We start from the raw sequence: 57,671 nt of genomic DNA, 5'->3' as shown, positions 1-57,671 counted from the left end.
TCAATAACTAATTTTTCTGCTTCCTCTAAATACGGAGCAGCTTTATCAAAATCTTTGATATCAACATAAGTCCAAGCCAAATTAATTACAGGGGACATATACTCCTGGGAGTTATCCAGTAATTTACCTAGTTCAGTTGCATTAAAATAAAAAACTAATGATTTTTCGAGATCTTTATATCCATCAGAGTACACATTGCCTAATCCATTATTATTCCATAATATCAATAAAGAATCATTCGCTTTTTCTGCATATTCTAATGATTTTTTATAATACTGTTCTGCATTTTTATGATCTACAAGTGTCTCGTAATTATATGCCATTAAATAATAGGCTTCTGACTTATAATGATCGTTGCCTAACTCATGTGCATAATTAGCTGCTTTAATTGCATATTCGAGAGATTCTTTAATCTTATACTCAAAGGTTAGGTTATTTGAGGTATCAATTAAATATTGTAAACTATCATTAATTGGAAAATTAGATTCTTGCTGCGTGTACACCAAGTAAGGAATAGTAAATATAAAATATATGGATAATAGTACTTTCCTCAAAATGCATATCATTAAAATGATTATCTTCAAAGATGTAACAATATGAGCAAATTTAAATAATAATCAATCTTTAAGGTTAATTTACGAAAAATAAGTAAAAAGTCCCTTGTTTTATCGAGTTACTCTAAGAATTATTAGCTCTTTCTTTTATTTTTTTACTGTTTCTGGTCACACTATAAATTCCTAAAATTACAATAGCAGAGCCAATAACCTGTGAGGCAGATATACTTTCATTTAGAAGAAAAAAAGCTAGGATAATGGTTGATACTGGTCCAAGGCTTCCTATGATAGCTACTTTTGATGCTCCTAGTCTGCCTATGGCATATGAAATAAGATATGATGGAATGATGGTAGAAAAAAAAGCCATTAAAATAGCCAAAACATACACTTCTGATTCATAATTTAAAAGGTTTCCCCTATCAAAAAACAAATATTGTAAAATAATACAAAAAGAAGATACAATCATAACATATGATGTAAATCTGACAACCCCAAACTTGGGGATTAACCAACCACTTCCTACCAGGTAAGTAGCATAGGTTATGGCACTTAAAAATATTAATAAAACTCCTAATGTTGTATCCGTATTGTCTTGTTGAAGCTCATTCCAAAAAGTAATCAGTACCCCAATATATGTTATCGATATAGCTATTAACTGTTTTTTGGTAATCTTATTTTTTAAAAATATTCTGGAAATGATTACCACTAATGTAGGGTATACAAATAAAATAATACGTTCCAGACCTGCTTTTATATATTGCAATCCAAGAAAATCAAAATAACTTGCTAAATAGTACCCAATAAAACCAAAAAATATAATCCAGAAATAATCTATTTTATTAATGTTTTTGGTGTTCGTGGGTTGGTCAATTATGGCAATGGTTAAATAAAAAGGGAGTGCGAACAACATCCTGAATAACAATAAATGTTCTGAGGATATACTGTATTTATAAGCCATTTTTACCATCACTGCTTTAGCAGAAAAAAGAATGACACCAACTATGGCTAATACAATTGCTAAAAGGATTGGTTTCGATTTTTGCATTGTATAAAATTATATACGATCATTCATTAAACTTTCTTGGAAATGAAAAATTTACGACGTCCAACAACAAAAAACCTCTTGAAAGAACATTCGAGAGGTTTTTGTAAGTGATAAACTCTTTTCTATGATTTTATACATTAAACAAGAAATGCATGACGTCACCATCATGTACTACATAGCCTTTTCCTTCTACTCCTAGCTTTCCTGCCTCTTTTACTTTGGCTTCACTTCCATATGACACATAATCATCATACTTTATAACTTCTGCTCTAATAAATCCTTTTTCGAAATCTGTGTGAATCACGCCAGCTGCCTGAGGTGCAGTGGCACCGATAGGAATTGTCCAGGCTCTCACCTCTTTTTCGCCAGCAGTAAAATATGTTTGTTGATTTAATAACCTATATGCCGCTCGAATTAATATAGAAGATCCAGGTTCTTCTAACCCCATATCCTGAAGAAACATTTGTCTTTCTTCATAATCATCTAGTTCTGTAATATCCGCTTCGGTTCCGACAGCCAAAATAATTACTTCTGCATTTTCTGAAGCAACTGTTTCTTGTACTCTTTTTACATGATCATTTCCATTAACTGCTGCGCTTTCGTCTACATTACATACATATAATACTGGTTTATCAGTAATAAATTGTAACGGTTTTACAAATGCCAGATGATCATCTTCAGGAATTTCTATTGCTCTAATTGATCTTCCTGCTTCTAAACCTTCTTTTAATTTTAGCAATACAGCTTCTTCTTTCTGTGCTTCTTTATTACCGGTTTTTGCTGCTCTTTTGATCTTATCCAGTTTTTTTTCGAGGGTTTCTAAATCTTTTAGCTGTAATTCTATATCGATAGTTTCTTTATCTCTAATTGGATCTATAGAACCATCCACGTGCACTATATTATCATTATCGAAACATCGAAGTACATGAATAATAGCATCAGTCTCCCTGATATTACCCAAAAATTGATTTCCTAAACCTTCTCCTTTACTTGCTCCCTTCACCAACCCGGCTATATCAACAATCTCTACAGTAGCTGGGATAACACGCTCTGGATTCACCATTTCTTCAAGCTTTTCTAATCTCTGATCTGGCACATTTACTACGCCTATATTGGGTTCGATTGTACAAAATGGAAAGTTAGCACTTTGTGCTTTCGCATTAGACAAACAATTAAAAAGTGTTGATTTTCCAACATTTGGTAATCCAACTATTCCTGCTTTCATAAGTATTGATCTATAAAGACAAATATACTATTTGCCCTAAATTTTTGAGAGTGCAAAGATAACAGTATTAACTCATAGTATACAAGTACCAAGTAAAGAGATTGTAATTAAAATATCTTGTAACTATATAAAAGAAACACCAACATTTATTGCACCTAAAAGTCATATCAAGAACTTGCAGTATATAATCCTAGTCTTATCAAGAAAAACATTTCTTTAACTTTTTTTGTAATTTTATAACACTAAATAGATAAATCAATGAAAACTTCAAGTACCCTAATAACCATTTTATTTTTCTTCTGCACTTTTGTCAGCTATGCACAATCCGAGGAGAAAAAAGAAGAAAAAGAACAGTCTACAGCCTCGAAAGCTAAAGAGAATTCATCTGAAGAAATAGTAACTAAAATAATTAGAATTAAAGGTGCTAATGGAGAAGAAAAAGTAATTAAACAGCAACAAGTGATCACTAAAAAGAGTGAAGTTAAACTAAGTCCCAATGAGGAGCACGATGAAACCAATAGAACCGCTGTGTATACACCTCAAGAAGTATCTATAAAAAATGCAGGCACAACGTCTACCCAAAAAATATATAGTAGCGTTGCAGACGGTACAGGTTATATCGTGACCCTTATTGATGAAAAAGGTGAAAAAATAGCAAAAGCAAAACCTCTATCAAATGGGTATTACCTTATTAACAGCGGGAAAAATAATAATTACTTAGGACATTTTGATAACGCTAAAAATCTTGTTATAGAAACCTACGACTCGGCAACCGACGCTATCGTATCTGTTACTTATAAATTAAAATAGTCTAAATACTTTTTATAAATATTAAAAAGACCCAATAAAAACATTGGGCCTTTTTGGTGGTTGATCTATCTACAAAAACGAATATCAATACATACGATAGTAATCTGAAATGTAAAACTCTTTAGTTAACACTTAGTTCTTTAATTGATACTTGTCCATATACATTCGAGCCAGAATGACTACTACTAGTAGATTGCAAATAACATCCTGCTTTGAAATAATTCTCATCTGCGTCTCCTATATCAACAGAGGTAAACAGGTTTCTTACTCTATTACCGCTATTATTTAATTCATACAATGTTACTACACTATTTCTCATTGTTAGCTCAAAATAATATTCTGTATCCATGTTCATCTCAAAATCAATAGTTCTTCCGCTACCCTCAATTTCCTCGGTTACATAACCCAAAATTCTAAGATCTACACTACCTGAATTTTGACCATTACTACCTTGTACTTGTACACGGATTACATCATCATAATTATCATTTCTTTCATGAATTTGACCAAAACATAATTTCCCAGAAGGAGGGAGATCTTCAACTCTGAACCTCCACTTCATGGAATGTTCTGTATTGGTAGTTCCATCCCAATAGTTATCTCCCCCATTAACTTTTTCTCTCAGTTCTGATCTTGGATTCGAAGAACCGCCCGAAGTTGGATTTCCGGGATAACATCTAAAAGCTGCGTATCCGTTATTTTCAAAAAAGAAATGACTTTCGCTTGTACTTGCGTTATCAGCATAATTTAATCCATTATCGTTGCTTCCTATATTGAGACTTCCGCTAAAACCGTTTAGTTTCCAAGCGCTTCCTATAATACTTGCCGCAGTTCCTCCTGATGGGGGCGGTGGTGGATTTACTGTCCCTCCTACTTCAGTGAAAAACCATTTTTGACTATCCCACCCATTGTATGCATATTGATCTACATTGCTTCCATTTGATGTTCCTTCTACTCGTAAACTTTTTCCGCTATCTCTATTTTTAAGCCTGAAATATCCGTTACCAACAGAAATTATTTGCCACTGTTGGTGCGTAGTACCGTAATATGCCCATTGTTGAACATTAGCTCCATTAGCATTACTCCCACTAGATACCTCAAGTGATTTACCACTATCCACACCTTTTAACCGAACATACCCATTACCAACAGAAATTATTTCCCACTGTCGATGAGTGGCTCCCGTATTAGCATCCGTACCCCATATCTGAAGATTTGCACCATTACTATTACTTTTCCCAGTAATATCCAACGTACGAGCGCTTTTAAGGTTTTTTATAGTGTAAATTTTTCCTATAGCTGGTGTTGCTTTTACTTCAGAATTCTCATCTTTGATCACGGAATTCTCTGAATCAATAAATTCTTCATTTTCGCAAGAAGCCCCTACTAAAGTTAATGTAATGACCAGAAAAAATTTAGAAAAATAATGCAAATAGAATACATTATTTTTTGTACAAAAAGTTTTCATAATTGTTTGTTTTGAATAGTTAATATAATTTGTGTTAAATATTTGGTTGTCCAAAAAAATTATTGGTTAACCAATTATGATTTCACAATATTAGTCATTTATTCATACAACTCAAACGTTTTCGTAAAAAGATTTAACTTTTTGTATTAAAATGATAATTTTACACACTAAAAATAACGGATTCTGCATTGATTAATACAGATTATTACACTTAAATTAATTACACTTCCTTAATTCCAAACTTGTGGATTATAGACAATAATAAAAAACTTCATTTAGGGTTTATTGTATTATTTATTGAATATATTTATTCATTAAACCAATAAATATATTTACATGAAAAAACTCACACTTATCTTATTTAGCTTATTCTCTAGTATAGGATTTAGTCAACGAATTGTCACAGGAACAGTAACGGACACCACTGGATCTCCTATACCTTTTGTTAATATTTCGGAGAAAAATTCCGGTACAGGTACTACCACTGATGACGCTGGAAACTATACCATTGCAGCAGATGATAATGCAATTCTGGTATTTAGTTTCGTCGGTTTTCAGACTCAGGAAATTTCAGTAGGAACCAGAGATAAAATTGATGTCGTCTTATTAGAAGGTGAAGCTCTTAGCACCATTGTCGTTGTAGGATCCAGAAGTCCTAAGCGTACTGCAACAGATACGCCGGTAGCTGTCGATATTATAGATATGCAGGATATTATTACTAAAAGTGGTAAAATAGAAATCAATGAGTTATTACAATATTCTGCTCCGTCATTTAATGCCAACAAGCAATCAGGTTCTGATGGAGCTGACCATATTGACCCTGCAAGTTTACGAGGTTTAGGCCCCGATCAGACTTTGGTTTTAATTAACGGTAAAAGAAGACATGCCTCATCACTCATCAATATTTTTGGAACCAGAGGTAGAGGAAATTCTGGAACCGACCTTAATACGATTCCTGCCACTTCGATTAAAAGAATTGAAATTTTAAGAGATGGCGCCGCAGCACAATATGGCTCTGACGCCATTGCGGGTGTTATCAATATCGTCCTAAGGGATAATATTGATGAACTAACCGGAAGTGTAAGCTACGGTGTATATAATACAAATGCTCAAGGTAGTTTTCTAGAAGGGACCCCTAATACTGATGGCAATCGTCTTGATACAGAAAATGATGGAAACCGCATTGGAGATGATCAAAATTTTGACGGTGGATCCGTTAAAGTTACCGCTAATTATGGTGTTGGTGTCGGAGAACAAGGGTACATCAATTTTACCACAGAATACCTAAGCAAAAATAAAACGCTAAGACCCGGATTTGATTTTAGGAGGGGTTTTGGTGAAGCTGCTATTGACGGATTTAACTTCTTTGTGAATGCTAATGTTCCCCTATCTGATAACACAGAATTATATGCTTTTGGAGGAAGAAATTATCGTGACACTGATGCTTTTGCATTTACTCGTAATGGAGGGGAACGTGTAGTGACAGAAATTTATCCTAACGGCTTTACACCAAGAATTACTTCTAATATTATAGATAATTCGATTTCGGCAGGTGTACGAACTGAAACTGAGAATGGTTGGAAAATTGATCTTAGTAATACTTGGGGTAAAAATAATTTCCATTACTTTATTGAAGGTACCCTGAATGCTTCTCTAGAAGAGAATTCGCCCACAGAGTTTGACGCAGGAGGACATAGCTTAAGCCAAAACACGCTTAATTTAGACTTCTCTAAATATTATCCTAAAACAGCCAAAGGATTAAACCTTGCATTTGGAGCAGAATATAGAACAGAAAACTTCATCATATTTGCTGGAGAAGAAGGTTCTTATGCAACTTATGATGTAAATGGTTTACCCATTACGGATCCCGCAACTCAAACACAACCTATCGATCCGGTAAGTGGTGAACTAAGACCTGGTGGGTCTCAAGGTTTTCCGGGATATAGTCCTGCTAACGAAGTGGATAGATCCAGATCGAACCTTTCGTTATATACAGATGCAGAATTAGATATTACAGATGTGTTTCTTCTAGCGGGTGCAGCCAGATTCGAAAATTACAGCGATTTTGGAAGTACGATCAACGGAAAACTAGCAATGCGAATTAAAGCTTCGGAAAGTATTAACATCAGAGGTTCTGTAAGTACCGGGTTTAGAGCACCTTCTTTAGCCCAAATCTATTATAATCTTCGATTTACAGATTTTCAAGGAGGTATTGCTACAGAAACGTTATTATCTCCAAACAATAGCCCAGTAACTGCTTCTTTCGGGATTGATCGATTAAAAGAAGAAACTTCGATAAACGCATCTTTGGGTGTTACTGCTAGTTTAGGGGATTTCTCTGCCACTGTAGATGGTTACTATATTGATATTAAAGATCGTATCGTGCTCACCGGTACTTTTGAAGCTACTGATTTTGACAATGTCAATGAGGCTCAATTTTTTGCTAACGGAGTTGATACAGAAACCGTAGGTATGGATGTTGTACTTTCTTGGAAAAGTAATTATAGTTTTGGAACGTTATCCGCTTTAATAGCAGGAAATGTTAATAATATGTACATCACTTCTGTTAATACAGATCTGGATCCTGATATCTTTTTTGGGCAAAGAGAACAGGCTTTCTTATTAGCATCTGCGCCTAGAAGTAAATTTGCTTTAAATCTAAACTATAACACAGATAAATTTAATGCCGGATTGGGATTGACACGATTTAGCGATATTACGCTGGTAGATTTTGCGGATGAAGTAGATGAATATAGTGCGAAAATTACAGCGGATCTTACGGTTGGTTACGATTTAACCGAGAATCTTAAAATTACTATTGGTGGAAATAATATCACGAATGAGTATCCAGATCAACAAAACGACGGAAACACAGAAGCTGGCGGATATTGGGATGCTGTACAAATGGGATTTAGTGGTGCATACTATTATACCAGACTAGATTTTAATTTCTAAATAAATAACAACTGTCACCGCGAGCGAAATCGAGAGGTCCTATTTTAGTAAAGAATATTAAGCTCTCGTAAATTTTGCTCGAGGTGGCAATTTAGTTTTTAATAGAGGGATTCCCTAAAACTCTATCAATTGTATTTCTATACCTTTCGAACTTGACCAAATTATTATGAGAACCTCCTTCGATGGTTATCATTTGCTTATTTGATATTGGTATGTTATCAAACAACCTTTTGCCCGAGCTGTATGGCACCACACCGTCAGCTGTACCGTGATATATAATAATAGGACATTGCACCTTTTGAATAAATTTTTTTGAAGGAAATCTATACCGTAATATTAGTTGAACCGGAAAGATCGGTAACCAATGCGAAGCAACTTCTTCCATAGTATTATAGGGAGTTTCCAGTATGAGGTTACGAGGGTCATGAGTTGAGGCAACTTTTGTTGCAATCCCTGTCCCTAAGGATCTACCATACACCGTTATTTGATCTTCAGAAAATTGTTTTAAAGTATAGTTATAAAATAATTGAGCATCTTGATATAGCTTTTCTTCAGTGATCATTCCAGTACTCTTACCATAACTTCTATAATCCATAACGATTACATCATACTGCTTCTTTGCAAAATACGTAGTTATCTTACCCCATCTGGATAGATTTCCTTTATTTCCATGGAAATACAAGATTACTCCTTTAGGATTTTTGTTTTTAAAATGAATAGCATGCAAACGTTCACCATCATCAGTATCGAGAAAAAACTCTTCAAATGGATGATTGAATTGAAACGTATAATCTTCAGAAAGCTTTTTAGGTTGAAAAATAATTTTATGCTGAAAGAAACTCAAAACCCCTAATCCCATAAGATATATTATCAATGTCCACGTTAGAACTTTTTTAAGCCTGGACATTTACTTTTTTTTCAGCATGCTTAACACTAATACTTGTATTAGATAGATTAATTTTTCTCATTTTAGAATTGATAATTTCGCCAAGCATCTTGTGGTAAGATTCAAAATTATTTAGGTTTTTATGTCCACCACCAATCACCGTGTACAGTCGGGTAAGTTTAGGCTTTATTTTTGATAATTTAATACTCGATTTAAAAGGAATTAATTTATCATGAGTTCCGTGGATAATATGAATCGGACAATTGACATATTTTAACCATTTATAAGTTGGTATGGGATATCTCATGATCAGGGAAACTGGCATAAAAGGTATAAACTTAGCCGCTACTTTACTTAAACTATAATAAGGAGCGTCCAGAATTAGCATTTTAGGATTGTTAATGGAGGCTAATTTTGTAGCAAAACCAGACCCCATTGATCGTCCGTATAAGATGATATATTTTTCTTCCACCTTTTCTTTTAACGTATTGTAAACAAACTGAAGATCTCTTTTGATTGCTTTGAAAGAACGTCTACCCGTACTTTTACCAAAACCACGATAATCCAGCATACATACGTCATATCCATGCCGGGTAAAATCTACTGCAAACTTACCCCAACCTTTAATACTTTTAGAGTTTCCTTTAAGATACAACACAACACCTTTTGGGTTTTCTACCTTAAAATGAAGTCCATTGATAATAGCACCGTCACGTGTCTCAAGATTATATTCTTCTACAACCTGATTGTTATAGTGAAACTCAAAATCTTTATCTAGTTTTTCAGGCTTGAAAATAAAATACTCCTGTAGATAGTATAAAGTAATACTAGCCACAATATAAAATCCGAGAAGAATCGTTGCTATATACCCCCAATTTGACATATTAATATCCCATTAAATGAATTTGTAAGTATCTAATTTACAAAAAATTAAAATGAATTACATAAAAAAATCCTGCCGAAGCAGGATTTTTGCTTTTATGTATAATCTATTTTATCTTCTCGCATCATATATTCTAAAACGAACACCTACTCTAGCATAAATGTCAAAAAACTTACTATCAACATCTACTAAGTTATCCGTAAAATCATTCATGGCACCTACTTCTAACATGATATCAAACATCTCTCCTATCATTTGAGAAAAGCCAAATCCATATACACCCCCAATCACTAATTGTTCGTATTGATCAGATTCTAAATCAACACCTCCAAACTCTACATTCGTATTTAACCTAAAAGAGGGTCCAACATTAATAAAGGGTCTAAAGCGATCTTTACCACGATTAAATAAATATCTGAATTTAGGATTAAATCCTACCTGCAAAGCTTTAAAATCTGCTGTTCCAGCAAATGGAACATTTGGCGTAACTTCACTGTTTCGTTGTAATATTTCAACGGAAAAAACTACACTTGTTTTAGCTCTAACTCCCATGACATACCCATATCCAGCATTAAAATAAAAACCAGTGCCACGATTACTATCAGCATTTTCTATATTCAAGCTTGAGTTTGTTAGACCACCAGTAACTTCCCAACGGTACTGTCCATATGAAGTAATTGAGATCGTTGCCAATACAATAAAAAATAGTAATTTTTTCATAATTTCATGTTTAGATTTGAGGTTAAATTCTTGACGAAAATACTAAAATTTAAAAAATGAGTGTAAAAAAACCTGTCTAAACAGACAGGTTCTTAATAACTATCTTTATTAGCTTCTCTTATTCTCTGTGCATAAATGCTTGTTTCTTTAATAAAAACTCTTCTGTTTCTACAACATCTTCATCAGGAACACAACAGTCTACAGGACACACCGCAGCACATTGAGGTTCTTCGTGAAAACCTTTACATTCTGTACATTTATCAGGTACTATATAATATAACTCGTCGCTAATTGGTTCCTGAGCCTCGTCTGAGTTAATGGCTTTCCCTCCTGGAAGTACAACATCTCCTTCTAAATCAGTTCCATCTGCATAGCGCCAATCATCAGCACCCTCATAAATTGCAGTGTTCGGGCATTCCGGCTCACAAGCACCACAGTTTATACATTCATCTGTTATTATAATTGCCATAGCTCTTTTTTATTCTAAATTTGCATCACAAAAATAACTCGTAAACTAGTGATAAACAAATTAGAAATGGGATTAAATGATAGAATTACGGCTTTTTCTGAATTAGGCAAGTTCTTAAGTCAATTCAAAAATACTGGTTATGAGAAGGTTAACAACATCATACGCAATGAAGATTTTTTTGATGGAATGATTGAAAAAATAACATCTGCAAAAAATCATAATGGCTGGTTTACCCAAGAAAATATACTGTTTTCATTAACGCAATGGAGTAAAACACTAACCAAAGACAATTTAGAACAATGGCTATCTACCTACAGTCTGAACAATGTAAAACCCAAAACAGTTGGAATCATCATGGCTGGTAATATACCTCTGGTAGGTTTTCACGATTTTATTTCAGTATTGATAACAGGTCATCATGTAATTGTAAAACAATCTTCAAACGATAATCAACTACTACCCTATCTGGCATCTTATCTTATTGCTATAGCACCAGAATTTAAAGGCCGAATTTCTTTTACTGAAGAAAGATTTGCCTATTTTGATGCAATAATTTCTACTGGTAGTAATAATACTGCTCGTTATTTTGAACATTATTTTGGTAACAAACCTAACATTATTCGTAAAAACAGGAATTCTGTAGCAGTTTTAACAGGAAATGAATCCAAAGAACAGTTAGAGGCACTTGGAGAAGATATTTTTAGATATTATGGATTAGGTTGTAGGAGTGTTTCTAAGCTTATGGTCCCAGAAGACTATGACTTCGACTTGTTTTTTAAATCTATGTATGCATACAATGACATCATAAAAGGAGCAAAATATGCTAATAATTATGATTATAACAAGACCGTTTATCTAATGAGTGATTTTAGGTTATTAGAAAATGGATTTCTAATGCTAAAGGAAGATAAAAGTTATAGTTCTCCTATTGCAACCCTGTTTTATGAAACCTACATCTCTAAAGATCAATTATTAAAAAAACTCGAAACCGACAAAGAGGAAATTCAATGTATCGTTGGTGATAATATTTCTTCCAACAGTATCAATTTTGGAACAACACAACACCCATCACTGTCAGATTACGCAGATAATATTGATGTTATTGAATTTTTAACAAAAATTGATTAAATAATTTATCATTTTGACAATGTAATTGTATTAGATTATTAGCACCTTTGTGGTGTTTTTTCTTATCGGTTTAAGCAGCCGAAAAGTTACAAGAAAGTAAATAATTTAAAACCAGAAAAACTACTGATGAAAAAGCACAACTTTAGCGCAGGACCTTGTATTTTACCACAAGAAGTATTCAAAGAAGCATCCCAGGCTGTAATCGATTTTAACGACTCCGGGTTATCCATTTTGGAAATTTCACATCGTAGTAAGGATTTTGTGGATGTCATGGAAGAGGCTCGTAGTTTAGCCTTAGAACTATTGGGCTTAGAAGGCAAAGGCTATAAAGTACTTTTTCTTCAAGGAGGAGCGAGTACTCAATTCCTAATGACCGCTTATAACTTATTACAATCAAAAGCAGGATATATCAATACTGGTAGCTGGAGTGATAAGGCAATCAAAGAAGCTAAAATTTTTGGAGAAGTGATCGAGGTTGCGTCTTCTAAAGACGCAAATTATAATTACATACCAAAAGGGTACTCCGTGCCCACTGATTTAGACTATCTACATTGTACTAGTAACAATACTATTTTTGGTACACAAATCAAAGATTTTCCAACGACCAATGCACCCTTGGTGTGTGACATGAGTAGTGATATTTTCTCCAGACAATTAGACTTCTCAAAATTTAGTTTGATCTACGCAGGAGCTCAAAAAAATATGGGACCTGCAGGAACTACATTAGTAGTGGTAAAGGAAGATGTTCTAGGAAAAATAGAAAGACATATACCATCTATGTTAGATTATAAAGTACATATAAGCAAGAGCAGTATGTTCAATACGCCTCCTGTATTTGCTGTGTACACTTCTATGCTAACACTAAGGTGGTTAAAAAAGTTAGGTGGAATTGCCGCCATTGAAGAGCAAAATGAGAAAAAAGCGAAGCTGATCTATTCTGAAATAGAACTCAATCCGCTTTTTAAAGGATTTGCTGCAAAAGAAGATAGATCGATGATGAATGCTACTTTTTCACTTGTAGACGGAGACCTTAAAGAAACCTTTGATGCTATGTGGAAAGAAGCAGGAATCAGTGGTGTTAATGGACATAGAAGTGTAGGAGGATACAGAGCAAGTATGTACAATGCTATGACTATAGAAAGTGTTGCGGCTTTAGTAGACATCATGAGTGATTTAGAACGTAAAGCGTAAGCAACCCACCAACTATTAATCTAAAAAAATTAACAATAAACACTAAAAACTTTTAAAATGAAAGTATTAGCAAACGACGGAGTATCACAAAGTGGTATTAACGCGCTTGAAAAAGCTGGATTCCAAGTCCTAACCACCACGGTTCCTCAGGATCAATTAGTAGATTATATTAATACAAACGAAATAAACGTACTATTAGTTCGTAGTGCTACTAAAGTAAGAACAGATATTATTGATAATTGCAGCTCCCTAAAAGTTATCGGAAGAGGTGGTGTTGGTATGGACAATATCGATGTTGCTTATGCCCGTAAAAAAGGATTGCACGTGATCAATACACCTGCAGCATCGTCTGGATCCGTAGCAGAATTAGTTTTTGCTCATCTATATGGTAGTGTACGTTTTCTTCATGATGCTAACAGAAATATGCCTTTAGAAGGTGATAGCAAGTTTAAGAATCTTAAAAAAACATATGCCGCAGGAATAGAATTAAGAGGAAAAACTCTTGGAGTAATAGGTATTGGACGCATAGGACAGGCTACTGCTAAAATTGCAATCGGAGCAGGTATGAATGTAATCGCGTTTGATCCATTTATAGAAGAGGTAGCTATTCCTTTAGAATTTTTTGATGGACAATCCTTAAATTTTAACATAAAAACTGTAACTAAAGAAGAAGTGCTAAAACAAGCTGACTTCATCACATTACATGTTCCTGCACAAAAAGAATATGCTATTGGTAAAGCTGAAATTGAAAAAATGAAAGATGGTGCCGGGTTAATTAATGCTGCCCGCGGTGGAGTTATTGATGAAGTAGCATTGGTAGATGCTTTAGAAAGTGGTAAATTAAGTTTTGCTGGCCTTGATGTTTTCGAAAATGAACCTACCCCTGCTATTAAAGTCTTGATGAATAATAAAATATCGCTAACACCTCATATAGGTGCAGCTACAGGAGAAGCACAGGATAGAATAGGTCAGGAACTTGCAGATCAAATTATATCCATACTTAAGTAGTAAAAATAAGACATTGATTATCTCGTAAGATTATCTCTGGCTCGTAATGCTAAAAGGTAACTTTTTGATATAGGCTCATCTACGAAGAGAATTAAGCTTTATTTCAACAATAAAAAACTATAAAAACATCTTTGCGAAATTCGTAGGGATGTTTTTTTTATGTTATTAATCGATCAAATTGACTGTTTATCTGTTTACCGAGTAATTTATTGTGATTGCCTTTAACTTTTAATCCTAAAACGTTTAAATTTAACTATAAATTAAAAATATACTAAGATGTCTGGATTATTAGATTTATTAAATAGCGATATTGGAAAACAAATGATTAGCGGCGTTAGTAGCCAGACTGGTCAATCAGAAGGAAAAACTGCTGATGTTCTAAGCATGGCACTACCTGTATTAATGGGTGCTATGAAAAAAAATGCTTCTACACCTGAAGGCGCTTCAGGTTTAATGAATGCTTTATCCGGTAAACACGATGGAGGAATTCTTCAAAACTTAGGAGGATTATTTAATGGAGGTGTGGATGATAATACCATGCAAGATGGGGCTGGGATTCTAGGACATATTCTAGGACAAAAACAACCGCAGGTAGAAAATGCACTAAGTTCGAAATCAGGTGTAGATGCAGGTTCTGTAGCTCAAATATTAAAAGTTGCAGCTCCTATTTTAATGGGTGTTTTAGGTCAACAAACCAGAGCAAATAACGTAAATGATTCTAGCGGGTTAACTTCTTTATTAGGAAGTATGTTAGGTGGACAACCAAAACAAAACCAAAGTCTTATTATGTCACTTATTGATGCCGACGGAGATGGCAGTGTTCTGGATGACGTTGCTGATATAGTAATTGGCTCAAATAAGAAAAAAGGTGGTCTTGGTGGACTTCTAGGCGGTCTTTTTGGAAAATAATTTGACACCACCATTCTTTCATAACATAGGTAAAAGAAGAGTTTTGATAAAATATCAAAACTCTTTTTCATTCGTGGAAATGCTATGTAATAAAAAATGTTAAACAGGAAAAATATTTGATCTACTTTTTGTAATTTGAGATTCATGATGAAAAATAGTATATACATATTTATTCTGGCAATGATTATCTACAGTTGTGGAACTACCAAGGATCGGAAACTGGATACAGCCACTACAAACAATATATCAGATACCTTACGAATCGCCAATGATGATTTGGAATATGAAATTCTTATTATAGAGCCAGGTTTTAGCCCTTGGTTAGCCACCCAGCCGCCAAGAGGGTATTATAATCAACAATTTTTAGAAATAAGAAATCGACAATATGTCACAGAATACAATCAAAGAGTATTACAACCGCAACGATACGACCCTAATTTATATCTTCAACAAATTAACTACGAACAAAGTATTGACTATGGATATGAGGTAAACTACTTACTATATAATTACTTCTTATATTTTGAGCAACAATATCAACAAAAATTTTTTGTAAGTAGAGGGTAAAGGTTTTGACACAAAAAGTTTAAGTCGTATTTTTACCTCATGCAAAAGTTCAAAGACCGTTGGGAAATTAAAGCTAATTGGCAACTTCTATTTCCTTTCTTAGGATTATTAGGTTTATTATTTTCAGCATTCTTACTAAGTAAAAGAATAGTTTCTGGTATACTCAAGTTATCAGAAACCAATGATTCTTTTTTTATCGCAGTGTCGTTGATCACTATTTTTCTTTTTATTCCTTTACTAGGATTAACGTTAAAGATTTTTGATGCCTTAGAAAAAAAATGGAATGTAACCTATCGATGGGAACTTATCGCGATCTTTATCGTATTTGCAATTACGGGCTCTACAGCTGCCGGGCTTTCTGATCCCATATTAACCTTTATAGGTTTAAGCAGAGAAACTACCAATGGATGGATTTATTGGCCATTAAGAATATTATTAATATTTCCAATATATCAAGTAATACTATTACTTGTTGGTTGGATGTTTGGGCAGTTTAAGTTTTTCTGGTGGTTCGAGAAAAAAATGCTACGCCGAATGGGATTTTCCCAATTCATTAAAGATTAAAAAAACTATTTACAGGTAAGAATTTCTAAATATCCTTTTTTGACAAGAAATTTACCTAACCACCTATACCTCAATTACTTTCGATTTTTTATTTGTAACTCCTTCTTTATTAATCACAAAAGTATATAACCACATTAGTGTAAAAGATGGAATAATATCAGTTCCCGGAATAATCTCTTCGATAAAAGTAATCGCTGAAGCAATTTTACCTTTCTTTCCTGGATACATATCCATCATTTTTTTTGCTGCGTAAGGAGCCCATAAAAGGTCTAAAAATGGACCAATAAAAGGAATCGCCAAAGAGGCCATACCAATTACATCATAGATAAGACCTTTCTTTAATAATTTATATTTCTCATTTTTCATAAGTTTCTATTTACTAATAATATAACAAAAAAAATGCCAAAAAATTATTACGCCAAATCTGCAGTAATTAACCTTAAAAATTCTGTTCTTGTTTCAATTTTTTCAAATTGCCCTCTAAATCCAGAAGTTGTGGTTACCGAATTTTGTTTTTGTACACCCCGCATCATCATACACATATGAGCTGCCTCAATAACTACTGCAACGCCTTTAGGTTGTAGCGTATCATTAATACACTCTAATATGTCATGAGTCAACCGTTCTTGCACTTGTAAACGTCTTGCAAATACATCTACGATTCTTGGTAATTTACTCAAACCAACAATTTGACCATTTGGTATATAAGCGATATGAGCCTTACCGAAAAAGGGGAGCATATGGTGCTCACACAAGGAATATAGTTCAATATCTTTCACAATAACCATATCATCGTAGTCCTCCTTAAACATAGCGCTTTTTAAAATCTCCTCAGGATCTTGATGATAACCCTGAGTCAAAAATTGCATAGCTTTTGCAGCGCGTTCGGGAGTTTTTACAATCCCTTCTCTATTTATATCTTCTCCAAGATCGGTAATTATTGATTTAAATTTATTCTTTACTTCATCCGTAACCTTTATATTATATTCCTCAAATTTATTGTATGGCATTATATTTAAATTAGTTCTGTTTTTCTTTTTTTAACTTACTCCTAAAGGTATGCTGCAATTTACTTAGTTTTGGGTTAATCACAAACTGACAATACCCTTGATTACTATGTTGATTGTAATAGTTTTGATGATCATCTTCTGCATCATAAAAAGCCTCTAGTGCTGCTATTTGTGTTACTATAGGGCTATCAAAAACGCCTTCCTTAGTAAGCTTTTCAATCATAGAATGTGCGATTTCCATTTGTTTATCACCTATATAAAACACAGCACTTCTATATTGTGTACCCCGATCAGCTCCTTGTCTATTTAATGTGGTTGGATCGTGTGTAGCAAAAAAGATTTCAAGTAATTCATTGTAACTAATTATATCAGCATCATATTCGATTTTAATTGCTTCTGCATGACCTGTTCTACCAGTGGTTATCTCTCGGTATGCAGGGTTTTTAATAGTACCTCCGGTATATCCTGATTTTACTTTACATACTCCTTCCAATCGCTGAAAAACGGCTTCAGTACACCAGAAACATCCCCCAGCAAAAACGGCGGTCTTAAGATTATTTTTTTTCATACTAATGTTAAAATATAAATATTGTTTAACTAATGTACGTATATACTAAACAGTGTTGCTGCTTTTTAACTTTTCATTAGTACGCCATGTAATCATACAATCCTAGTTTTGCACATACGTCAAAAAAGTAAGGATTTTTTTACAAAATATGAATAAAAAACTACGCCCTATTGTAAGTGTGTTATTAGTAATGTACACATTTATTTTATTTGGTCAAGAAAGAAAAGAGATTACTGCAAAGAGAATTACTACCGCTCCTAAAATTGATGGTGTTCTAGATGATATGGTTTGGAAAGATATCCCCGCTTCTGGTGACTTTAGAATGTGGCAACCAGGAAATGAAGGAACAATTCCAGAAAATATTCAAACCGAAGTTAAAATGGCCTATGATAACAAAGCCGTATATTTTGCTGCGTATTTATATGATGATCAACCAGATAAAATACTAAAACAATTTACACAACGTGACAATGTATTTGCACAAGCAGACTTTTTCAATATCTCGATAAATACCTATAATGACGGGATTAATGAAACTCGATTTTTTATTACAAGCGCAGGAACTATTGGAGATGCACGTGCAGATCAATTCAATGAAGATTTTAGTTATAATGTAGTTTTTAATGCTAAAATCTCCTATGATGAAAAAGGGTGGTATGCCGAATTTAAAATCCCTTACAACGCTTTACGCTTTCCAGAAGTAGCCGTGCAAGACTGGAGCATCAATTTTTTTAGAAGATTACAAAATAGGAATGAAACGCATTCTTGGAATTTTGTGGATAATAAAATAGGTCAACGAACTCAATATAACGGTTTAGTGAGAGGTGTTAAAAACATTAATCCACCACTAAGACTTACTTTTTTTCCTTTTGTACAAGGTTTAGGAACTAGTTTTGATGGAGAAACTGAAACAGATTTTAGCGCGGGACTAGATGTAAAATATGGATTGAGTGATAGTTTCACGCTAGATGCAACCCTAATACCTGATTTTGGACAGGCAGCTTTTGATGAAGTGCGATTAAACTTAGGGCCTTTTGAACAAACCTTTGGAGAAAACAGACAATTTTTTACCGAAGGAACTGAACTCTTTAACAAAGGTAATATTTTCTTTTCCAGACGTGTTGGTAATGGTCCAACTAGGATTATATCTGATAAAGATTTAAACGATAACGAGATTGCCGAAGCGTCTCCTTCTAAAATAAATCTTCTCAATGCTCTCAAGATATCAGGAAGAACTAAGGAGAACTTAGGAATAGGTTTTTTTAATGCTATAACTGAAAAAACCGAAGTTCGGATTACAGATACCATAACAGGAGAACAAAGAAGTGAAGTGGTTGAACCACTGGCTAATTATAATATTTTTGTTTTGGATCAGCAATTTAACAACAACTCTTCTTTGTCCTTAATAAATACCAATGTGACACGTGATGGTAGTGATTTTAGAGACGCTAATGTAACAGGGTTGGTCTGGAACTTAGCAAATAAGGCTAATTCATATCGATTAACAGGAAGATCCATAGTTAGCCAGGTAAATCTTCCTAGTAAAAATAGTGCTGGTTTCCGGTCTGAGTTAGATTTTGATCGCATTAAAGGTAAATGGCGATATGGATTTGGTCATGACCTGGCAAATACTACTTATGATATTAATGATTTAGGAGTAAATTTCACAAACAACTTTAATAGTTTCAGAGTCAGTACTTCTTATCAGATCTTCGAACCAACTAAGATGTTTAACAATTATAGAATCAATCTTTTTGCCAGGCATCGCAGATTATATGAACCTAGTGTACAAACATCTAATTCTGTGGGTGTTGATTGGTTTTTTGTAACCCGGGAGCGTTTTGGTTTTGGAGGATTTACGATTTATGACTCCGATACTGATGATTATTTCGAGCCCAGAGTAGATGGTCGATATGTTACTTTCAGTGAAAACCTAGGAGTTAATTTATGGGTATCTTCTGATTATCGCAAAAAATTTGCATACGATGTACGCTTGTTTCACCGTAATTGGTTTGAAGATAATCAACAAACTTATAGTATGAACCTTTCTCCAAGATATCGATTTTCTGATAAACTTTTGGTGATCTGGACTACTGATTATGCTATTAGAAGGCGAAATTTTGGATATATAGACAATACCGAAACCTCTATTTTTCTGGGGCAGCGAGATATTACCACAGTTGAGAACTCCCTTAGTGCCAGCTATAACTTCGATCCTTATAAAGCAATTAACCTTCGTTTTAGAAATTTTTGGAGTACCGCGGATTACTCCGAAAATGTATTTTATACATTAAACAATGATGGTACTCGTAGACGGGCGGATTATGATACTTCTGAAAATGATCCAAATACTAATTTTAATATTTGGAATTTAGATTTGAGCTTTAGCTGGAGATTTGCACCCGGAAGTGAAGCCACCCTACTCTATCGCAATCAGATTTTTAATCAGGATGAACTTTCTACCATTAACTATACAGATAGTTTAGATAATCTTTTTGGCCAGCCAATACAGCATACATTATCACTAAGAGTTGTTTATTTTCTTGATATCAATAATTTAAAAGGTTCTTTTAAAGGATAATCTTGGCGATATTTAGGATATTAGTTACTTTCACAGTTTTAAGCAATGCATAGATGATAAAAGCAAAGAATATTCATAAAAACTATGGAGATTTACACGTTTTAAAAGGTGTTGATTTACATATCAAAGAAGGAGAAATTGTATCCATCGTAGGAGCTTCAGGAGCAGGAAAAACAACATTACTACAAATTCTAGGCACATTAGATCGAGCATCAAAGGAAAAAGGAAGCGATCTTTCCATTAATAATAATATCATCAACTTCCTTACTGAAAAGCAACTTTCTAAATTTAGAAATGAGCAATTAGGGTTTATTTTTCAGTTTCATCAGCTTTTACCCGAATTTACTGCTTTGGAAAATGTTTGTATTCCGGCATTTATAAAAAAGGTACCAAAAGCTGAAGCAGAAAAAAGAGCAAAAGAGTTATTGGGCTTTTTAGGCTTAGAACATCGATGTGACCATAAGCCAAGTGAATTGTCAGGAGGAGAACAACAACGAGTTGCTGTTGCCAGATCTTTAATCAACAACCCAAAAGTAATCTTTGCCGATGAGCCTTCTGGTAATCTGGATAGTGAATCAGCTGAGAACCTGCATCAATTATTCTTTAAACTTAGAGATGAGTATGGGCAAACCTTTGTTATCGTTACTCATAACGAAGAATTAGCTGATATGGCCGATCGAAAATTGGTTATGGTAGATGGTAAAATTGTAGATAAAACTTAATTTTACTGTATTTCAATATTTCAACACAGAAAACTTCGTGAAGAAACTAAGCAAAACGGAACTTAAAGAATTTCTGGATGAAAAAGCGGCATTTTATGAACAACCACAATTCATAGAAACAGATCCTGTTCAAATTCCACACCTTTTTACCCAAAAAGAGGATATCGAAATTGCAGGTTTCTTAACAGCAATAATTTCTTGGGGAAATCGTAAAAGCATCCTCAATAATGCACATCAGTTAATGGGGCTTATGGGGAGTTCACCATATGATTTTATTATGCATCATAAGGATACTGATCTTGAAAAATTAGAAGGTTTTGTTCATAGAACCTTTAATAGTACTGATCTATCTTATTTTATTAAAGCTTTACAGAATATCTATAAAAAGTATGGGGATATGGAGGTCTTTTTTAAACAATTCAATCAAGAAAAGCATCTACAAAACGCCATTCATTATTTTAAGAAGGAATTTTTTATGCTGCCGCACTTACCCCGAACTCAAAAACATATTAGTGATCCACATAAAAACTCTGCGGCAAAAAGGATTAATATGTTTTTTAGATGGATGATACGAGATGCCAAAGCTGGGGTGGATTTAGGAATTTGGAAAAGCCTTTCTCCCTCGCAATTATCTTGTCCATTAGATGTACATTCGGGCAATGTTGCAAGAAAGCTACACTTGCTCGGCAGAAAACAAAATGATGGTAAAGCTCTATACGAACTCGATAGTAATTTAAGGCTATTAGACCCTTTAGATCCAGTAAAATATGACTATGCCTTATTTGGATTAGGAGTTTTCGAAAAATTCTGATAGGTAAAGTATCATCAAAACCTCTTTATAAAAATAATAAGAAAGTCCTATACGCTATAACTTTTCCACCTAATCATAACATTAAATGCATAAGAATCTTTTCTTTTCGAATTTGTTGAATTAGTGGAACATGAATACAAAGAAATTAAATACACTGCAAATCAATTCGGTTTGATCAATATCCTACTTTTATAGAATCATCTGTCAATGTTTTTACATACGCAACCAAAGCTTTTAATTCTTCCTGATCCAGTTTCAACTCATCAAAGGGCAAGGTTTGATGTACTAAATCAAATCCCATTCCACTACCTCCTCCTAGATTATAAAACTCCATAACCTCTTCTAATGTATTGTATACGCCATTATGCATATATGGAGCTGTAAGTGCTGTATTTCGTACGGTAGGTGTTTTAAACATGCCTCTATGTAACTCTTCTTCAAATTTCCAATAAAAACCTAAATCATCATCTAGTTGTTTGTTTTCTTTTGTTTCCGGAACCCCTATAACCTCTTTTTCCGTTTCTTTAAAAAATGGAGGTACTGTGCCATTAGTTAAAGGCACAAAATGACAGGTTGCACAGAGCGCTTTACCCATAAAAAGATTAAATCCTTTTTTCTCTTCTTTGGTAAACGTATCCTCTTCTCCTCTTATATTTTTATCAAACTTCGAAGAAAATCCATTGAGGGTTGATATGTAAGAGGATATCGCTTTAATTACATCTCTATTTCTATTAGAGACTCCTCCGTATGCTTCTTTGAACAATTTTATATACGTAGTGTCCTGTAGAATAGCATCAGAAAATTCGTGCACTCCAGAATCAAATTCCTTTTTATTAGTAAAAACAGCGGATATCTGATCTAATAAATTTGCCGATCTACCATCCCAAAAAAAACTTTTCTGAAAAACCGAATTAATTAAAGTAGGCGTGTTTCTCTGTAACGGATTCGAAGTATTATCCAAATTACTCACCTTATCATCAGCATAAGCCCTATCAGGTTTATGACAGGTAGCACAAGCCATTTCCTTTTTTTTAGATAAGTTTTTATCAAAAAATAGTTTTTCCCCTAAAGCTATTTGCTTATCAGAAGGGTTTCTATTGCTGGGAGGTGTAAAATAAGTTACATTAAATGAATCTTCCTCAAAAAATGTTGGTGCGTCAAAATTAAATGGAAAACTACGCTCTCCCTCCCACAATTCACTTTCCTTACGGATGGCAACCCAGTTACGGGTAATCGGGTTCATATACTCTCTGATGAATGTATATCGATCAAAACTCTCAAAATCTTTATTTTGATTAATGAAGCGAATAGATCTGGCAATATTATTTTTAAACTCTTTATCAAGTTCAATATTCTTATTTTTTATTAAAAATCCTATCGTTTCTTCGTATACATATTGTAAGCTTTCTAGTGAAACAATGGTTTCTTCAATACCGAGATGACTTACAGGAGTATCGAAACCAGAAATACCCAAACTTATGATTCTAAACAATTGTTGATGTGTAGCAACAAAAAATCGTTTGGGGTTTAAGGTTCTCTTTTGAATGTTTTTTTGAAGGTTTAACAACAAACCTTTTGTAATTCTTATTTCATAGCCAAATTCTTCTTCAGTTACATTTCCTTCATAAAGGCTTTCTTCTATTTTCTGCAAACCCACAGGGTTTAAAATTTTGCTATTGTCTTCCTTAAATATAGGTAATGCCGGTCCATTTGCTCTGTGCCCAACCTCAGGATTCAAATAAGAAGCAAATGGTTCTGCTTTTTTAAATGCAATTCTTGCATTTTTAAAAATAGTTTGTGCGTTTTCTCCTTTACTACCGACGATTTCTAGTGTATCCAAATACGCTATTGAATTCGTGATATTCTTCAGATAAAAATCTTGAGCAATTTTCCAATTAGGTTTTGTAGTATCAATGTATGTTTCTTCTTTGAATTCTTTACAAGAAAAAAATAAAAATGTAAAAAAAGAAACTAATAGTACACTTGTCTTAAATGATGTATTCATTAACTAATGGTGTTTTAATAAATAAAAAGAATCTCCATTATTCAATGGAGATCTTTTTATTTTGATTTTTTACAGGAAAACTATCTAGGAAGTCCTCTTAAAATAATGATCTGAGAAGCTTGATCATCTTCTCTGGATGCATTTGTATGACCATCCAAGTTCATAAAGTCAGGGCTCTCCCAATAATGAGGTTGTAGCGCTAATAAGAACGTACCTGGAACTCCAACTTTGTCAGAAATATCGGTTAATGCGCCAAACTCACCACTAAAACCTGTACTATTATTAGGATCTAAGTCTTGGCGAACTACTAATTCTAATACTTTACTTGGATTGTTACCGTTAATGTCTGTTTGGTATATCTGTGCAGCATGTCCTCTGTCAAAAGAATTAGGATCTTCCTGAACATAAATAAAATTTTCTGTCACACATATATTATCAGGACTTTGTAATTCTGGTAAATTCCCATCCATATTATTAGTATCTGTGTTACCACTTATAATCTGAGTTAGCTTCCCTGTTAACGGAGAGGCTTCATCTAATTCTAATTTATATACTGTTCCCCAATCATTATAAGTTCCTCTTCCTGGTCCTCTTCCCGTTACGGCAAAAAACACATTTCTTCCATTCGCATCACTACCTTTTTGATAATCTACATCCTCTACTCTCATAAACTGAGAAGCAAAAACATCGGTACAAGCAGTTTCCATTTCATCTTTAGTAAAGTCTTTACCATTTGGAATTTCAACAAATTCTACATCGTAAGTATTTCCAAAATCCAATTGACCTTCATTATAAACAGTTTCTGGAGCTACATCCTCAATACCTATATTACCATCAACATCGACAATACCATTAGAAACCTGCTTAAATCTTAGCACATAAATCTTTCCGTTCGTTAAATCATCATCTGCATTTTCTGAATAATATAAAGTTACCTGACCTTCAGAACCACTAGAATCATCGTCTCCACCAATAATAACAGTTTTACCAGAATAGGCATCCTTTGGTAATGGAACCGCATTTTCCCAAGAAAACTCTCCTAAAGCATCTAATCCAAAATCTGCAGTTGGTGTAGGAGTAGCTATAAAAGGATCGATCCCTTTCACATCATAATTAATACTTTCTGAAGCTGATAAAAACAAGTCCTGAGATCCACCGTGTATTGCCGCTTCCCACATCGTTCCAGAGCATTGTCTTGCAAAATCAGATACTCCAGAGTTCAATAGATAGTCTCCGGCAACGGGTATTAAATTCTCATCCAGTCTTATTCTTGCAACGGCATAGCTATCTTCACAATTAACAACATAGATATATTCATCTCCGTCTTTCAAAAACCCCGCTCCATCTGCTGAACCAGCTAGTTGAAATGTACCATTGATTACATCTGGTGTACTTATTAAAGAATATGGCTCTACATAATTAAATTGAGAAGCCATTGCTACTAAAGGCTTTGTTGGTGATTTATCCGAGAACATAGTGGGTAGTGGCACAAAATCTTCTCCATCTTCACCGTCCTGACCATCAACTCCGTCCTGACCATCCTGACCATCTTGACCGTCTATTCCATCAATACCATCTCTTCCATCTTCACAATTTGCTAAAGACACCCCCAGAGAAAATATCAATAAGGATTTAAAAACAAGTTTTCCTAAATTATTCATTTTTTCGTTAATTAAGTTATAAGATTATTTATGTGGTGTAAAATTATTTAGACTATTCTAAAGGTTAGTTAACTAATGATAGCTATTAAGTTAATCTAAGTTTAATTTTACGTTATGAAGTTTTTTTTAAGGTTAAACAGGTTAACGCTTGATTAATTTTTTGGCTTTTGAAACAAAAACTATAATGGAATAGTGTATATAAAAATTTAACGAAAGAAACATCTAAAAACTGCCATTTACTAATGTTTAGAATAATCAAAGAAGGGAATTCTTAATTTTTAATATTTTTTTGTTAATTTTATTAAGAATTGTATCACATAATACAATTCTTGATAAAAATGATTGCACCGATACTCCCCTTAAATGAAGAATTCAGAATTGAAGCATTAAAGTCATTAAATATTCTTGATACAGAATCTGAGAATGAATTTGATGAGATTACTGCATTAGCAGCATATTTATGTGACACTGAAGCTGCTTTGATATCATTGGTGGATAGTGATCGTGAATGGTTTAAATCCTCCTACGGATTTTCTACTAATCAAATCCCTAGAAAAGAATCTTTTTGTGCCCACGCTATTTTAGATCCGAATATTCCATTGATTGTTAACGATACCAGATTGGATGAACGTTTTTGTGACAATCCTCTTACTAGAAAAGGCACTGTTATTTTTTATGCCAGTATTCCACTTATTGATAAGAACGGATTCGCTCTTGGTACCTTATGTGTTATCGATAGTCAACCCAAAAAACTTAGTGATAAGCAATTAGAGGCCTTAAAATCTCTTGCCCATCAAGTTGTTATACTATTTGAACTCAATAAAAAAAACAAAGACTTAGAGCAAATAGAAGACAAACTCCGAAAAAGAAACGAGTCATTAAAAGAATTTGCAAGAGTAATTTCTCACGATCTAAAAATGCCATTGGCCAATGTGATTACTACTTCTGATCTCTTAAAACTAAAATTAGCTAATGATCTGGATCAGGAAACTTCAGAATATTTTGATTATATAAAACAGTCCTCCTTCACAATGAGTGATTATATAAATGATGTGTTAGATCACTATGAAAGTGATAGCCTGACTCAAAATAAACCAGAATCATTTAAACTAAATTATCTTTTAAAAGAAATTGCAGAATTATTAAGTATTAAGCCTGATTGCACGATTCATTTCCCAGAAAATAATCCTACACTAAACTGCAATAAGTCAGCATTGAAGCAAATATTTTTCAATCTCATAGGAAATAGTATTAAATACAATGATAAGGAACAAATAATCATAGATATTGAGCATTCAGAAGATACTAGATTTTATTACTTTAAGGTTACCGACAATGGAATGGGCATTCCTGACGATAAGATTGATTCCATTTTTGAATTATTCACCACGGCTAATGGAACAGATAGGAGCGGTAACAAAGGAAATGGAATAGGGCTTTCAACAGTAAAAAAATTAGTTGAAAATCTAGGTGGATGTATCAAAGTAAAATCTATTCTCGGTGTACAAACTATTTTTGATTTTTCTATCAAAAAGTAATATAGTTATGAAGTAATAGTTGCCACACAAGCTTCAGCACATTTCTCTCCATCTATGGCAGCAGAAACAATCCCACCAGCATATCCAGCACCTTCTCCACAGGGATAGAGTCCTTTTATCTGCGTATGCTCTAGTGTATATCGATTTCTGGGTATTCGTACTGGAGATGAAGTCCTGGATTCTGGAGCGTGTACAACGGCTTCATTGGTTAGATAACCTCTCATACTTTTATCAAAAGCTTTAAATCCTTGCTGCAGTGTATTGTGAATGAATTTCGGAAAGACGCTTTCCATATCTACAGATGTCAAACCTGGTTTATAAGAAGTTTCTGGTAAATCTATAGAAATCTTTCCTTGTGTTAGGTCTACTAATCGTTGTGCGGGCACCTTTTGTGTACCTCCTGCCAAATGCCAAGCCCGTTGTTCTATTTGTTTCTGAAAGTACATTCCGGCTAATGGACCATATTTAGAAAAATCTTTAAAATCTTCTAAACGTAATTCTACAACTATTCCACTATTAGAAGTAGGTTGATCTCTTTTGGATGGTGACCAACCGTTGGTAACTACTTCTCCAGGACTGGTGGCACAAGGAGCAATAACTCCACCCGGACACATACAAAAAGAATACATACCTCTGCCTTTTACCTGCTTTACGATGCTGTAAGGTGATGGTGGCAAATACTGCCCACGAACTTCACACTTATATTGTATTTGATCAATTAATTGTTGAGAATGTTCTACCCGAACGCCTAATGCAAATGGTTTTGCTTCAATTTCAATCTTTTTCCTGTATAACAATTCAAAAACATCTCTGGCAGAGTGTCCTGTTGCTAAAATCACCTTATTTGTTTCAATCGTATCACCAGTATGTAGAACTACAGCATTGATTGATGAATTTTTTATTTTAAAATCAGTTACTCTGGTTTCAAAATGTATTTCTCCACCCTGTTCTCTTATCTTATCTCGTATGGATGCGATAATAGCTGGTAATTTATTAGTTCCAATATGTGGATGTGCTTCAACCAAAATCTGATTTGTAGCTCCAAAACCGACTAATAAGTTAAGAATACGGTTAACATCTCCCCTTTTTTTAGAGCGTGTATATAATTTCCCATCGCTGTAAGTACCTGCGCCTCCTTCTCCAAAACAATAATTAGAGTCTTCATTAACTATATGATCCCTATTGATCGCTTTAAGATCTCTTCTTCTGTTCCTAACATCTTTACCTCGCTCCAGCAAAATGGGCTTATACCCCAACTCAATACATCGTAAAGCTGCGAATAAACCCGCAGGACCCGCTCCAATTATAACGACTTCATTCTTATCAGAAACATCGGGATACTCTGGTAATTCAATAGGTTCTTCAACATAATCCTCTTGCACATATACTCTTAGTTTCAAATTTACTTTAATAGCTTTTTGACGTGCATCAATAGAACGTTTTAATATCCGTATGTGCTTAATTTCATTTATCGGTATCCCATTTTTTCTGGATACCTCAGTTTTTAATTGATCAGAAATTACAGCAATTTCGGGTGCTACTTGTATGCTAAATTCGTATTGCAATGGGTATGTTTTCTAATTTTTGACGAAGATACGATGTTAAAAAACAAGTTTATCTGTTACGAACGTAAATCAGTTTAAATCTCCCGCTGGTATGATCCCGTTGATCTATTTCAAACTCTTTTAGCGAATTAAATAAAGGAGTTAATTTTGCAAAACCAAAATTTCTTGAGTCAAAGTTAGGTTGTTTCTTAAGAATCAAAGAACCTACATCTCCTAAAAATGCCCATCCATCCTCATCTGCTGCATCATCAACAGAGTTTCTTAATAATCGTATTGTTTTAGGTGTGATCTTATCTAAGTTAGATTTCTCTGACTTTCCTTTACCATCTTTTTTCTCAGTATCCTTATTAAGGATTTCGAGATAGATAAACTTATCACATGCAACAATAAATGGATCTGGAGTTTTCTTTTCTCCAATTCCATATACAACAACACCCGCTTCTCGTAATCGCATAGCCAACTTTGTAAAATCACTGTCTGAGGAAACTAAACAAAAGCCATGAACCCTTTCTGAATATAAGATATCCATCGCATCTATAATCATAGCAGAATCTGTTGCATTTTTTCCGGTTGTATAACTATATTGTTGAATTGGATTTATTGCATTTTCAAGTAATATGCCCTTCCATTTTGCCAAATATGGTTTTGTCCAGTCACCATAAATTCTTTTGATAGTAGGAGTACCATATTTAGTAATCTCTTCCATCATCTCTTTTAAATACTTTGCGGGAATATTATCACCGTCAATAAGAACGGCTAATTTTGTATCTTTAATCATGCCGTTAAAGGTACATAAATACAACATCTAATAAAAGTACTCCATAGTAATCTAATGACTATTCGTGAAATATTAAAAAACACGGACATTGACCTTGGGAATTACCGAAAACACCCTAGAAATTTTATCAGGAATGGAACAAAGGATTTTTTTTTGCACTGGAAAGTAGCTTATAACACCTTACAAAAATTTGTTCCTAAAGAATTGGAAATTGATACTTTTGAAGATAGTCCCTGGGGTTCTTTAGTAGCGCTTTCTATAGAAAAGATTCGACCAAAAAATCTACCGCATTACCATCCTTATTCCCCATTTTCATGAAATCTATATTGGAACTTATATTAAGTCAGAAAAAAAGACAAGTGTTTATTTTTTAAATCTAGAAGGAAGTAAAAGAATTTCCTGTATGGTTGCTAAAAATTTCTAAACTCCCTTATCGATATTCTAAGATGAAGAGAACTTCTGACACCTATATTTCAAGAAATTTTAACCACAAAGATGAATTTGATATCCAATTCAAATTGGGGAACACTGTAAAAAGCAAAACAAATCTAGATATTTGGTTAACTGAACGATATGCCCTTTTTCAGGATGCGGATAATGATATTAATGAATATGAGGTTCATCATCCTGAGCTGCCCCTATGAGAAATCAACATTAAAAAATTGACCGTTAACCATCCGTAATTTAAAAACTTACTCAAACAAAAGCCAGGTCATACCAGTTATTCTAATAGTATACAGGTGATCGTCTGGGCAAAGTGTAAAAAGAATAAAGATAATTACTATGACGATAATTAAAATAGATACCAAGATCAACCGTATTAAAAATAGATAGGTTCGTGCTTTAGCAGGTTATTTCAATCCATTATTAATAGTAAGTTTCTATATTTGATAGTAACAAACAATTAATTAGACTTATGAAAAAACTATTTTTTTTAGCCATTGCGCTTATCGGTTTTACCACAATTTCTAATGCACAAAGCTTAAAATTTGGTGTAAAAGGAGGAGTTAACTTTTCTAATATCAATGGAGATGCTGATCTGGACAGCAGAACAGGATATCACATAGGCTTTGTAGGGCAGTTCGGAATTGCAGACAAGTTTGCTATTCAGCCAGAGGTGTTATATTCTGCCCAAGGAGCTGATGATAGAGATATAGACTATTTGAATGTTCCTATTTTAGTGAAATATAAATTCTTAAAATTTTTAAGTTTTGAAGCAGGCCCACAGTTTGGTATTGTAGTAAATGATGATTTTGAAACTGGGGAACCAGAAAGTTTTGATGTTAGTGGCGCCGTTGGAGCAGGTGTAGAATTTGGTGATTTCTTTGCTCAGGCTCGATACAACTTCGGACTTACAGATATTGTGGATAATGTCAATTCTAAAAATGGAACTTTCCAGCTTTCTGTTGGATATTACATTTTTTAGTAGCAACCAAAAAAATTATAGAAAAAGAGGTCGTCTAAAAATTATGTAGACGACCTCTTTTTTTTAGGATCTTCTCGATCTTCTGTTATAGTTCCTATTATTACGATTAGATTTAGGTTTTCCCCTCTGTTTTTTCACGGGTGCTGCGTTATAATCAAAAGTAAAACTTGGTTCAAAACCTTCTATGATTTCTTTGGGCAATGTTATTCCTAATAATTTTTCTATCCCCTTTACATAACTCACCTCTTCCTGTGAAACTAATGAAATTGCTTCTCCACTTGCTCCTGCTCTACCCGTACGCCCAATTCTATGTACGTAATCTTCAGAAATATTGGGTAGTTCATAGTTAATAACGTGTGGTAATAACGGAATATCCAACCCGCGGGCTGCAATATCCGTAGCTACTAATACTCGAATTTTATTTTGCTTAAAACCGCTTAATGCTTTTGTCCTTGCTCCTTGACTTTTATTTCCGTGAATTGCCGCGGATGTGATTCCGTTTTTACTTAGTTTTTCACTAAGGCGATTGGCACCGTGCTTGGTTCGTGTAAAAATCAATACTTGTTTCCAGTTTCCTTCAGAAATCAGCTTAACAACTACATCGGTTTTTTTTGACTTATCAACTTTAAACATCTTCTGATCTACCTTCTCCGCAGTGGTATTCTCTGGAGCGGCTTCAACAGATACTGGGTGTTGTAAAATTCCACCAGCCAGTTTCTTAATCTCCTTAGAAAAAGTTGCAGAAAACAATAGGTTCTGCCTTTTTGTAGGCAATAATGCTAGTATTTTATTGATATCTCTCTGAAATCCCATGTCTAGCATCCGATCTGCTTCATCCAATACCAATATTTCTACTTTCGCAAGTGATAAAGCTCTTTGACTATGTAAATCTAATAAACGACCTGGCGTAGCTACTAATATATCTACTCCATTCCTGAGAGCCCTGATTTGTGGATTTGCATTTACACCTCCAAAAACCACCATTGATCTCAAATCAACAAATTCACTATATGCTTTTACATTATCCAATATTTGTGCTGCGAGCTCTCTTGTAGGTGTTAAGATCAAAGCTCTAATAGGTCTTTTCCTAAAGTGCTGTCCCTGTGATAATATTTGTAATATAGGTAATGTAAATCCTGCAGTTTTACCAGTTCCGGTTTGAGCGGATGCTAACACATCTTTCCTTTCTAAAATTGGAGGTATGGCTTTTTCCTGAATTGGAGAAGGGACCGTATACCCTTTTTTGTCGATAGCTTTTAATAAAGCATCGGATAATCCTAATAAATCAAATGACATATAAATTGTTTAAGAAACAACAATCTATTATATAATGCCATTTCTGAATGTAACCGCAAAGGTACGTCTAATTTTTAGGATGTTAATCCATTTATCAGTTTGATATAGGATATAGATAACTTTAGACCATAAAAAATATTAAAGACTGACATATTCTTCTTAAACTTATTAATTCTCAATAAAAAATATAATAATATCCGTGTTTCACTGAAAACAGGGAATCTTAGACCGTCGCAAACAATTATTTTTACAATGATACTCTTTGTATAAATTGAGCACGTACATTTATTATTTTTTTGGTTTAGAAAAATTACTTTTTAAATTCAAATGGGGGCAAATATTTTGACGACATACAGATGTTATCAAATATGTCCAATAAGTAAACCGAATAACCTTTATCATGAAACCCAACTATTTCATAAATCCATTATTCCTACTTTCTTTAACCATTTTATTGGTCAACGATTTCTTTCTAAAGCAGCTATACCACAATTGGATTACTGGCAAATTGTCTGATTTGTTTGGGCTTATAGTTTTTGTTATGTTTCTTACATCATTTGCAAGTCAATATAAAAAACTGATTTCTATTGGCGTTGCCGTTCTTTTTAGCTTTTGGAAAACACCATTGAGTCAGTTTGCAATTGATTTCTGGAATACTCTTCAAGTTATTCAATTTGAAAGAACAGTAGATTATACCGATATTTTTTGTGTAGCAATCTTAATACCTCTTTTTTTTTATCGTCCTTCAATACATTATGTTTATTCTAAAACTAAGTTATTCAAAACGATAAAATATAGTATCTCCATTATAACATTATTTGCAATAATGAGCACATCACAAATGCGTTACGCCGTACCACCATCCACAAAAATTGATAAATATATAACGGTCAAAACTCCTAAAGATTCATTTTTTCGTCAATTAGACATAGATAAAATAAACTATCGTAAGGATTCTACAATGGTAGTAAAAAAACACATTTTAGATAAATATATTCTTCAAGATATGATATTAGATCAGGATACTATTTATAGAATTACCATTGGTGTTAAGGGCTTAAAGTATAGAACAAAAATATATATTGATAGTCTTATATTTAAGCAAAAAACAGACGCGGTATCGTCATATTATATTACCACAGAAAAAAAATGGCTAAAAAGATATAAAGTAGATATTATAGACTTCTTGAAAAACAACAACCAGTAAACCATTTGATAAACTAGAATATTTTCTCTCCCTAAAAATTCGTTAACACAAAACCATCAAAACCAAATCTTATAGTATATTTGACAAACGTTAATCAGGAATGCAGTTTAAAAACCCAGAATTTCTTTATGCCTTATTTGCACTTGTTATTCCTATTATAGTTCATTTATTTCAGTTACGACGTTTTCAAAAAGTACTTTTTACCAATGTTCAGTTTCTTAAAGCTGTTAACATGCAAACTCGTAAAAGTTCACAGATAAAAAAATGGTTAACACTGATTGCCCGCTTATTAGCCCTTTCGGCTTTAATCATAGCCTTTGCGCAACCATTTTTGGCTTCAGAAGAAACTGTTGGCAAACAAAATGATACCATAATTTACCTTGATAACTCTTTTAGTATGCAAGCTAAGAGTTCTAAAGGTCCTTTATTACAACGAGCTATCCAAGAACTATTGAGCATATTGCCTGAAGATGAAAATATTTCTCTTTTTACCAATACCAAAACCTTTAAAGAAGTTCGTAAAAAAGATATCCAGAATGATTTACTACAACTGGAATATACCCATAATCAGCTATCATACGATGCTGCTTACTTAAAAGGCAAACAACTCTTAAGCAATGCTCCAGAAACTGTTAAAAGAATCATTATGATCTCTGACTTTCAGCAAAAAAAAGAGGCTTTCAACCTTACTTTAGATCCTGAAATTAAAACAAATTTTATTCAGTTAAAACCAGTAACCAAACAGAATATTGCTATTGATAGTCTTTACCTAAAACGTGATGCGAGTAATGAACTGGTACTTACTGTTTCCCTTAGCAATACCGATGCTAATGCCGAAGATGTATCTATCGCATTTTATAATGACGAAAAATTACTTGCAAAAACATCGGTTACTATTCCTAAAAACGGAACAGCCAGTACCCTATTCAAAGTCGATGAAAATACGAAGGTAAATGGCCGAGTTGTTCTCGAAGATCCTGGATTAACATTTGATAACTCGCGATATTTTACAGTTAATGTTCCAGAAAAGATAAAAGTTGTTTCGGTAAACGGAACAAGTGACCGTTTTATAAAAAATATTTATACACCAGATGAGTTTTCTCTAATAAGTACAGCATTAGAATCGCTGAACTATAATGATATCAGCAATGCAAATCTGGTCTTGATTAATGAAATAAAACAAATACCTGTCTCCCTGATAAATGCGCTTAACTCATTCGAAGATCAAGGAGGCACTATATGCTTTATTCCTGCTACAGACGGTAACTTAATCTCATACCAACAACTGATTAACAGTTTTTCTAAAATAGGATTGTTAACGTTAAGAAAACAAGAAAAGAAGATAACAGGTATTAACTTTGCGCATCCTCTGTATCGAGGGGTTTTTGATAAAAAGGTTACCAATTTTCAATATCCTAAAGTCAACTCTTGGTATCAGACAAATGCAGTGAATAGTATTCTATCTTTTGAAGATAGCACTCCTTTCTTTTACAAGACAAATTCGCTTTATGTGTTTACAGCATCCATTGATGATGAAAATTCTAATTTTAAAAACTCACCATTAATCGTTCCTACTTTATATAATATTGGAAAACAAAGTTTACAGTTATCAGACATATCCTATACCATAGGTCAGACAAACACGTACGATATTCCAATAGCATTAGGGCAGGATGGAATACTCTCGTTAGAATCGAGTCAGGAAAGTATCATTCCTTTGCAACAAAGCTTCGCAACCAAAGTACGGGTAACAACGGAAGAAGTTCCTACCAAAGCAGGAATATATGCACTTATGGACAAAGAGCAATTAATTCAGCATGTAAGTTACAATTACAATACTTCAGAAAGTAGTTTACTGTATTATGACCTTTCTAATACCGGAAAATATAAAGTAAATGACTCTATAACATCATTATTTGAGCAAATAAAAGAACAATCCAGTATCCAAGAACTTTGGAAATGGTTTATTATTTTTGCATTGATTTTCTTATTAATTGAAATCCTATTATTAAAATATCTCAAATGAATTTCTTATTAAAGGCCGCAACTGTAATTGATCCCTCATCGCCTTTTCATAATCAAACGGTGGATATTCTAATCGAAAATGGGATTATTAAGGATATTGATGCTTTGATCGAAGCATCAGAAAATAGTGAAGAGATAAAATTAGACACATTACACGTATCACAAGGGTGGTTTGATAGTAGTGTAAGTTTTGGAGAACCCGGATATGAAGAGCGTGAAACGATTGCACATGGATTAATCGTCGCAGCCCAAAGTGGATTTACAGATATTGCCCTTAATCCTAATACATTACCGATAACGGATACTAGTGCCTCCGTAGGTTTTTTAAAAGGAAAAGCATTGCAAAACCCAGTAAACCTTCATCCAATTGGTGCCTTGACAACTAAATCAGATGGTTTGGATATGGCAGAGCTGTATGATATGAAACAAGCTGGAGCCATCGCTTTTGGAGATTATAAGAAACCTATTCGAAATCCAAATTTGCTTAAAATTGCCCTATTATATGCTCAAAATTTTGATGGGCTCGTGCTTTCTTTTCCACAGGATAGTAATATAGCAGGAAAAGGAATGGTTAATGAGGAAGAGCAGAGTACATTACTGGGATTAAAAGGAATTCCTGCACTAGCTGAAGAATTACAAATATCCAGAGATCTATACTTATTAGAATATACCGGAGGAAAATTACATATTCCAACCATATCCACTTCAAAATCAGTACAACTAATCAGAGATGCCAAAAAAAATGGATTACAAGTAAGCTGTAGTGTATCTGTACATCATTTATATCTAACAGATGAAAAATTAACAACCTTCGATACTAATTACAAAGTTTTGCCACCCCTTAGAACTCAGAAAGATGTCAACGCCTTAATTGATGGAGTGAAAGATGGCACCATTGATATGGTAACCAGTGATCACCAACCAATGGATATAGAACATAAAAAAGTAGAGTTTGATAACGCTGAATATGGAACTATAGGTTTAGAAAGTGCTTTTGGAATATTGAACAATATGCTAAATATAGATCGAACTATAGCACTGCTGACTAATGGAAGATCCGTATTTGGTTTAGAAAACACACCCATAGATAAAGGAAATAAAGTCAATTTATCGTTATTTACACCAAAAAGGAATACCACTTTTGATAAAGAACATATCTTATCAACTTCAAAGAATAGTGCTTTTTTAGGTGAAACTATAAAAGGAAATGTATACGGTATTATTTCTAATGGACAAATAATAATAAAGTAGACACCCTTAATTATCTGTCTCTTGATAGAGGAATTTACAGTAAATTCTGACCTTTTACTTTTAAATAAAATAACAAATAAAGAATATTCATCATGCAATCAGATTATGCAAAACAAGGAAAAACGGCTGCTATTGTTGCTTACATAACCCTTATCGGTACAATTATCGCTTTCTTCATGAATCAAGATGACAAAAACAAGTTTGCTAGTTTTCATATTAGACAAGCATTAGGTATAAATATCGGTTTTTATTTATTAGGTGCGTTAGTAAGTATGTTTGATTCCTGGATAATTTCGTCATCCTTTTACATTTTTATACTTGTTCTTTGGGTATATGGCTTAATAACTGCTGCAAGAGAAGAACAAAAAACGGTGCCTTTTGTTGGTCTTTATTTTCAGGAATGGTTTACGTTTATTAAATAAGCTATAAAATTATTTTTTGAATTGCGTTCTTACATCATTTCTAAAGCTGCTTCTTTTTGTACTTTTAACCATTCTTACTCAAATCGGAGGAGTTCTATATATTTTTAGTGAACTCTTAGTTTCTAAAAAAGCTACACACCGTAGGTATAAAAAAATCAGTTTATTTATAGGCTTATATATTTGTAGTACTTTTTTAATTGTACCTTATCTGGCTCCGGTGTTTGGGAGAGAAAAAATTAAAAACAACGATGTTCTGGAAGCCCACTCTACATTCACTATATTTTGTAATCGCAATTATGTAACTCCACAATTGAATGCTGTTTTACTAAACATTGCTAAAACTATTAACGATAAACACAATACAATAAAATTAATATATCTGGATGCTAATTTTCCGTTTATCACTGGATTTCCATTGCTGCCACACCTTAGTCATCGTGATGGTAAAAAGATTGATATTTCTTTAATTTATAAAAATGAAAAAAATAAGATTACTAATAAAAAACCAGCAATTTTTGGGTATGGCGTATATGAGGATCTGGATCCGGGTGAATATAATCAAATCAGGGTTTGTAAGAAAAAAGGATATTGGCAATACGATTTCGCTAAATATCTAACTTTTGGTATTTTAAATAAACAACTGAAGCTTTCAGAAAAAGCCACAAAAGATTTACTTTTGACCATTGTAAAAGAACAAAAGGTTAGAAAGGTATTTATCGAACCTCATCTCAAAAATCGACTAGGGCTGCAAAGTTCTAAAATACGATTCCACGGATGTCAGGCCGTTAGACATGATGATCATATACATGTCCAACTATAAAATACTATTACAAATCAATATAAATATAAAAAGACTCAACAAATGGAGACAAAAACGTTATCACTACATCATATCATAAAAGAACCGACCGCAAAAAAAGATAAAACACCTGTTTTATTTATGTTACACGGGTACGGCAGCGATGAGAATGATTTGTTTTCATTTGCTCCAGAACTACAAGAAGAGTTATGTATCATTTCGGTAAGAGCTCCATATCCCATGCAACCTTATGGAAATGCATGGTATGCCATCTATTTTGATGCAGCACAGGGTAAATTTAGTGATGATACACAGGCAATAGCATCCAGAGATAAGATAGTTGCTTTCATCGAAGAAGCTATAATAGTTTATAATCTAGACGCTGATAACGTAACACTCCTCGGTTTTAGTCAAGGAACCATTCTTAGTTATGCCGTAGCACTCTCCTATCCCGAAAAAGTAAAAAATGTGGTAGCGTTAAGTGGGTATTTAAATGAGGATATTTTGAAAGAAAATTATGAGGATAAGGATTTTTCAAAACTTAATATTTACTGTTCCCACGGTAGTGCGGATCAAGTAATCCCTGTGGATTGGGCTCAAAAAGCACCAATAAAACTTGAAGCTCTGGGCATACAAACGACACTAAATGAATTTCCGGTAGGTCACGGAGTAGCACCTCAGAATTTTTATCAGTGTAAAAAATGGCTGAGTAAACATATTTAAAAAACTTAAGGTAGATCATACTAATTGCTATTTTTATTCGTTGCAATAAAGTCACACTCATCTTAAAACGCAAAAAATGAAAACGCTAACCACCCCAACTGTTTTCGTGTCGATTTTTTTTACCTTCTTTGGTACAGCACAGGTTACATATGAAGCAGCATTCCCAAATATTGATTTTGAATTCCCTGTAGAAATACAATCTCCCATAGATGGAACAGATCGAATGTTCATCGTAGAGCAAAGAGGTCGAATTAAAGTATTTCCAAGAAATAGTAATGTAAGTACCAATGAAGTTGATACGTTTTTGAACATTACAGATCGTGTTCGCTTCAGAGATGGCCAGGAAGTGGGACTTTTAGGACTGGCCTTTCATCCGGAGTATCAGACCAACGGATATTTTTATACGTATTACACTACCAATAGTCCTGTTCCAAATATTTCCGTAAGAATGGTACTATCCAGATTTTCGGTTAGTGCATCGGATCCTAATTTTGTTGATCCTGATAGCGAATTAGTTCTTTTTCAATTTGATAAAAATCAAAATAATAGTAATCACAACGGTGGTAAAATTGCTTTTGGTCCAGATGGATACTTATATATTTCTATTGGAGATGGTGGTGGTGGAAATGATCCTGAAGGAAACGGTCAAAATATAAACACAGTTTTTGGCAGTATTCTACGTATTGACGTCGATTTAGATGGAAATAACCCTCTAGAAACAAACCCAGATCTACCGAATGAAAATTACGAAACCCCCAGTGATAACCCTTTTGTTGGAATTAGCGGGTTGGATGAAATTTATGCGTACGGTATCAGAAATACCTGGAAATTTTCATTTGATAACGCAACAGGAAGAATTTGGGGAGGAGATGTAGGTCAGGGAGCCTTTGAAGAAGTAAATATTATAAAAAATGGTGAAAATTATGGTTGGAGTAGATTTGAAGCAAATTCTGTAGCCAATAGTGATGTTTCCATCAATGAACCCGTTGTTTTTCCTGTACATTTTTACAATCGTAATCAGGGAGATCGTTCTATAACCGGTGGTTATGTTTATCGTGGATCAGAAATTACGAGTTTGAGTCCCGATATTAATGCTAAATATATTTTTGGAGATTACGTAAGCGGAAGAGTCTGGGTATTAGACTACAATTCTTCAACAGAAACAGGAAGTAGCACATTGCTTTTCAATACCTCTGGTGAATTTGTATCCTCATTTGGAGTAGATAAGAATGGTGAGTTATATTTTAGCGACTACGGAAGTAATGCTCAACTATACAAACTAGTAGATGGCACATCTGCACCGTCCGGAACTGTAGTAAATGGTATTGGCCAATGGGAAGAACTAAATCAGGGAATCCCTAATGGTATTGTTCAATCTTTAGTTACAGCTACAAATGGTGATGTATATCACGCCGGTACATTTAATCAAGTAGGGAATATCACCGCCAATAATATTGCTGTATGGAATGAGTCTTCTGGCTGGAGAACTTTAGGAACAGGAGCCAATGGCACGGTCAATACACTTAAAATTGCTCCTAATGGAAATCTATATGCCGGTGGTGCATTTACCGAAATTGGAGGAGTTTCTGCCAAAAATATTGCAGTATGGGATGGAAGCAGTTGGTCTGCCTTAGGATCTGGAATTGACGGAACGGTAGCTGCAATCGAAATCGACAACAGTGATAATGTATATGCAGGTGGTGTTTTTGAAACAGTTAATGGCACCACAGTCAGAAATATTACCATGTGGAACGGTATCACCTGGTCTGCCTTAACAGATGCTACCAGTGGTGTTTCGGGAACAAATAACGAAGTAAGGTCGTTAGTATACGATACTAATGGCACGCTGTATGTAGGAGGTAATTTTGATGAAGCCGGAAATAACACAGCCAATAGAATTGCAACTTGGAATGGAACGAATTGGGCTACTCTAGGTACTGGAACCAGTGGTTTTGTTGAAGCAATCGCAGTAACTCCAAACGAAGTATTTATCGGTGGAAATTTTTCTATCGCCGGAGGTCAAACAGTAAATCGTATAGCACGATGGAATAAAAACACATCGAGCTGGTCTTCTTTAGACAATGGAGTCAATAATATAGTAAATACTTTAATACACGATGGAAATAACCTGTACGCCGGTGGTGCCTTTGATACGGCGAATATAGATAATAACAATAGTATCATTGTTAACAATATTGCTCGATGGAGTGAATCCAATGGATGGCAAGCATTGGGTACTGATACCAATGTAGGGGTGGATATTAAAATTAACACCATGAATTTTGCAACTGATAGTGATGGAATAGATAAAATTTTTGCTGGTGGGAACTTTTCAACTGCCGGAGCAATTAGTGCTAATAATTCAGCAAAATGGGTGTCAGAAAATGTATTAAATGTTCCGGATACTACGGAGCAGCAAAAGATATATCTTTATCCTAACCCAACTAATGGCATCGTAGAATTACCAAATATAACTGATTGGACACTTACTGATAATTCTGGTAAAATTATTAAAGAAGGTAGCAGCGCTACACTTGATATTTCAGAATACGCAGTTGGCTTGTATTTCTTAAAAATAAAAAATGGAAATACGCTAAAAATTATAAAGCGGTAAGACTTCAATCCTTTATCGGTACTTATCATTTAGTCCTATTCCTTTTTCAATCATAGGAGTTATTTTTTCTATCCTAGAAGTTCGGGTAGCTTCTCGTTTTGCTGTTGCAATATATTCTTTGAATTCCTTTTGCTTAAATGGTGTTAACTTTTCAAAGCCGGCTTTTACATCTTGATTAGTATCAAAAAGAGTTTGTAATTCTGCTGGCATTTCGAAGCTTTTAGATTTTTCTATTTTTATTTCTTTACCCTCCTTTTGATTGCGGATAGCTTCCTTTACATACTGGGTTACCAATTCCTTGTCTATCTCATCTATACTATTGAACCTCCATTGTCTTAAACCTTTTGTTTTGCCTTCTTGGGCGTTCATTAACTTATGATGGGTATCCTTTAGGAAAACTCCTTGATGAAACCATATCCCTACATATGATTTAAAAGCTCCTAGACCAATAACATTCTTACCATCAATTGTATAGGTAGGAGTTCCCCATTTTATGGTTTCTTTCATTTCTGTAGAAAGCATTATAGATCTCAGGAATTCTAAAACTTCTTTCCACTCCGGCTTTTTTGATATAAACTCTTCAACGGATTTATTATTTTGCATATTTTGAAAATTTATTGAAGTATCTAATTTAAGAAATCTTAAAGATATTTTTTGAACTCTAATTATAAAGAGCAAACATATCGTTTCTTGTATCATCTCTCTAGATATTCCTTCAGCTTTTGCCCTATAAAATAATTCCATCCTTGTTGACAACTTTCTCTGGTAAATTCTGGAATATCTGATGGAAAGTCTTCCGTTACCGTTAACGAAAGTTTAAGTATTACCCCTTTTTTACTTTTTTCACACAACTCAAAAGTCACATAGGCATCCCCTGGGTATTCTTCATAACTCCAAGTATAACTAATCCTCTTATTGGGTATCACTTCAATAATCTTCCAGCAATGTGTATACTTTCTATCTTCTACTTTTATCAAAAACTTTGTCTCGAATCCAACTTCGGGTTTAAAGGATTTTATAGTATCAAAGAACCACAACTGCATTTCTTTTACATCGGTTATAACTTTCCAAAGTTTTTCGACAGAAACTGCAAAAGATTGTGTTACAGTAATAGGTGCATCTATAGTTTTCATAACCCTAAGATCTCATGTTTTTTCAATTTATGAATATCTTATAAATTGCTAGTATGGTATCAAATTTGATACAGTTTTTCAAAATCAAATTATGAGGGCTTTATCATTGATCACTTTGTTTCTACTATTATTTTCATCTTGTATACCTACTAAAATAGCTCCTAACATTAAGGAAGATAAAGTAATGGTAGCTAAAAAATTTAAAAAAGGATTACCCAAAAGAAACTCTTTTATTTTTGAAGATCCTAAAAATGCCAATGAGTTTTATCAATATATCAATAACAAATTTAAGTTAACTAATAAAGATGTTGGATGGAATGTTCCTTTTTTTGTAAATAAGGTAGAATACTATCTTTCGTTTCACGAAGTAGAACGAACTACAAACACGATCAATCTTGCACCAATGGTTATAGATGCCGCTTTAGAGAATCAAGAAATGTCACCAGTATTAGAAGATTCTTATTTTAGTCGTAATGGAAAGTGGTATATAGTACTTACTGTTAATGACAAAGGTTTTAAAGATTGCCTTAAAGAAAACTATGCTCAAAGAGATGAAATTGTAGTGTTTCTAAGACAACTCAGAAAAGAGTATTTATCAACCAGTAATTATAAATCTTTATTATTTAAAAAATAAAAAACAAGTAAAAATAGCTGAGATACTTTTTAAACCCATTTACCTCAGCTTAGTTCGTTATGAGATCTTATTTTATCGGTATATAAAGATCTACCAAACATTTATTTTCGGGATGTTTTCGGAAATCGTTATAATATATTTCAAAAGGAGTTTCCTCGGATTTTTTATATCCTTTTTCGTTCATCCACACAAAAAGACCACTCCACGCATTTTCAAAATCATCCGGAGTAATTTCAAAACTGCCAATGATACTTCTACCCTTTTTGATAACAATTGGAGTTATCTCACCTTCTACAGTAACAGGTTTCTTGGTTCGCATACAAATACTCATCCTAACCTTATCAGGAGATGTTACTTTAAAACTATCATGAAAAACCCTTGCCATTGTAGTATCTGCCTCATCAAAAACTCCATTAGATCTCCCCCACTTTATGAGCTTTTCAAAAGTATTTTCTATGCCAATTACTCCTATATGAGTAATACTGGCAAAATATAATTCTGGGGTTTCTTTTACTTCAATTTTTGCATTCATTGTTATCCAGTTTAAATGATTAGTAATGTTGCAAATGTATTTTTCAAAGATTTGATACTCTTGTCCGATCTTGCTTTCGACTTTACTTATCTTGCTAAATGTACTCGGCAGTTGTTTTCGAAATTCGGTCGGACTTACTCCATAAAAGTTTTTAAATGCTCTGGTAAACGAAGAATTGCTATTAAAACCGTGTAGCAGTGATAGCTCGGTTATACTCCTTTCTTTTTTATGTATTAGCTCTAACGCTATTTTCTCAATACGTCTTCTTTTAACGTAAGCGTTTAATGTTTCGCCAATAACCGCTTTAAAAATCCTATGAAAGTGAAATGGCGAGTATAACGCAATATTTGAAACCGACTCTAAAGATAAGTCACCATCCAAATGTGTATCAATATATTGTAAAGCTAAATTAATTCTCTGGATATACTCTTTATTTATTTCTTTTTCTGAATGGAATTTCATAGTAGGATTCATATACTTTTTATCTAAGTCCGTTCTATTAAAATCTTTTGTAAAATCAGCAGCGTTATCGAACCCAAGTCTTTGAAACTTTTTAAAATATGGAATATAATCAGAGGCTTCAAATTCGTGCGAATCAACATTCCATAAAAATTGGATGATCCACGAATACCATCTGGCAGGAGAAGGGTATTTTTTCAAATACGCTATACAACCATTAAAACTCAAGGCTTCTTGATCAAGCCACTCATTCAAAATCATGATGTGTGTTTCTCCTCCTCCCATTCGCCATCCAGTGCTGTAGGGATGAGAATTAGAAGCATATATCCACTGGGGAAGAACATCACCATATTTTTTCACAAGCGCTTTACTGGTCTCTATATACCAATCTGAATTTTTATATTTCCCCATGTATCCGATTCGAATGACACTTAGTATTGAATATATTTAACTTTAAAAAACAAATATACCTAAAACACTATTTCTACCTTTTCTATCACAGCAGAATTCCAATCTAATTTAATGGATATTATTTTATTTTCTGCATCCCAATCAGACTCAGCTGTTTTACCTCCAATAGTAACTGATGTAGGAGCTGTTTCTATATTATGAATACGTAAAGAGATTGCTCGGGTACTTTTGTCATATTCATTCCCGGTACGAGCGCTAAAACTTATAGAAATTGATTTTTCTGTGTTTTTACTTTCAAAATTTAGTATTTCGTATTTTCCTTTTTCATAAGCATTTGGTGTCTTACCATCATCGTCATATAGTTTCCCGAAACTATTTTGAACCAAAGCATCATAATAATAATGTATGATCAACTCTTTGGTAGTATATGCCTTTGTATTCTGAATAGTTTCAACCATTGGAATAAAGGCTCCTCCTCTCACAAATACGGGTATATAATCTTCTGCTGTTTCTACAGTAATATACCTTCCTCCTTCGTATTTTTTTTCTGTATAGAAATCGTACCAGTTAGAGCCTTTCGGGAAATACACATCCTTGGACACTACTCCTGATTTTGTGATTGGGGAAACTAAAAAGCTTTCGCCCCATAGATACGTATTAGAAATAGTTTGTAATTCTTTAGTATCAGCATCCTCAAAAAACAACGGTCTCATCAAAGGAATACCTGTTTGATTATTATCAAAAGCCAACGTATAATTATAGGGAAGCATCTGATATCTCAATTCAATACTCTTTTTAGCAGATGCTTTTGTTTTCTTATCATGAAAAACTGGTTCTGGTGCAATATGTTCTTGCGCATGTGGTCTGTAAATTGGCTGAAAAATTCCATATTGTAACCATCGGGTATACAATTCTGGATCAAATTTCTCGCCTCCTGCAAACCCTCCAAGATCTGAATGCATATATCCTAATCCCTGAATTGCCATCGATAATGCTATCTCCGTTTGCGGTTGTAATCCACCCCAGCTTCTACTCACATCTCCTGACCACGGAATCATTCCAAATCGTTGTGATCCAGAATACCCAGCACGCATTAAGATAAATGGTCGTTGCTCTGGAAAATCTTTTTCATAGCCTTCCTGTACCAATCTAGCCCAATCATGCCCATAAATATTATGTACTTCATCTGCAGACCCTGCAGCGTGTACTAATGTAGAAGGATGTACTTCGGGTTCTCCTAGGTCTCCCCACCATCCTGCTACTCCATATTCTTGAGTATAGGTTTTGTAAATATTCCAAAACCAATTCTTTCCTTTTTGATCATAAATATCTATAATTCCGGTATTTCCGAAATAAAAATCATAGGTAAATACGTTTCCTAAGGAATCTTTTCCTAATACTTTTTCAGCTACGGCCTCTTTCCATTTTTTTGATGTCGATAAAACAAATGGTTCTGTTATCAAAATCGTTTTGATTCCCTGATCTTTGAAATCGTTGATCATTTGTTTCGGGTTAGGAAATGAATCTTTTAGAAATTCCAGATTTCCCATATGCCCTTTTATGTCCTTTCCAAACCAATATATATCTAAGATCACTGCATCAACCGGGATAGAATCATTTTTAAATTTAGCAATAGTTTCTTTGGTTTCTTTCTCAGAATGATATCCAAAACGACTGGCAAAATTACCAAATGCCCATCTAGGTGGTAGTGGTTGTTTTCCGGTTAAATCCGTATACTGATCCATCAAATCTTTCCAATCATCGCCCGCTACTACCTGATACGTCTTCCGGCCATCAATCGTTTCATAACTTAGTGTATTATCTTTTTTACTATCGATATCCAGAAAACCTACAGGTGCATTATCAAAATGAACTGCATATGTTTTAGAAGATAGTATTAACGGCATCGTATAGTTCATTAACTCAGAACGGGTTTCATATCCATAATGTGCTTTATTATACAATTCTAATCGATTTCCTCTTCTATTCATTCCTACCACCCTTGCTCCTGCTCCATAAATAACCTCTTCTTTATCTAGATTGAATTGTAAAATTTCTGTAGAATCCGTTTTCCTGTATCCTTCTTTTTCAGAAATCAGTTCTTTTCCTTTAAACAAGTAGGATATATGAAATGGTTCTTTTGTGATATGAACTTGAATTCCATCAGAACCGTATACAATTGTCTTGTCGGTTTCGGTTAACTGAGAAACAATTCCGTTCTCAAGAACCACTGCATGAGATACAGGATTAAATGTTTCACCTGTCGGAACAAAAGAAGTTTCTATTATTTTATCGGAATATAGTTTAATAATGTATTTTCCATTTTCTCTGGGAATCTCTATATATCTATCATCGTCATAACTATCAATATTCGAAATAAAATCGCTTGTAGTTGTTTTGCAAGAAACTGATAAAAACGCTACGATTCCGAAAAAGAAAAAGGAAAAAGATCTTGACTTCATATGTAATAGATATTTTCTGATTAAGATATGATTCAAATATACTAGAATCACTTTACAATAAAGGTACAACCCTACCTGGGCATCTCGAATTATTAAATTTTCAGTTAAACTAAAGAAACACACGAAAAACCACAACAGTTCACTACAACGTTTTCGTTAGTTCATAGATTTCATTGTTTCTATTCGTACTATTATTCATACAGTTCAAACAGTATCATAAAACGCCTAACCTTAATCTAAACATTTGTTGAGATAGATTAAACGTTTTGGTAATACCGAAAGGCTACTTTTACAATATCAATAACCAATTTAATCTAAATTATATTACACATGAAAAATCATTCTTACATTATGTTAAGGCGGTACAGACAGTCATCAGTATTTGCGGTATGTTTAGGTCTTTTTCTTTCTTTCTCAGCAGTTGCACAAATTAAAAAAGACCAACACGAACCTCAATTTGATCTGCCAAAAGACAATTACTATGGGCAGCAAGTTTATGCCAAAGGAAAAGGAAAATCTTTCAGGAGTTTTGGAGATTTACTATTCTCCAGAGCTGTACTAGACGCGTCAAGTTTTTCTGAAGGACCAACTTCTGGTCTTTATATTGGAGATGGTCCTATCAATGAGCAAGAACTTCCATTTAAAAACAAACAACCTATTCAGGGATTTTCTGCAGTACTCAACAATTTTGATGGCACTTTTACTGCTATGTCTGACAATGGTTTTGGAAGTATTGAAAACTCGGCGGATTACAACTTACGTTTATACAAAATCAAACCTAGGTTCGAAACTTTTTTTGGAAGCGGTGAAGGGGATATTCAGGTACTGGAACATATCGAATTAAAAGATCCCAACCGACACATCCCATTTACGATAACGAATCATTTTAGTCAGAATAGAATCTTAACTGGTGCTGATTTTGATATTGAATCTATTCAAAGGACTACTAATGCTGATTATTGGATTGGGGACGAGTTTGGACCTTTTTTGTTACACTTTGATAAAAACGGAGTGCTCCTGGATGCTCCTTATGTGCTTCCTGATTTGGATAATTCTGGTAAAGAATTGCGATCTCCACAAAATCCATTTAGCGAAGAGGCAAGTGCTATAAGAGTTATGAATGCTATGCGGGCACACGCACTAGCAAACGGAAGCAAAGCTCCGGTGATGTCACCTTGGTTTGTTATGCTTGATGACGATAATGAAAACACTCTTGTAGAAAGCAGAACATCTCCTTCTAATGGCTTAGCAGAAGCTTCTAGTGAATTATTTAATGTATCCTCTTTAAACCGTGCGGGTCACCCTGTAGTTGTGTATACGGTAAATGACTCTGAAAATATGAATCGTTTATTAAATTTAGGGTTGCAAGGGATTATTTCTGATCGACCAGATCTATTATTAGAAGCTGTGCAAAACTTTGATAAAGATCAAGACGGACGTGCTGATTACCTGGACGCAGATGGTCTCATTGACGTGAATGTTTTTGATGCTCAAGGACATCGTGGTGCTAGAAATTTACGTCCCGAAAATACACTGCCTGCCATGGAGGCTGCATTAGATTATTTAATGCCTACCCTAGAGACAGACTGCGGTATTACACTGGATGGAATTCCTGTACTGGATCATGACCCACACATTGAAGCTGCTAAAACCCGAAAAGTAGACGGAACTCCTTATGAGTCCGAAGATGAAGTGTTTGTAAAAGATCTTACTTTAGAGCATATTCAAAACACTTTTATTGCAGACAAAATATTATCAGGAAGACCGGCTCAGACTAATGAACGATCATTATCCCCGGTATCGGTTGCTTTCTCGAAGGAAAAAGGTTTTATTGATCCTTACATTATGCCTTCACTACAACAATTATTCGATTTTGTAGATTTTTATATCGCTTATTATAAGAACGGTGCAGGATCTTCTGATCCAGAATCGACCAAACGCTGGAAAAATGCTTCCAAAGTACGTTTTAACATAGAAACAAAAATCAATCCGAGAACTGATTTAGATGATCGCGGAGATGTGTTTGCAGAAAGAACATTTGGTCCGGAAACATTTACCAAAGCGATTGCAGATATTATTGTTACTAATGACTTAACAGATCGTGCCGACATACAAAGCTTTGATTTCAGAACCTTGATACTTACACAAAAAGAATACCCTGAAATTAGAACAGTTTGTTTGTTTGGTGATTTTCCTAAAGTGGGAAATGCTGGTGATGGCACCAACTTACAAGATCAAAATGGAGAGAACACTCCTTGGTTGGCCGGAATGTATTGGCCATATAGAGTTACAAAACTAGATACACCATTTAATGTAAAACAAAGTGGGGGTTTCGAAGGAATGGCGATAACTACAGACAATACAACCCTGTTGCCATTATTAGAAAAACCTTTAGAAGGAAGTGAACATAATAATTTGTTAATTCACGAATTTGATCTGGCCAGCAAATCTTATACCAATAAGAGGTATGAATACCCGCTTAATGAAAGGGCATCAGCCATTGGTGATTTTATAATGTTTAGCAGAGAACGAGGTTTGATCATAGAACGCGATGGTTCTCAAGGAGATCTTGATGGTTTCAAAGCAGTTTACGAAATAGCGCTAGAACAGGACTCGACCATGATTCAAAAAAGATTGAATGTAGATCTTTTAAATATAAGAGATCCCAGAAGAATTTCTGAACCAGGTTTATTGGGAGATGTAGGTATTGGTAGAAACTTTGCATTCCCTTTTGTAACCATAGAAAGTGTAGTAGTCTTTAATCCCTATTTAATAGGTGTTTTAAATGATAATAATTACCCATTTAGCATAGGGCGACATGTGGGTGAGGGATTACCCGATGATAATGAGTTTGTCCTTCTTTGGTTAGATCAGCGTTTAGGTTTGCCTTGGTATACGAAAGATGATACTGTAGTAAAGATACACGACAATGATTTTAAAACATACCCTAACACTTTCTCGAGAAAAGTAACCTTTTCTTCAACCAATAAAAATATAAACAATGTGGCTATTGATATATTCGATATAGCAGGGAACCTGGTAAAAAGAGTGAATACACCAAAAGTAGATGAAAATGGTTTTCAATATACCTGGAATGGTCAAACAGACGATGGCAAGGAAGTATCAACAGGCATATACATTGCCATCATAGAAGCAGACGGAAAATTCATTAAAAAGAAACTTATAAAGAAATAAAATCAAAATCAACCAACTTGCCAGAAACCAAGAAAAGACCTGCTAGAATTAGCAGGTCTTTCCAAATATGTGGTATTTATAATTTTATACTAACTTCTAGGATACAAAAACGATTTTTCGACCTCAAAGTCAACTACTCCATCTTTCCGAACATCATAAATAATAAATAATTGTCCCCAGTACACTCCATCTGTAAAATCAGCAATGATCCACTTATGATTAAGTAATCGCACTTTATTGATTGCCATATTACCTTCCATCCCCACAAAAGGAACAATTGGATTATCAGCACCTGCTTTATTCTGACTGATAATCTGATCACTGATGGTCAGTGCTAATTTTGTGGCATCATATCCTTGCTCTTCAAAGTAACTAATGGCTTCTTCATCACTTTCTAACGAAAAGTAAGTAAGTTCCAGTATTCTATCAATCAAGGAATCTTTTTCTACCTGCCTGATTTTTATTTCTTCTTCTTTTTCTTCTATTTTGGCTGTTAAATTATCAATCTTACCATCATACGATTCTTTCGCCTTTTTAGCGTTCATAAACTGGTATAGTATAAATAATACAGAGAAAATAAATAAATATAAAAATATTCTGCTTCGCATATCAAATTGTTATTTTTAAATTATCGTAGGCAATAAAAACGTTTTCTGGTAATTGTTGTTGCACCGCCTCGTGAAACCCCAGCATATGACTTATATGCGTTAAATATGCCTTTTCTGGTCTGATCTCTTCAATAAATTCTAAAGCTTCTTGAAGATTGAAATGAGAATGGTGCGGTTCTATCCGCAATGCACTCACTACTAACACCTTTACGTCCTTAAGCTTATCTCTTTCTTCTTCTTCAATTGTTTTTACATCCGTGAGGTACGCAAAATCACCAAACCTGAATCCAAAAACCTGCAATCGGTTATGCATGAGATTGATTGGAATCACATCCAGGTTACCCAGTGTAAATGGCTGGTTAGTTAGTTCATTTTCTATAACACTGGGTGCTCCCGGATACTTATTCTCTGAAGAAAAAATATAACTAAATCTTGATCTTAACGACTGCAACACCCTCTGATGTGCATATACTGGTATATCGCCTTGCCTAAAAAAAAAGGGTCTGATGTCATCCATACCCATAGTGTGATCCGCATGTTCATGAGTAAAGACAATACCGTCAATCCAAGTTACATTATTTGCCAACATTTGCTGTCTGAAATCTGGTCCGCAATCAATTACATATTGATATTCATCCCATGACACAAGGACAGAAACACGTAATCTCTTATCTTTTGGGTCTTTACTTAAACACACAGGATGAGTGCTTCCTATGATGGGAATGCCTTGTGATGTTCCGGTACCAAGAAATGTAACTTCCATATATGCAATTAGGCGAAAGCAAATGTAATTATAATTTTTTTGGTCAAAAAAGAATTCATTTCTACGTGCATTATTTATATCAATTATAAAATGCAAAAATTTGCATCTAGTTTTTTTTAATTATACTTAATGTATTAGTAACTTTACGTAAACAAAAAAAGCCCATTTCACTATGCCTATTACTATATTAGGGGATAAAGAATTTGAATCCGTACCTTCGCTTAAAAGCAAAGCTTTACGTATTAATCTAAATGCCAATATCTACGGTACCTTTGCCGAAATTGGCGCAGGACAGGAAACAGCCCGTAATTTCTTTAGAGCAGGTGGTGCATCCGGCACAATTGCAAAAGCGATGAGTGCTTATGATAAAGACTTTAGTGATGCGATCTACGGAATAGAAAATGACAAACGTTATGTTACAGAAGCACGACTAAAAAAAATGTTGAAACATGAGGTTCGTCTTATAGAAGAACGTATCAAAAGAGAAAAACATCCTAATAAATTATTTTTTAGTTATGCTAATACGGTAGCAACCATTGATTTCGCAAAAAAATATAAAGGACACGGCTGGGTTGGTATACGTTATCAGACCAAACCAGACGAAGATTATAACGAAATTATTTTACATATTCGTTTTCACGAAAATGATGCCCGATTACAGCAAATGACATTGGGTGTTTTGGGCGTAAACTTGATTTATGGCGCTTACTACAAATATGATAACCCTAAAAAATTACTTCGTTACTTATATGATCATTTAGACAAAGATCAGATCGAGATCGATACCATCAATTTTTCGGGTCCCCGATTTAAAAAAGTAGATAATCGATTGATGAGTTTACAATTGGTTAAAAACGGAATGACAGAAGCAGTAATGTTTGGTCCTGATGGTAAAAATGTGTTGCCCGCAGCAGTTTTGTATAAGAAGAATATTCTTGCGCTTAGAGGAAGTTTTAGACCAGTGACTAAAGTAAATATGGATATTTATAAAAAGTCACTTAATATGTTCCTTAATGAAAATAAAGTCCGAAAGGAAAAAACGATAGAGATTTTTGAAATCACCCTCTCGAACCTTCGGGCAGAAGGAGAAATAGATGAAGAAGATTTTATGGCAAGAGCAAGGTTATTATGCTCTTTGGGACAAACAGTTATGATCTCTAACTTCCAGGAATATTATAAAGTTGTAGAGTATTTCTCTAATTACACAAAAGAACGTATGGCGCTTTCTATGGGTGTCAACAATTTGGTGGATATATTTGATGAAAAATATTACAGACATCTTAGTGGTGGTATTCTGGAAGCGTTTGGGAAACTCTTCTTTAAAGATCTCAAAGTATATCTGTATCCATTAAAAGATCATAAGACCGGAGAACTTACTACCAGTGAAAATCTTAAGGTACATCCTAGAATGAAGGAATTGTATAAATTCTTCAAATATAATGGCAAGCTACAGGATATTGTGGATTATGACCCTACAATTATGGATATATTTTCTAGAGAAGTACTGCAGAAGATTCAGGAAGGAGAACCCGGATGGGAAGATCAATTACCAGAACTTATCCCCGAAATGATCAAAGAAAATAATTTCTTTGGCTATAAAGAAGCAGAAAAGGTATAATTAATCGTTTACAAACCTTTACAAACGCTTGTAATTACTTAGATAAGAAATATATAGTTACCATGGTAACTATATATTTATGTTGGCATTCATTAATGAATCCGTTTTAGGAAACTGTTTCTATATAATAAATTTGATTTTCTTAAGCAAACTCTGTAAAAAAAGCACTATGGGACTTTTAGTGGTTCTTTGGAATTGAGAATCAATCGAAATTGTTGTAAGCTGATTGACTCTATTCTAAGAATAATGGAATACGGTTGTAATTGCTACTTATTAGCAATCTTAAAGTATTAAACATAAAAAATAATTCAAAATTCTTGTCATATTTTTAGAATTCTTGTCACTAAGGTTAATAGAGACAGATAAAATATCAAATGCAAAATCAAGACCAATTAACTTTTAACCAAATTCTGGAAGATAATAAAGATGCGATTTACAGAATTTGTCGTATTTATGCTGTTTCGCCAATTGAACCACAAGATCTTTTTCAGGAAGTAATAATCCAAATTTGGAAATCTTATCCATCTTTTAAAGGTAAATCTAATGTTAGTACGTGGATTTATAAAATTTCACTAAACGTTTGCTCTCGTTCAAAAATGAAATTTAATAGAAGTAATTATAAATTAGTTCAATTTGAATCTATACAATTTTTATTAACCGAAAATATTCCTGAAAAAAATAAACTAGAAAAGTATCAAGCACTACACGATTGTATTTCTACATTAAATGAAAGTGACAAGGCTATCATTATTCTCTATTTGGATGAATTACCGTACAAAGAAATAGCAACGATTACTGGTTTGACTGAAAACCATATTGCTGTAAAAATGAAAAGAATAAGAAAGCAGTTATTTAATTGTATAACACCTAAAGTAAACTAAAATGTTAGAACAAGAATTAAAAGAAATTTGGAAAGATTCATCTGAAACAGAAAGGATAAAATTCGATTTATCAAAACTAATGATAGAATTGAATGATAAGATTAATGAGTTTGAAAGAGCTTTTCGTAGCAGAGATATTGGAGAGCTTATTACGGCAGTAATTAGTATTCCTGTATTCGGATGTATTGCGTATTTAATTCCGTTTCCAATTACTAAAGTTGGGATTATTTTGGCTATGATTGGTTTTATCTGGGGTATCTATGATCGTAGAAATAACCGAAAGCAGAAGAGTCCAATTAGTCTTACATTACCTTTTCAAAAACAGCTTGAAAATCAAAAAATCAATATGTCTCGAGAAATCAAACGATATAATACTGTATTATATTGGTTTCTTATACCCAGCTTTATACCGTATGCAATATCAATTATAGGCTTAGGTGACCCTACAGAGTATGGTTTGTCTAATACTATTCTTAACCAGTTACTGCCTCTCTCGTTTACCTATAAAATAGGTTCTTTAGTTTTTGCTGCTATCATCTTTATAGCAATATTCTGGGCACACAAACGTGCAATTAGAAAACAGTTTATACCACTCATTGAAGATATTGATAAAGTAATGCATCAATTAAAGCATGAAAATTAAATGTAAGACATCGAGATAAATCAATTATTACTAACAAATTAATACAATACTTCATGAAAGGAGCACTATGCATAAGTCTATTTATTCTAATAACAAATTTAACCTTTTCACAGACTGAAAAAACTGCTTACAAAATAGTTACGAGTGATTTTGAAAAAAATTATAATGCTAATAATTTTGAAAACATATTTTCTATGTTTTCAAATAATTTAAAAACAACAATACCACTTCAAAAGGCAAAAAGCTTTTTAACAAGTTTAAAAACGCAAGCGGGAAATATTACTAGCCGAGAATTTGTGAAATATAAAAATGAAACTTACGCTTCTTATAAAACTACATTTGAACGTGTTATTTTAGTTCTTAACATTTCAATAGATAATAATTCAAAAATAAACGGATTATTTGTCAAACCTTTTGTTGAAGAGGTTAATTCGGGAAATGTAATAAATAATCTATCTAGTAAAGACAATTTAATAACCCGAGAACAATCTGAAATAATATTTAAAAACGCAAAAAGATTCCCAAACCACACACAAATTTCGATTGCTATTATCAAAAATGGAAAAGTGAACTATTATGGAATAAATAAGGAGACTGATACTATTTCGACGATTGATAATCAAAAAAGTGTTTTTGAGATAGGTTCTATATCTAAAGTTTTTACTTCAACGCTACTTGCAGATTTTGTTATAGAAGGAAAAGTTAAACTAAATGAGAATATCAATGAGTATTTAAAAACACCTTTAAATAATAGCACAGAAATATCATTTATTGATTTGGCTAATCACACATCTGGACTTCCTCGCCTACCAAAAAATATTGATTTGACAAAAATTAATCCTCAAAACCCATATAAAAAATATAAGAAAAAAGAATTGAAAGAATATTTAACCAAGTATCTCGAATTATCAAATAAAGGAACATATCAATATTCCAATTTAGGAGCAGGATTACTCGGTTACACATTGAGTGAAATTGAAAATGACACTTTTAACAACCTTTTAATGAATAAAATATTTTCCAAATATGATATGCAAAATTCAACAGCAGACATTGTTAATATCAAAGGAAATTTAGTAAGAGGCTTAAATAAAGAAGGAAAAGAAATCCCAAATTGGGAGTTTTCAATTTTGGCCGGTGCAGGTGCAATATTTTCAACGGCAGAAGACCTATCGAAATTTGCTCTTTCTCAATTTGACTATTCAAACAAAGAGCTTAAACTAACAAGAGTAAAAACTTTTGAATTAAATAAAAACATGGATATTGGCTTAGGCTGGCATATATTAAAGTCTCAATCCAAAAATATCTGGTATTGGCATAATGGCGCTACTGGTGGGTATTCTTCATCAATGGTCATTGAAGAAAAATCAAAAAATGGAATAATTATTCTATCAAATGTATCTGCATATAATCCGAATATGGGAAATATCGATAAACTATGTTTTGAATTAATGAAAACACTAGAGGAAGAATAACGAAATGCCAACAATGTGTCCTATAATTCATTGCTAGTTAGAGCTTACTTACGAAAGTCCTCGCGGACTTTCTATCTGTGATTTATTTGCTAAATTTAGTGCTTAAACACGCAACGAAATCATACACTAGACCGTTGCCCACAATATCCCATAAAAATTCAAACTATCTAAGAAATCATCAACCAGACAACATAAGGTCGAGATATTAAAAAAACACCCAATCTTAAGTTTTATAATTATTGTATTTATACTCACTTATGGATTAGGAATTCCTTTTAATATGTGGATTTCTCAGAGTTTGAATTTACCTAAACCAATTGATGTTTACCTACCTCGATTAATAACTGTAATATCACCTGGAATAAGTGCGTTGATTTTAATGTGGAGTAACAAGGAGAAGCTTGAATTAAAAAGATTCCTGCCTACAGGAAATCATAAATTTCTTTATCTTCTAATACCAACCCTGACTTTAATATTATCGGCTAGCACCCTCATTATAGGAGGTGCAACGTTCGATTTAATAGTTACCATACTTCAAAACAACTGGGAACAATTATTTATCCATTTGATCTTACAAATTTTGATAATTGGAATTGGAGAAGAATTGGGGTGGAGAAGTTGGTTATTACCAAATTTGAATAGAAAATATTCTTTGTTAAAAGCTATGATTTTAGTTTTAATAATTTGGACTCTATGGCATTTCCCGATCCTGTTTCAGGATAACGAGATTTTGATTCCCTGGTTATTTATAATCACAGGAGCCACAATTATATTAACGTGGGCCTGGAAAATATTTGGTAACAATATTTTACTTTTTGCCGTAATACACGGATCGATAAACTATCCACAGTTTTTTTGGGAAAATCAAACTGATACAATTGATTCTCAGGTCCTAATAAATAGCTGGACGATTTCAGGTTATTTTTATTTATGTATTGGGATTATTGCTTTTATTTCAATGCATAAAATATTTCACTCAAAAACAGTATAAAGTCGAGTAGGTAAAGGGGAATCTCACCCCTAAACCTCTCACAGAACCGTACGTGATAGTCTCCTATCATACGGCTCTTCAAGACCGAAGCACCTAAATATCCATCAGTGCTTCGCTGATTTAACCAAATCATCCTCCGTAGAGTTGTAGGAATTAAATCATTATTGGTCTTGCTAACCCCTTCGCTACGTCTAATTTTCAAAAGACATCTCTTAGATACTTTTCGCTACTACGAGTTAGTCCACCACTCCTTTTGTGTATTGGTATCTTGGGCTTGCCCTTCGGGGTTATACCCTTCTCCCTTAACACTACATAAGAAGTTTCTCCTGTTCCTTAACTGAGCAGTAAGTAAAGCTCCTGCCCTCTATATGCCGATTGCCACTTGACCAGTAAATAGGTTACTCCCGTCAAGTTCTGTCTCGCAAGACCGCCCATCCCTCGATTTTGACAATACTAAAGTTGTTTACGACACTTCTACAAGG

At 33.7% G+C, this 57,671-nt stretch carries 51 protein-coding genes (1 of these 51 running past the window's edge); 29 read left to right on the top strand and 22 right to left on the bottom strand.

Translation table 11 applies throughout. The features are described 5' to 3' along the window. The 3 genes from ACWGOQ_RS17855 to ychF all read right to left on the bottom strand — a co-directional run. A protein-coding gene (locus ACWGOQ_RS17855) for a tetratricopeptide repeat-containing hybrid sensor histidine kinase/response regulator (RefSeq protein ID WP_452057881.1) crosses the window boundary here: on the bottom strand, positions 1-554 show its beginning. Its footprint begins 1,636 nt before the window's first position; only the first 554 of its 2,190 coding nucleotides appear in the window; it begins with the start codon at positions 552-554; its stop codon lies beyond the left edge, outside the window. Between the two features lie 124 nt (positions 555-678). Continuing rightward, positions 679-1,599 (bottom strand): DMT family transporter, encoded by a 921-nt coding sequence (locus tag ACWGOQ_RS17850; protein ID WP_452057882.1) that lies wholly within the window; start codon positions 1,597-1,599, stop codon positions 679-681. Between the two features lie 130 nt (positions 1,600-1,729). After that, on the bottom strand, positions 1,730-2,824 hold the full coding sequence (gene ychF / locus ACWGOQ_RS17845; protein WP_452057883.1) for a redox-regulated ATPase YchF: 1,095 nt from the start codon (positions 2,822-2,824) through the stop codon (positions 1,730-1,732). A 258-nt stretch (positions 2,825-3,082) separates the two neighbouring features. Between ychF and ACWGOQ_RS17840 the strand changes: the two genes are divergently transcribed. Next, the gene (locus tag ACWGOQ_RS17840) at positions 3,083-3,634 is read left to right on the top strand and encodes a hypothetical protein (protein WP_452057884.1); all 552 of its coding nucleotides are present in this window, start codon (positions 3,083-3,085) and stop codon (positions 3,632-3,634) included. A 121-nt stretch (positions 3,635-3,755) separates the two neighbouring features. Here ACWGOQ_RS17840 and ACWGOQ_RS17835 read toward each other — a convergent pair whose 3' ends face one another. Next, positions 3,756-5,102, bottom strand: a complete 1,347-nt coding sequence (locus tag ACWGOQ_RS17835; protein ID WP_452057885.1) for an RICIN domain-containing protein — start codon at positions 5,100-5,102, stop codon at positions 3,756-3,758. A 336-nt stretch (positions 5,103-5,438) separates the two neighbouring features. On the opposite strand from ACWGOQ_RS17835, the gene ACWGOQ_RS17830 reads away from it, so the two are divergent. Further along, positions 5,439-8,057, top strand: a complete 2,619-nt coding sequence (locus ACWGOQ_RS17830; protein ID WP_452057886.1) for a TonB-dependent receptor — start codon at positions 5,439-5,441, stop codon at positions 8,055-8,057. A gap of 91 nt (positions 8,058-8,148) precedes the next feature. On the opposite strand, the gene ACWGOQ_RS17825 is transcribed toward ACWGOQ_RS17830, so the two are convergent. The 4 genes from ACWGOQ_RS17825 to ACWGOQ_RS17810 form a co-directional block, all read right to left on the bottom strand. Continuing rightward, on the bottom strand, positions 8,149-8,964 hold the full coding sequence (locus tag ACWGOQ_RS17825) for an alpha/beta hydrolase (protein WP_452057887.1): 816 nt from the start codon (positions 8,962-8,964) through the stop codon (positions 8,149-8,151). Further along, positions 8,951-9,826 carry an alpha/beta hydrolase gene (locus ACWGOQ_RS17820; protein ID WP_452057888.1) on the bottom strand — a complete coding sequence of 292 codons (876 nt, stop codon included), beginning with the start codon at positions 9,824-9,826 and terminating at the stop codon, positions 8,951-8,953. The genes ACWGOQ_RS17825 and ACWGOQ_RS17820 overlap by 14 nt, the downstream gene beginning before the upstream one ends. A gap of 111 nt (positions 9,827-9,937) precedes the next feature. After that, positions 9,938-10,546, bottom strand: a complete 609-nt coding sequence (locus tag ACWGOQ_RS17815) for a putative outer membrane beta-barrel protein (protein WP_452057889.1) — start codon at positions 10,544-10,546, stop codon at positions 9,938-9,940. 118 nt (positions 10,547-10,664) lie between these two features. Next, positions 10,665-11,015 carry a 4Fe-4S dicluster domain-containing protein gene (locus ACWGOQ_RS17810; protein ID WP_452057890.1) on the bottom strand — a complete coding sequence of 117 codons (351 nt, stop codon included), beginning with the start codon at positions 11,013-11,015 and terminating at the stop codon, positions 10,665-10,667. Positions 11,016-11,081: 66 nt separating this feature from the next. Here ACWGOQ_RS17810 and ACWGOQ_RS17805 point away from each other — a divergent pair, with 66 nt between their 5' ends. The 6 genes from ACWGOQ_RS17805 to ACWGOQ_RS17780 all read left to right on the top strand — a co-directional run bounded on the left by ACWGOQ_RS17805 (position 11,082) and on the right by ACWGOQ_RS17780 (position 16,382). Next, a complete protein-coding gene (locus ACWGOQ_RS17805; RefSeq protein ID WP_452057956.1) occupies positions 11,082-12,143 on the top strand; it encodes an acyl-CoA reductase in 1,062 nt (353 codons plus the stop codon). Between the two features lie 126 nt (positions 12,144-12,269). Next, positions 12,270-13,334 carry a 3-phosphoserine/phosphohydroxythreonine transaminase gene (gene serC / locus ACWGOQ_RS17800; RefSeq protein ID WP_452057891.1) on the top strand — a complete coding sequence of 355 codons (1,065 nt, stop codon included), beginning with the start codon at positions 12,270-12,272 and terminating at the stop codon, positions 13,332-13,334. 57 nt (positions 13,335-13,391) lie between these two features. Then, positions 13,392-14,342, top strand: coding sequence for a D-2-hydroxyacid dehydrogenase (locus tag ACWGOQ_RS17795; RefSeq protein ID WP_452057892.1), 951 nt, complete (start codon positions 13,392-13,394; stop codon positions 14,340-14,342). A 276-nt stretch (positions 14,343-14,618) separates the two neighbouring features. Continuing rightward, positions 14,619-15,251 carry a DUF937 domain-containing protein gene (locus tag ACWGOQ_RS17790; RefSeq protein WP_452057893.1) on the top strand — a complete coding sequence of 211 codons (633 nt, stop codon included), beginning with the start codon at positions 14,619-14,621 and terminating at the stop codon, positions 15,249-15,251. Between the two features lie 144 nt (positions 15,252-15,395). Further along, positions 15,396-15,818, top strand: a complete 423-nt coding sequence (locus ACWGOQ_RS17785) for a DUF6146 family protein (protein WP_452057894.1) — start codon at positions 15,396-15,398, stop codon at positions 15,816-15,818. Positions 15,819-15,857: 39 nt separating this feature from the next. Then, positions 15,858-16,382: a DUF6787 family protein gene (locus ACWGOQ_RS17780; RefSeq protein WP_452057895.1), complete on the top strand. Its 525-nt coding sequence runs from the start codon at positions 15,858-15,860 to the stop codon at positions 16,380-16,382. A 63-nt stretch (positions 16,383-16,445) separates the two neighbouring features. Here ACWGOQ_RS17780 and ACWGOQ_RS17775 read toward each other — a convergent pair whose 3' ends face one another. From ACWGOQ_RS17775 to msrA, 3 genes are read right to left on the bottom strand one after another with little or no spacing between them, the layout of a single operon-like run. Continuing rightward, positions 16,446-16,748, bottom strand: coding sequence for a hypothetical protein (locus tag ACWGOQ_RS17775; RefSeq protein ID WP_452057896.1), 303 nt, complete (start codon positions 16,746-16,748; stop codon positions 16,446-16,448). Positions 16,749-16,795: 47 nt separating this feature from the next. Further along, complete coding sequence (gene folE / locus ACWGOQ_RS17770; protein ID WP_452057897.1) at positions 16,796-17,392, bottom strand: GTP cyclohydrolase I FolE; 597 nt, start codon at positions 17,390-17,392, stop codon at positions 16,796-16,798. A 10-nt stretch (positions 17,393-17,402) separates the two neighbouring features. Beyond that, on the bottom strand, positions 17,403-17,960 hold the full coding sequence (msrA, locus tag ACWGOQ_RS17765) for a peptide-methionine (S)-S-oxide reductase MsrA (protein ID WP_452057898.1): 558 nt from the start codon (positions 17,958-17,960) through the stop codon (positions 17,403-17,405). 148 nt (positions 17,961-18,108) lie between these two features. Between msrA and ACWGOQ_RS17760 the strand changes: the two genes are divergently transcribed. From ACWGOQ_RS17760 to ACWGOQ_RS17750, 3 genes are read left to right on the top strand one after another with little or no spacing between them, the layout of a single operon-like run. Continuing rightward, complete coding sequence (locus tag ACWGOQ_RS17760) at positions 18,109-20,541, top strand: DUF5916 domain-containing protein (RefSeq protein WP_452057899.1); 2,433 nt, start codon at positions 18,109-18,111, stop codon at positions 20,539-20,541. A gap of 53 nt (positions 20,542-20,594) precedes the next feature. Next, entirely contained in the window at positions 20,595-21,263 is a 669-nt protein-coding gene (locus tag ACWGOQ_RS17755; RefSeq protein ID WP_452057900.1) for an ABC transporter ATP-binding protein, read from the top strand. 37 nt (positions 21,264-21,300) lie between these two features. Further along, positions 21,301-22,074, top strand: coding sequence for a TIGR02757 family protein (locus ACWGOQ_RS17750; protein WP_452057901.1), 774 nt, complete (start codon positions 21,301-21,303; stop codon positions 22,072-22,074). A 175-nt stretch (positions 22,075-22,249) separates the two neighbouring features. Here ACWGOQ_RS17750 and ACWGOQ_RS17745 read toward each other — a convergent pair whose 3' ends face one another. Together ACWGOQ_RS17745 and ACWGOQ_RS17740 are read right to left on the bottom strand one after the other, a co-directional pair. Further along, positions 22,250-24,079, bottom strand: a complete 1,830-nt coding sequence (locus ACWGOQ_RS17745; protein ID WP_452057902.1) for a cytochrome-c peroxidase — start codon at positions 24,077-24,079, stop codon at positions 22,250-22,252. Positions 24,080-24,159: 80 nt separating this feature from the next. After that, positions 24,160-25,740 carry a PhoX family protein gene (locus tag ACWGOQ_RS17740; protein ID WP_452057903.1) on the bottom strand — a complete coding sequence of 527 codons (1,581 nt, stop codon included), beginning with the start codon at positions 25,738-25,740 and terminating at the stop codon, positions 24,160-24,162. Between the two features lie 338 nt (positions 25,741-26,078). Here ACWGOQ_RS17740 and ACWGOQ_RS17735 point away from each other — a divergent pair, with 338 nt between their 5' ends. Further along, positions 26,079-27,278, top strand: a complete 1,200-nt coding sequence (locus ACWGOQ_RS17735; protein WP_452057904.1) for a sensor histidine kinase — start codon at positions 26,079-26,081, stop codon at positions 27,276-27,278. Between the two features lie 5 nt (positions 27,279-27,283). Here ACWGOQ_RS17735 and ACWGOQ_RS17730 read toward each other — a convergent pair whose 3' ends face one another. Together ACWGOQ_RS17730 and ACWGOQ_RS17725 are read right to left on the bottom strand one after the other, a co-directional pair. After that, complete coding sequence (locus ACWGOQ_RS17730) at positions 27,284-28,843, bottom strand: NAD(P)/FAD-dependent oxidoreductase (RefSeq protein ID WP_452057905.1); 1,560 nt, start codon at positions 28,841-28,843, stop codon at positions 27,284-27,286. Positions 28,844-28,892: 49 nt separating this feature from the next. After that, a complete protein-coding gene (locus tag ACWGOQ_RS17725) occupies positions 28,893-29,621 on the bottom strand; it encodes an NYN domain-containing protein (RefSeq protein ID WP_452057906.1) in 729 nt (242 codons plus the stop codon). A gap of 54 nt (positions 29,622-29,675) precedes the next feature. Between ACWGOQ_RS17725 and ACWGOQ_RS17720 the strand changes: the two genes are divergently transcribed. From ACWGOQ_RS17720 to ACWGOQ_RS17710, 3 genes are all read left to right on the top strand, one after another. Beyond that, a complete protein-coding gene (locus ACWGOQ_RS17720) occupies positions 29,676-29,939 on the top strand; it encodes a DUF2071 domain-containing protein (RefSeq protein WP_452057907.1) in 264 nt (87 codons plus the stop codon). 128 nt (positions 29,940-30,067) lie between these two features. Next, positions 30,068-30,265, top strand: a complete 198-nt coding sequence (locus tag ACWGOQ_RS17715) for a DUF2071 domain-containing protein (RefSeq protein ID WP_452057908.1) — start codon at positions 30,068-30,070, stop codon at positions 30,263-30,265. A gap of 272 nt (positions 30,266-30,537) precedes the next feature. Beyond that, positions 30,538-31,047 carry a porin family protein gene (locus tag ACWGOQ_RS17710; protein WP_452057909.1) on the top strand — a complete coding sequence of 170 codons (510 nt, stop codon included), beginning with the start codon at positions 30,538-30,540 and terminating at the stop codon, positions 31,045-31,047. 63 nt (positions 31,048-31,110) lie between these two features. Here the strand turns inward: ACWGOQ_RS17710 and ACWGOQ_RS17705 are convergent, their stop codons facing one another. Further along, positions 31,111-32,343, bottom strand: a complete 1,233-nt coding sequence (locus ACWGOQ_RS17705) for a DEAD/DEAH box helicase (RefSeq protein ID WP_452057910.1) — start codon at positions 32,341-32,343, stop codon at positions 31,111-31,113. Between the two features lie 400 nt (positions 32,344-32,743). On the opposite strand from ACWGOQ_RS17705, the gene ACWGOQ_RS17700 reads away from it, so the two are divergent. The 7 genes from ACWGOQ_RS17700 (at position 32,744) to ACWGOQ_RS17670 (ending at position 41,384) form a co-directional block, all read left to right on the top strand. Continuing rightward, positions 32,744-33,550 carry a hypothetical protein gene (locus ACWGOQ_RS17700; protein ID WP_452057911.1) on the top strand — a complete coding sequence of 269 codons (807 nt, stop codon included), beginning with the start codon at positions 32,744-32,746 and terminating at the stop codon, positions 33,548-33,550. 100 nt (positions 33,551-33,650) lie between these two features. Then, positions 33,651-35,576, top strand: a complete 1,926-nt coding sequence (locus ACWGOQ_RS17695; RefSeq protein WP_452057912.1) for a vWA domain-containing protein — start codon at positions 33,651-33,653, stop codon at positions 35,574-35,576. Continuing rightward, entirely contained in the window at positions 35,573-36,826 is a 1,254-nt protein-coding gene (locus tag ACWGOQ_RS17690) for a dihydroorotase (RefSeq protein WP_452057913.1), read from the top strand. Before ACWGOQ_RS17695 ends, ACWGOQ_RS17690 begins: the two co-directional genes overlap by 4 nt. Before the next feature lie 92 nt (positions 36,827-36,918). After that, positions 36,919-37,248 carry a DUF4870 domain-containing protein gene (locus tag ACWGOQ_RS17685; RefSeq protein WP_452057914.1) on the top strand — a complete coding sequence of 110 codons (330 nt, stop codon included), beginning with the start codon at positions 36,919-36,921 and terminating at the stop codon, positions 37,246-37,248. Between the two features lie 16 nt (positions 37,249-37,264). Then, the gene (locus ACWGOQ_RS17680) at positions 37,265-38,068 is read left to right on the top strand and encodes a hypothetical protein (RefSeq protein WP_452057915.1); all 804 of its coding nucleotides are present in this window, start codon (positions 37,265-37,267) and stop codon (positions 38,066-38,068) included. Positions 38,069-38,110: 42 nt separating this feature from the next. Further along, positions 38,111-38,770, top strand: coding sequence for an alpha/beta hydrolase (locus ACWGOQ_RS17675; RefSeq protein ID WP_452057916.1), 660 nt, complete (start codon positions 38,111-38,113; stop codon positions 38,768-38,770). 76 nt (positions 38,771-38,846) lie between these two features. Beyond that, positions 38,847-41,384 (top strand): PQQ-dependent sugar dehydrogenase, encoded by a 2,538-nt coding sequence (locus ACWGOQ_RS17670; RefSeq protein WP_452057917.1) that lies wholly within the window; start codon positions 38,847-38,849, stop codon positions 41,382-41,384. A gap of 12 nt (positions 41,385-41,396) precedes the next feature. On the opposite strand, the gene ACWGOQ_RS17665 is transcribed toward ACWGOQ_RS17670, so the two are convergent. Together ACWGOQ_RS17665 and ACWGOQ_RS17660 are read right to left on the bottom strand one after the other, a co-directional pair. Further along, positions 41,397-41,987 (bottom strand): YdeI/OmpD-associated family protein, encoded by a 591-nt coding sequence (locus tag ACWGOQ_RS17665; protein WP_452057918.1) that lies wholly within the window; start codon positions 41,985-41,987, stop codon positions 41,397-41,399. Positions 41,988-42,079: 92 nt separating this feature from the next. After that, positions 42,080-42,517: an SRPBCC family protein gene (locus ACWGOQ_RS17660; RefSeq protein WP_452057919.1), complete on the bottom strand. Its 438-nt coding sequence runs from the start codon at positions 42,515-42,517 to the stop codon at positions 42,080-42,082. Positions 42,518-42,608: 91 nt separating this feature from the next. Here ACWGOQ_RS17660 and ACWGOQ_RS17655 point away from each other — a divergent pair, with 91 nt between their 5' ends. Next, the gene (locus ACWGOQ_RS17655; RefSeq protein ID WP_452057920.1) at positions 42,609-43,151 is read left to right on the top strand and encodes a hypothetical protein; all 543 of its coding nucleotides are present in this window, start codon (positions 42,609-42,611) and stop codon (positions 43,149-43,151) included. A 67-nt stretch (positions 43,152-43,218) separates the two neighbouring features. Here ACWGOQ_RS17655 and ACWGOQ_RS17650 read toward each other — a convergent pair whose 3' ends face one another. Next, complete coding sequence (locus tag ACWGOQ_RS17650; protein WP_452057921.1) at positions 43,219-44,553, bottom strand: AraC family transcriptional regulator; 1,335 nt, start codon at positions 44,551-44,553, stop codon at positions 43,219-43,221. Positions 44,554-44,612: 59 nt separating this feature from the next. After that, positions 44,613-47,015, bottom strand: coding sequence for a glycoside hydrolase family 31 protein (locus tag ACWGOQ_RS17645; RefSeq protein ID WP_452057922.1), 2,403 nt, complete (start codon positions 47,013-47,015; stop codon positions 44,613-44,615). 330 nt (positions 47,016-47,345) lie between these two features. Between ACWGOQ_RS17645 and ACWGOQ_RS17640 the strand changes: the two genes are divergently transcribed. Further along, complete coding sequence (locus tag ACWGOQ_RS17640) at positions 47,346-50,210, top strand: esterase-like activity of phytase family protein (RefSeq protein WP_452057923.1); 2,865 nt, start codon at positions 47,346-47,348, stop codon at positions 50,208-50,210. A gap of 89 nt (positions 50,211-50,299) precedes the next feature. On the opposite strand, the gene ACWGOQ_RS17635 is transcribed toward ACWGOQ_RS17640, so the two are convergent. Together ACWGOQ_RS17635 and ACWGOQ_RS17630 are read right to left on the bottom strand one after the other, a co-directional pair. Beyond that, on the bottom strand, positions 50,300-50,755 hold the full coding sequence (locus tag ACWGOQ_RS17635) for a hypothetical protein (protein WP_452057924.1): 456 nt from the start codon (positions 50,753-50,755) through the stop codon (positions 50,300-50,302). A 64-nt stretch (positions 50,756-50,819) separates the two neighbouring features. Then, a complete protein-coding gene (locus ACWGOQ_RS17630; RefSeq protein ID WP_452057925.1) occupies positions 50,820-51,581 on the bottom strand; it encodes an MBL fold metallo-hydrolase in 762 nt (253 codons plus the stop codon). Between the two features lie 172 nt (positions 51,582-51,753). Here ACWGOQ_RS17630 and ACWGOQ_RS17625 point away from each other — a divergent pair, with 172 nt between their 5' ends. The 5 genes from ACWGOQ_RS17625 (at position 51,754) to ACWGOQ_RS17605 (ending at position 57,189) form a co-directional block, all read left to right on the top strand. Continuing rightward, a complete protein-coding gene (locus tag ACWGOQ_RS17625) occupies positions 51,754-53,199 on the top strand; it encodes a TonB-dependent receptor (RefSeq protein WP_452057926.1) in 1,446 nt (481 codons plus the stop codon). Positions 53,200-53,573: 374 nt separating this feature from the next. Next, positions 53,574-54,080 (top strand): RNA polymerase sigma factor, encoded by a 507-nt coding sequence (locus tag ACWGOQ_RS17620; protein ID WP_452057927.1) that lies wholly within the window; start codon positions 53,574-53,576, stop codon positions 54,078-54,080. Position 54,081: 1 nt separating this feature from the next. After that, positions 54,082-54,723, top strand: coding sequence for a hypothetical protein (locus ACWGOQ_RS17615; RefSeq protein ID WP_452057928.1), 642 nt, complete (start codon positions 54,082-54,084; stop codon positions 54,721-54,723). A gap of 53 nt (positions 54,724-54,776) precedes the next feature. Further along, positions 54,777-56,198, top strand: coding sequence for a serine hydrolase (locus tag ACWGOQ_RS17610; RefSeq protein WP_452057929.1), 1,422 nt, complete (start codon positions 54,777-54,779; stop codon positions 56,196-56,198). Positions 56,199-56,496: 298 nt separating this feature from the next. Further along, the gene (locus ACWGOQ_RS17605; RefSeq protein WP_452057930.1) at positions 56,497-57,189 is read left to right on the top strand and encodes a CPBP family intramembrane glutamic endopeptidase; all 693 of its coding nucleotides are present in this window, start codon (positions 56,497-56,499) and stop codon (positions 57,187-57,189) included. The last annotated feature ends 482 nt before the right edge of the window (positions 57,190-57,671 follow it).

The organism is Aquimarina ulvae (assembly GCF_053613295.3).
Note: the sequence above shows the minus strand (reverse complement) of the source record. Positions and strands in the feature narration are given on the sequence as shown.

Excerpts from the sequence above, each read along its gene's own strand:
- ACWGOQ_RS17760 (WP_452057899.1), top strand. The coding sequence starts at position 18,109 with ATGAATAAAAAACTACGCCCTATTGTAAGTGTGTTATTAGTAATGTAC.
- ACWGOQ_RS17710 (WP_452057909.1), top strand. The coding sequence starts at position 30,538 with ATGAAAAAACTATTTTTTTTAGCCATTGCGCTTATCGGTTTTACCACA.
- ACWGOQ_RS17660 (WP_452057919.1), bottom strand. The coding sequence starts at position 42,517 with ATGAAAACTATAGATGCACCTATTACTGTAACACAATCTTTTGCAGTT.
- folE (WP_452057897.1), bottom strand. The coding sequence starts at position 17,392 with ATGCCATACAATAAATTTGAGGAATATAATATAAAGGTTACGGATGAA.
- ACWGOQ_RS17810 (WP_452057890.1), bottom strand. The coding sequence starts at position 11,015 with ATGGCAATTATAATAACAGATGAATGTATAAACTGTGGTGCTTGTGAG.
- ACWGOQ_RS17630 (WP_452057925.1), bottom strand. The coding sequence starts at position 51,581 with ATGGAAGTTACATTTCTTGGTACCGGAACATCACAAGGCATTCCCATC.
- ACWGOQ_RS17830 (WP_452057886.1), top strand. The coding sequence starts at position 5,439 with ATGAAAAAACTCACACTTATCTTATTTAGCTTATTCTCTAGTATAGGA.
- ACWGOQ_RS17835 (WP_452057885.1), bottom strand. The coding sequence starts at position 5,102 with ATGAAAACTTTTTGTACAAAAAATAATGTATTCTATTTGCATTATTTT.
- ychF (WP_452057883.1), bottom strand. The coding sequence starts at position 2,824 with ATGAAAGCAGGAATAGTTGGATTACCAAATGTTGGAAAATCAACACTT.
- ACWGOQ_RS17740 (WP_452057903.1), bottom strand. The coding sequence starts at position 25,740 with ATGAATAATTTAGGAAAACTTGTTTTTAAATCCTTATTGATATTTTCT.
- ACWGOQ_RS17850 (WP_452057882.1), bottom strand. The coding sequence starts at position 1,599 with ATGCAAAAATCGAAACCAATCCTTTTAGCAATTGTATTAGCCATAGTT.
- ACWGOQ_RS17695 (WP_452057912.1), top strand. The coding sequence starts at position 33,651 with ATGCAGTTTAAAAACCCAGAATTTCTTTATGCCTTATTTGCACTTGTT.
- ACWGOQ_RS17635 (WP_452057924.1), bottom strand. The coding sequence starts at position 50,755 with ATGAACGCTAAAAAGGCGAAAGAATCGTATGATGGTAAGATTGATAAT.
- ACWGOQ_RS17780 (WP_452057895.1), top strand. The coding sequence starts at position 15,858 with ATGCAAAAGTTCAAAGACCGTTGGGAAATTAAAGCTAATTGGCAACTT.
- ACWGOQ_RS17685 (WP_452057914.1), top strand. The coding sequence starts at position 36,919 with ATGCAATCAGATTATGCAAAACAAGGAAAAACGGCTGCTATTGTTGCT.
- ACWGOQ_RS17625 (WP_452057926.1), top strand. The coding sequence starts at position 51,754 with ATGCCTATTACTATATTAGGGGATAAAGAATTTGAATCCGTACCTTCG.
- ACWGOQ_RS17820 (WP_452057888.1), bottom strand. The coding sequence starts at position 9,826 with ATGTCAAATTGGGGGTATATAGCAACGATTCTTCTCGGATTTTATATT.
- ACWGOQ_RS17655 (WP_452057920.1), top strand. The coding sequence starts at position 42,609 with ATGAGGGCTTTATCATTGATCACTTTGTTTCTACTATTATTTTCATCT.
- ACWGOQ_RS17755 (WP_452057900.1), top strand. The coding sequence starts at position 20,595 with ATGATAAAAGCAAAGAATATTCATAAAAACTATGGAGATTTACACGTT.
- ACWGOQ_RS17785 (WP_452057894.1), top strand. The coding sequence starts at position 15,396 with ATGATGAAAAATAGTATATACATATTTATTCTGGCAATGATTATCTAC.
- ACWGOQ_RS17725 (WP_452057906.1), bottom strand. The coding sequence starts at position 29,621 with ATGATTAAAGATACAAAATTAGCCGTTCTTATTGACGGTGATAATATT.
- ACWGOQ_RS17805 (WP_452057956.1), top strand. The coding sequence starts at position 11,082 with ATGGGATTAAATGATAGAATTACGGCTTTTTCTGAATTAGGCAAGTTC.
- ACWGOQ_RS17650 (WP_452057921.1), bottom strand. The coding sequence starts at position 44,553 with ATGGGGAAATATAAAAATTCAGATTGGTATATAGAGACCAGTAAAGCG.
- ACWGOQ_RS17795 (WP_452057892.1), top strand. The coding sequence starts at position 13,392 with ATGAAAGTATTAGCAAACGACGGAGTATCACAAAGTGGTATTAACGCG.
- ACWGOQ_RS17825 (WP_452057887.1), bottom strand. The coding sequence starts at position 8,964 with ATGTCCAGGCTTAAAAAAGTTCTAACGTGGACATTGATAATATATCTT.
- ACWGOQ_RS17670 (WP_452057917.1), top strand. The coding sequence starts at position 38,847 with ATGAAAACGCTAACCACCCCAACTGTTTTCGTGTCGATTTTTTTTACC.
- ACWGOQ_RS17775 (WP_452057896.1), bottom strand. The coding sequence starts at position 16,748 with ATGAAAAATGAGAAATATAAATTATTAAAGAAAGGTCTTATCTATGAT.
- ACWGOQ_RS17665 (WP_452057918.1), bottom strand. The coding sequence starts at position 41,987 with ATGCAAAATAATAAATCCGTTGAAGAGTTTATATCAAAAAAGCCGGAG.
- ACWGOQ_RS17815 (WP_452057889.1), bottom strand. The coding sequence starts at position 10,546 with ATGAAAAAATTACTATTTTTTATTGTATTGGCAACGATCTCAATTACT.
- ACWGOQ_RS17790 (WP_452057893.1), top strand. The coding sequence starts at position 14,619 with ATGTCTGGATTATTAGATTTATTAAATAGCGATATTGGAAAACAAATG.
- serC (WP_452057891.1), top strand. The coding sequence starts at position 12,270 with ATGAAAAAGCACAACTTTAGCGCAGGACCTTGTATTTTACCACAAGAA.
- ACWGOQ_RS17615 (WP_452057928.1), top strand. The coding sequence starts at position 54,082 with ATGTTAGAACAAGAATTAAAAGAAATTTGGAAAGATTCATCTGAAACA.
- ACWGOQ_RS17610 (WP_452057929.1), top strand. The coding sequence starts at position 54,777 with ATGAAAGGAGCACTATGCATAAGTCTATTTATTCTAATAACAAATTTA.
- ACWGOQ_RS17640 (WP_452057923.1), top strand. The coding sequence starts at position 47,346 with ATGAAAAATCATTCTTACATTATGTTAAGGCGGTACAGACAGTCATCA.
- ACWGOQ_RS17620 (WP_452057927.1), top strand. The coding sequence starts at position 53,574 with ATGCAAAATCAAGACCAATTAACTTTTAACCAAATTCTGGAAGATAAT.
- ACWGOQ_RS17735 (WP_452057904.1), top strand. The coding sequence starts at position 26,079 with ATGATTGCACCGATACTCCCCTTAAATGAAGAATTCAGAATTGAAGCA.
- ACWGOQ_RS17745 (WP_452057902.1), bottom strand. The coding sequence starts at position 24,079 with ATGAATACATCATTTAAGACAAGTGTACTATTAGTTTCTTTTTTTACA.
- ACWGOQ_RS17645 (WP_452057922.1), bottom strand. The coding sequence starts at position 47,015 with ATGAAGTCAAGATCTTTTTCCTTTTTCTTTTTCGGAATCGTAGCGTTT.
- msrA (WP_452057898.1), bottom strand. The coding sequence starts at position 17,960 with ATGAAAAAAAATAATCTTAAGACCGCCGTTTTTGCTGGGGGATGTTTC.
- ACWGOQ_RS17690 (WP_452057913.1), top strand. The coding sequence starts at position 35,573 with ATGAATTTCTTATTAAAGGCCGCAACTGTAATTGATCCCTCATCGCCT.
- ACWGOQ_RS17715 (WP_452057908.1), top strand. The coding sequence starts at position 30,068 with ATGAAGAGAACTTCTGACACCTATATTTCAAGAAATTTTAACCACAAA.
- ACWGOQ_RS17705 (WP_452057910.1), bottom strand. The coding sequence starts at position 32,343 with ATGTCATTTGATTTATTAGGATTATCCGATGCTTTATTAAAAGCTATC.
- ACWGOQ_RS17700 (WP_452057911.1), top strand. The coding sequence starts at position 32,744 with ATGAAACCCAACTATTTCATAAATCCATTATTCCTACTTTCTTTAACC.
- ACWGOQ_RS17840 (WP_452057884.1), top strand. The coding sequence starts at position 3,083 with ATGAAAACTTCAAGTACCCTAATAACCATTTTATTTTTCTTCTGCACT.
- ACWGOQ_RS17675 (WP_452057916.1), top strand. The coding sequence starts at position 38,111 with ATGGAGACAAAAACGTTATCACTACATCATATCATAAAAGAACCGACC.
- ACWGOQ_RS17720 (WP_452057907.1), top strand. The coding sequence starts at position 29,676 with ATGACTATTCGTGAAATATTAAAAAACACGGACATTGACCTTGGGAAT.